We start from the raw sequence: 57,671 nt of genomic DNA on the forward strand, positions 1-57,671 counted from the left end.
CATGCGGCCTGATTTGTGGCGTTCCTGTTTGTACCTCCTTTCATAGCACTACAGCGTCGGCGTCAGCACATAACCTGCGCTTAATCCTTGCACTTCAATGCCCTGAGCGATGGCTCGACCCGGTGTGACGATGACTTTCTCCGTCTCCGCGTTGGGCGCTGCGCGGTACAGCACATAGGTTTCCCCGCTATCATCGATGCGCAATGCCTGCGGCGGCACCGCAATGCCGTGTTCGTTGTGATAGAGAACGACGNCCAGCTTGGCGCTCATGCCGAGCCGGATACGCTCGCCGGTGCCGTTCTGTGGCGTATCGACGGCGACAACGACGTCATAATGGGCGNAGGAGCCNGGAGCCTCTGCCGCATCCCCTTGTACCGCGATGGTAGCGATATGCCCCGTCAGCGCCCGATTCGCGAAACCCTCACCGGTTATGTGTACCGGCATACCTTCGCTCAGCTGATGCAGGTCGATTTCTTCCACTCGGGTCAGAACCTGAAGGCGCTCCAGTCCGATGAGCGTGAGCAGCGGCGTACCTTGCGTGACCTGCAAACCCGGTTGGGCGATTACCGCTTTTCCGCCATCGGGTGCCGACGGCCGTATAATCACTCCCGCAAACGGCGCTTTGATGATTTGCCGCTCACTTTGCGCCTTGACCGCCTGGTAACGCACCTGCGCATTCACCAGCTCCATCTCGGCAATCTCGCGCTCTTCACCTGAACCCCGGGCTTCGAGGGTGTGTAACCCCTCTTCAGCGTTAAGCAGGTCCTGCTGCTGGTTGTGTATCAGGGTGAAGAGCTGGGCATGACTAATTACCCTTTCATCAGCGAAAAGGAGTTCGAAGACGTTGAAATCCGGGGATTATGGAAGGAGTTGGTGGAAGGGGGGACTACATAGCAACGAATGCCGCTCCCGGACGCTTTCGCCGCAATATGCCTGACCCGATATCATTTGTGGTTCTGAGCCGTCTGGCGATAGATAAATCATTACATGGTCAAGGTGTTGGCCGAACGTTGGTAAGGGATGCCAAGCTACGGGTGGTTCAGGTGGCGGGTACTATCGGCGTTAGCGGGATATTGGTTTATGCGCTGTCTGATGAAGTGCTGGAATTTTATCTGCAGGCGGGGTTTAAGCCTTCACCGATAGACCCGATGATGTTGATGGTGACGTCGGAAAATTTGGTGGGAGTTTATCAATCCGAACTTGATGTTATTCTCGTCAACATCAAAAAGTGAATGGTGAGCTACGCAGCGATACTGACACAATAGCATGGCTATGGTACGTCATTTTCCCCAGTAGACGAAAAAAGAACGTTGGGGATGAAGGAAAGTTCATGAAAACGCGCTCAAATCGAAAAAACCAGCAAGCAAACTGTAAAGTTTTTTGTTTTATTGCCGTTAGCCACCCTCAGTATTAACCCTGTCAGCTTCTTGGATGAAGCGGTGGAACACCTCTGTTATTTGTCAGGTACAGACAATCACTTCCGGTATAGCCTTAAAAGGAATAGATAGCTATGGTCGGTATTACAAACAACTACATACCACTCAGCACTGCGGAAAGTTCTGCTAACGTTGACTCTCTTTTTAATCAGGCACGGAAATTGAGTGAAGTGGCGACAAAAGCCAACCATAAATTTATGTGTTTCTGCCTGTGCAGCCGCACAATTTCGCCGGTTGACGGTGATCTTAACGGCATGAGTCTCAACAATATTATCGACCGTGCTCGTAGAAAATGCTTCACCCATGACAATCGAACTCTGCTGACGGATACGTACTCCTGTCCTTATGTGCAATGCGCGGACTTAAATGGGAAAATCACGCGAAATTTTAGCGATGGCGGCACCTAAGGTACCAAAGAACGGAAGTTTTCTCGACAAAGACACAACTATCGTCGAACACCATTCTTAATGGTAAATAGTCATAAGAAGGCATCTAATAATGAGGCGGAGATTTAAATGGTTTAAGGTTACAGCGCTCTGGCGTTACTCCGCCTTATTATCAATGGGAAGTAAAAAGACTGTAACCTTATTAAAAAATATACATGGAGTAATTCGCGTGAAATTCAATAACCCTCTAATATTTTCTACCGTAGCTGTTTCTTTATTTGTGTCAGGTGCGGCCATCGCCGGGCCTAAATTCAATGTAACGTTTAAACACCTTGGTTCATCCAGCTCTGGCGACGCTGTTTTTTCTCCAACGACTAGCGCAGAAATTTTTTCTAAGGCTTATGCATCACCAGCGCCAAAAGAAACCGTCAAACCGGGCATGGCCGATACTTATACTATATCTAGCCCGGTTAATGACGTAAGTTCCATGCATCTCCGCTACAAAATTGGAAATAAAGAGTGTCGATTCGATATTGCATATACTGTGAATATCGTATTGGGGAATAAAATTCCCAAATGGACTAAAAACGTAACGCAAGGCAATGCAGCAAGATGCAACATGACAGTTAAAGCGGTTAATAACTCGACTTATGATTCAACCGTTGAACTGACCATGAGATAAATTGGCCCTTTGGCATAATATTCAGGCGTGCCATTTTATTTCAGGCGCGTCTGATATCGATGAGGTATCACAATGAATGTAAATGGCGTATCTGTGTCCGCAACACCTCTCCGTTCAAGCGAAACAAACGCAACGGGAAAAAACTCGGACGTATCTACAAGTAATCAACCTGTTATTTCCGGCGAGACGGAATCAAAGCCACAAAGCACTGTTTCCACGCTCGCTCGTCAGTTGGCCGATGCCGCGGTGAGAGCAGAAGCCCGAGACGCCAGCTCTAGCCGTGAGGGACTGGCACAAAAGGCGAAAACGTTACTTAGTCAAATCACCGGGCCAAGTTATCAAAATAATCGCGCAAAGTACGATGCCGAAGTACCTGATACGGATGATCAAGCATTACTGGAACGCTCGAAGCAGGCAACAGCTTTCGTCAATGGCTCTGGCTCCAATCCGTTTAAGGGATTAACGCGCGACCAACTGGCATTAATTATTTACGATGATAGCGGCACATTTACAACGAATGAACGCCGTGCGGCATCGTATGAATCAGACGAACAAGAGTACGCCTGGCGTCGTTCGGCCGTTATGAAAAGTGAGACTGAATGGAATCAAGGCGGGTACAAACAGACCGAATTTTTTGAAATGGTGCTGGAACACTATGACAATCTGCCGTCAATTGAATCAGTACAATACTCCGACGAGCACAGGGCAAGGCTCCAAAATCTTATTGAAATGGATTTCAACTTTGTGACCGGGGAACCGGGAAATAACGGTAACTCATTTATCGACCTACGTAATAGTTTGTTATCGAGCGGCTCGTACAGCGACTGAAAATATTGACGCCTTCATCGTTCACGCAGGCAACAAAGCAGACAAAAGATCGGTATTTCTTGCCCATGGGCTTGTTCACACTCCATCCCAATGGCGATAAAGGAAATGATTTCCTGTCAGGAATGCCGAGGGGCTGATAAGCGATACGCCGACAGCGTGAGGAGAGTGCGGTGACTGCTTCGCAGTCATGCGTCGAAAAATATATTTCCCGGCAGAAAACGGCGTGCGCGCCTGGCCCTAAAGGGGGGAGCTGCTCGCTGACCTTCCCCCTGAATAAAACATGCGGCCTGATTTGTGGCGTTCCTGTTTGTACCTCCTTTCATCGCACTACAGCGTCGGCGTCAGCACATAACCTGCGCTTAATCCTTGCACTTCAATGCCCTGAGCGATGGCTCGACCCGGTGTGACGATGACTTTCTCCGTCTCCGCGTTGGGCGCTGCGCGGTACAGCACATAGGTTTCCCCGCTATCATCGATGCGCAATGCCTGCGGCGGCACCGCAATGCCGTGTTCGTTGTGATAGAGAACGACGGCCAGCTTGGCGCTCATGCCGAGCCGGATACGCTCGCCGGTGCCGTTCTGTGGCGTATCGNCGGCGACAACGACGNCATAATGGGCGGAGGAGCCGGGAGCCTCTGCCGCATCCCCTTGTACCGCGATGGTAGCGATATGCCCCGTCAGCGCCCGATTCGCGAAACCCTCACCGGTTATGTGTACCGGCATACCTTCGCTCAGCTGATGCAGGTCGATTTCTTCCACTCGGGNCAGAACCTGAAGACGCTCCAGTCCGATGAGCGTGAGCAGCGGCGTACCTTGCGTGACCTGCAAACCCGGTTGGGCGATTACCGCTTTGCCGCCATCGGGTGCCGACGGCCGTATAATCACTCCCGCAAACGGCGCTTTGATGATTTGCCGCTCACTTTGCGCCTTGACCGCCTGGTAACGCACCTGCGCATTCACCAGCTCCATCTCGGCAATCTCGCGCTCTTCACCTGAACCCCGGGCTTCGAGGGTGTGTAACTCCTCTTCAGCGTTAAGCAGGTCCTGCTGCTGGGTATGCGCCTGTTGGGTCAGCGTATCGACCTCCATCCGGGCGACAATGCCGCGCTCGAACAGTACCCGCGTATCACGCAGATTTGCCTGCGTGACGCCCAGTGTCGAACGAGCGGTTTGTACAGTTCGTCGGGCTCGCGTGACTTCGGGACTACTGCTCCAGTTGCGTAGTTGATAGACGGCCTGCTGAGCTTTAAGAAGCTCCGTCTGAGCCTGCCGCATCTGAATGGCAATCTGCCCCGTGTCTAACCGCAGGAGCGTCTGGTCCGCGCTCACGCTCTGGCCTTCTTGAACCAGGNCTTCACGGATCACGCCCTCAAATGGCGCAGACAGCGTTTCCTGCCGGGCAGCTTGAATGCGTCCGACCAGCCCAAGCTGCTGCTCAAGCGGCTGTGGTTGCACCGGTAACCATTGTGCCTGAGCATCCGGTGACGGATCTTTGTCGTTGGATTTCCAGGGGGTCCAGATGGAAACAGTCAGTACCAGAAACAGGATCAGGAGGCCCCCTCCTATACGCCGATGTCGGAGGAGGAGAGACGGGAGGATTGGCAGGCGGTATTTAGTCATTGAGTGCGATATCCCAGCTTTGCAGTGTGGTGCCCAGCGTTTGATCCAGTTCAGCCTGTGTATTCAGATAGCTGATGAGGGCGCTGAGCCGCGCATTCTCGGCATTGCGCAAATCGTTTTCGTAGCTCAGCACCTGAAAGTTGCTGGAGCGGCCCATCGTGAGTTTTTCTCGTTCAATTTCCAGCTTGCGGCGAGAAAGGTCACGCGCGCGCTGGGAGATTTCATACTGCCGCCAGCGGGTGCCGATATCACGAACGGCATTGGTGACTTTACGTTCTAACTGCTGGTGGGCTTCCGCTAATTGAATCTCCTGATTGCGGACACTGACCTGGGCCTGCACTTCGGCCTGGCGAGGACTCAGGTCGCCGATGGGGATGTCGACCTGTATTCCTACGTAGTTTTCCCAGGCGCGTGAAGTGCCGCTGTGGGGATCGCGATTGCGTACCTGACTCGCGCCTCCCACAAGTGACACATCCCAGAGCCGACTGTCTCGCGCCACCGCCAGATTGAGGGTGGCCTGTTTGATGTAGATAAGCTGAGAGAGCCAGGCAGGCTGGGCGGCTTCAGCCTGTTGCAGCGCTCGATCCGCATTGATATTCACTTTTTTTGCCTGCAAAGACTCCGTCGCAACAATCGGCGTATTCAGGTCCAGAGCCAACAATTGCAGCAGCGACAGCCGTGCTGTATCCAGCTGATTATGTGTTTCTTCGTAAGCCAGCTCTTGCGAAGCCACTTCGGCTTCCGTTTGCACGATATCGAACTCGGCCATGCGCCCGGCGGCGATCATCGCGCGGTTGNCCTCAAGCAGCTGGCGAGCGCGCTCCAGAGAATCTCGCGAGATTTTCAACTGCTCCTGCGCTTCCAATAGCGTCCGATAGGAGGAGATGACCTGTGTGATGGTCTCCGACACCGTGGATTTCAAGTTGAGACGGTTCGCCTGCTCGGTCAACTGCGCGAGGCGAACGGGGGCCGTGGCAATATCTTTTCCCGCGCCGCGCAGCAAAGGTTGAATTAGGGAGATATTGGCGCCGTCATTGCGTGACAGCCCGGCGTCATCGGATTTGACGTGACGATATGTCCATCCCAGGCTGACGCGGGAGCCATACGGTGTGAGCAAGGTGGTGGTGGGTGTCACGGTGCCCTGACGGTAGCGGTCGTCCTGATTACGATAGGAAAGATAACTGCCACTGAGGGTCAGTTTGGGGGTGAAGCGGTCCTCGGCGACGCGAAGGTCGAATTTTTGGGCGATCCGATCCAGATATGCGCTGCGGATCGATCGGTTGTCACGCAGGCCCAGATAGATCGCATCGCTTAACGTAAGATCGATGGCCTGAGCATTAAGTGAGGAAGCGGCTACCGCCGCAGAGGGCCGGCCCTGACGCGTTGCCTGAGAGGGATGCAACGGCTCATTCATGAGCGCCAACGCCACCGAAGGGGCGGTGATCGAAAGTATAAAAAGGGGAAATAGACTACGCATCACGTAATGCCTGTACCGGAGTCAGGCGCGCCGCTGCCATCGCCGGAGACAGCCCGAAGAACAAGCCGATGGCAATGGCGCTGCCGATACCGAGGGGAAGCGACGCGGCCGACAGTGAAAAAGACGACCAGCCCGAATAATTAACGAACGTCCAGGCGATGAGTAAGCCCACCGCGGCACCCATGAGAGCGCCAATCGTCGCCAGCACGATCGCTTCCAACAGAAAAAGCCGGGCAATGTCTCGAGGACGCGCGCCTAGCGCCATCCGTACACCGATTTCGCGGCGTCGTTCGGCAACGTTCATCACCATGACGTTCATGACGCCGATGCCGCCGACCAGCAGAGCGATACCGCCCAGACCGGCCAGAAGCCAGGAAAACAGGCGCGACTGCTGCGCCATGCCCGCCAGCAGAACCCGGGGGATCTGCACATCTATTTCGAAGCCGGGCATGTTGCTCTCCAGCCAGTGCTGCAAGCTAGGCGCAGTCTGCTCTAGCGTGGCGATGTCGGGATTGCGCGCCAGCACACTGGTGATCTGCGGTGTGGGGACGATGCGTCGCATGCCCTCAATCGGCAATAATATGGAATCGTCGGGCGATAACGGGAGCAGGGGGGTTTGTCCTTTGGGCTGCAGAATACCAATGATCTGAAACAGGTAATCGCCAAGCTGGATTGTGTCGCCTACGTTGACGGAGACGCCCACATTCTGCCACTGCGTCACCATGTTGGCCCCTAATACGGCGTGCGTGCTGTGCGCATCGAATACGCTCAGGAAGCGCCCCTGCGCTAATCGCAAACCCAGTACGTTAGGCAGTTCAACATTGCTGCCGAGTAGTGGAGGATTCAGCGTGCGTCCTTTGAAACGTACATCCAGACTGGTAGGGATCACAGGGGCTGCCGCCGTAATCGCGGGCAGCCTCTTGCGCAATGCGTCGGTATCCAGTTCGGTCAGGGCAGGCTTCGTTTCGACGGCGTCGCCGAGGGGAACCTGGATAGTGGCGACAAGCAGATCGCTCCCCATTCCTTTGAAAACACTCATGGCTTCATGTTCAGCGTTATGCCCGATATTCAGCAGAGCGACCACCGCCATACACCCTACAGCTATCCCCAGCAGCGCCAATACGGCCCGACGGCCCAACTGACGCAAATTCTCTACCGGTTCGCGCAATAGCTGTAGCCATGTGGGGCCGTAGCGATGCGATGGCGTTGAACTAGGGGGGAAGGGAATATGGGCGTTAAGCATGTCGCCTCTCTTCAACCCGGCCGTCGCAGACTTCAATACAGCGCGCCATGCGCTGGGCAATGCGGTTATCGTGAGTCACCACCACCAATGTCGTGCCGTATTCGTGGTTTAGGGACAGTAAGAGTTCGATGATGTCGTGCGCCGTTTGGCTGTCGAGGTTACCGGTGGGTTCATCCGCCAGGAGCAGACCCGGTTCACCGATCAGCGCACGGGCGATGGCAACGCGCTGGCGCTGTCCGCCTGACATATCCGCCGGGCGGTGAAGGTGGTGGCTGGCGAGGCCGACGCGATTCAGTTGAATCATGGCCGCCTGTCGGGCTTGCGGCTGCGATACGCCGCGATACAGCAGGGGTAAAGCCACGTTGTCGAGAGCATTGAGCCGTGGCAGCAAGTTGAAGCTCTGGAACACGAAACCGATGAGCCGATTACGCGCTATCGCACGTGACTCGGCATTGACGCGAGACATATCTTCGCCTGCCAGTAGCAATCGGCCTGTGGTCGGTTCGTCCAGTAATCCAATGAGGTTGAGGAGTGTACTCTTGCCCGAGCCGGATGCACCGACGATCGCGCAACGTTGGCCCTTGGGAATCGAAAACGATACATCATGCAACACGTTCTGAGTGGACGCGCCTGTCGTGTAGGCGTACGTAATCTTTTCAAGGCAGATCAATCTGTTGTTGCCAGTCGTTGGCATCTTCCCTCCTGCCTGCTTTTCATCCATGTGGGCGCTATAGCGGCGACCAACAACGATCCCGTGAAACTTTACTTCTGACGGCTGCGATCTACCGATAAAGTCATCTGATCCACTAGTGATTGCAGTTCATCTTTAAATTGGGTTGAATCGGTACCGTTTTCCAGCTGTGTCAACGTTTGTTGTACTTCATACCCCTCAGGCAATTGCGCTTTTTCGATCGCCGGTAGCGAATTGCTGTGATCCGACACTTCCTGGTAGCTCTCTGCGCTGATCTTGCCAGTGCGGTGGTATTCGTCCATCATTTTAGCCACCACTTTCACACGCCATTGATACTCTTGGTCATCGGCTTCTCTGAGGGCAGCCCGACGCTCGTTGACCGTGAAGGAACCGCTGTCATCATACGCAATCAGCGCCAGCTGGTCGCGGGACATCCCTTTGAACGGGTTGGTTGCTTCGCCATTAGAAAAATCGGTAGCCTGTTGGGCTTGGGCCAGTCGTTGTGGATCGTCAGAAGCAGGCACCTCGGCGTCGTGAGCCGCTTTGTTGCGCGTGTAGCTTTCGCCGAAGAGCTTTTCNCTCGTCGATTGTGCGAAAGCCGCGAGTCCTTTACGGCTTGTGGTGGCATCTCGCTCAGCGGCGCGTGTGGCGGCATCGCTCAGTTGAATCGAAAGTGAGGAAACCCGTGTCGTTGTGCTGGTGGGGGTGTCCAAGGCGCTGTAAGCCTGTGATTGGGTTGACTCACTGCTGTAGTTGACGGTGTTTTGATCGCTGACTTGTGATTGTTGGGCGGTGGAACCCAGTTGATTAATGCTGTTCATCGGGAGTCCTCAATTGTCTTGATTAGCGTCATCGCTGATGGAAAAAGGTGGCCTGTGGTACTTTCAGCCGCCCTTTAACTAGGGTTACTTCATCGTGAATTCAGCAGCCCATGAAAAATCAATCACGCTCTGATATTTGAGGGTTGCAGTGCAAATGGCCCCGTTACTAGATATCGCGTTTTTGGACCATTTGGGGACCTTTGATCGAGCACCGGGAATGAGACCTCCACCAATGAATTGGTTTAAGAACGTGGTGCTAAATTCGCAGGTTTTTCTCCCCATCGTATATCGTATTATCGCTGCATTTGCATCGGCGATAATTTTACTTTGGACGATAAAAATATCAGTAGATTGGGGAAGAACTGTCGTTTTTGGTTTAGGTGTTGAGTTGCCATAAGAACTTAACTCGTTCGTGGTCACCATTTTATAGATCGCGTCTTGTGTACCCAGATTCTTAAATGTGACAGTCACCGGGGGACCAGCGAATGCTGCGCCTGCGGTGCAGAATGTGGTGGCAACAAGGGCGATGGTTGCTATTTTTTTGATGTTTTTCATTAGATTATTGCATTCTTTTGTATTTTGTAATTTTGAGCTGATGTCTCTTTAGCTCAGAATTACAGCACTTTGCTGTGCGAGTTTCGTGTGACCAACGTTTTTTGGAAAACGGATTTATTAATAATTGAAATAAATCACAGTTAATAAATATCACTGATTAATATTTCGATTTTTCCTATTAGGGTATTTAACGGCAAACTCGAGTGAAAACTTTAGAATTGTTAATTTTTTTCAGCCAGTCTAGCGTATTCTAACAAATATTCTAATGCCTTTTTTGGTGATTTGTCTATGTTAAATAACAGCATGCGTTTTCTGAGGGGGATGGATTGATGGTCATGAATGTAAAATTTGGTTAATTTATTGAATGCTGCAATGGATGCTTTAGATGACAATATTATAAGTTTTATGCATATTAATTTTTTCACCTATTTAATTAAACATCAAGAAATGGCCAATACGTGTTTTTACAGTATTATTTCCTGTGAAATGTATCGAGTATATTAATTCAGAGAGCCACGTATTTAGCTAAATGAATCTAAGGAAACATATTCTCGGCTAAAAAATAAGAAAGTTGAACTCTGCTAATGGTTGTGAATTCGAAATAATTATTTCTAATTCAATAATGACAACGCGGTAATTATTTCTATATAAGGTTATTTTAGTCGCCAATATATCCCTCTCATCTTGGCCTCAAAAAGGCCCCGTTATTTTATGCGTTATTAAGATTTGCTAAATATGACACGTCTCTATTTTTCTATCGCAATGCTGTTGTAAGCCTTATTTTTGCTTGTGAAGCCGCTCACATAATAAAATATTATCGGTCGTGAGCGTTGCCGGAACCTGCCATCTTTTAATCAGCGATGTTTCTTATACATTCAAAAACTATCACTGATAGGGAAGGGAACGATGTCGAATTTACCTATGTGTATGCTGGCCGCAGCGATGTCATCCGTGGTGCTGCCTCAGACCGCCGATGCTGTTGAAGAAAATAAAAATCGTGAATGGTGGAAAGAGGTTGTCGTTTACCAAATATATCCGCGTTCATTTAACGATAGTAATGGAGACGGTATTGGTGACCTCAATGGTATTACAGAGAAACTGGATTACCTGAAAAAACTCGGCGTTGATGTGATTTGGCTCAGCCCGCATTTTGACTCCCCAAATGCGGACAATGGTTATGATATTCGTGATTACAAGAAGGTCATGAAAGAGTTCGGCACGATGAATGATTTCGACCACATGCTTAACGAAATTAAACGCCGTGATATGCGTTTGATAATTGATTTAGTGGTTAACCACACCAGTGATGAGCATCAGTGGTTCAAAGAGAGCAGAAAGTCGAAGGATAATCCGTACCGCGATTACTATATTTGGCGAGACGGGCGCAATGGTGAGGTGCCCAATAATTACCCCGCTTTCTTCGGTGGTTCTGCCTGGAAAAAAGACGATCAGACCGGCCAGTATTATCTGCACTACTTCGCCGAGAAGCAGCCTGACCTGAACTGGGAAAATAAAAAGGTTCATCAGGAGGTCTATGACATTATGCGCTTCTGGCTGGATAAAGGCGTCTCCGGTTTTCGCATGGACGTGATCCCTTTTATTTCCAAGCAGCCCGGTCTGCCTGATTTAAGCCCGCAGCAGCTGGCCCAACCGCAAAATGTGTTTGCTACAGGGCCGCACATCCATCAATACCTGCATGAAATGAACCGGGAAGTGCTGGCGCCCTATAACGCGATGAGCGTTGGCGAAGCCTACGGTGTGACGTTCGAGGATACGCCCAAGTTCGTTGACGCGGATCGCCAGGAATTGAATATGTTGTTCCACTTCGATGTCGTTCGTCTCGACCGCGATGGCTGGCGTAAGACGGACTGGACCCTGCCTCAACTCAAGACTGCCTTTGCTAAAATCGACCGCTCCGGGGCGGCTGGCTGGAACACCAGCTTCCTGAGTAACCATGACCTTCCGCGGGCGGTGTCACATTTCGGTGATGACAGCGATGCATGGCGGGACGTGTCCGCCAAAGCGTTGGCCACACTGATGATGACCCAACGGGCTACGCCCTTTGTGTATCAGGGTGAAGAGCTGGGCATGACTAATTACCCTTTCACCAGCGAAAAGGAGTTCGAAGACGTTGAAATCCGGGGATTATGGAAGGAGTTGGTGGAAGGGGGAAAAGTCTCGTCCAAAGAGTTTCTGGATAATGTGCGCCAAACCTCCCGCGATAATGGCAGAACGCCGATGCAGTGGAGCACCGCGGCTCAGGGGGGATTTACAACTGGCACGCCGTGGCTGGCGGTAAACCCCAACTATACGAAAATCAATGCGGCGGCTCAGGTCGACGATGACCATTCGGTCTACGGTTATCATCGTCAGCTGATTGCGCTGCGGCGTCAGACTCCGGCGCTGATCCATGGTGAGTATCGCGATCTGGCGCCGGAACATCCTAAGCTTTTCGTTTATACTCGCACGTTAAAAGATCAGCAGTATCTGGTTGCCATTAACTTCTCGCGCGAGACGCAGAACTGGTCGTTGCCGGCAGATAAGAAGATTGTTCGATCCGTCATCAGCAACCGGCCGGAAAGTGCCGCCTCAGCGGGTGCCGATCGTCTGACTCTACAGGCCTGGCAGGCCGCCATTTTTAAACTGTAGCCTGCTAACCAAATCGTCACGCCTAACGCTTCGCGGCGTGACGGTTCCTATTGTGTTTCTCCTGTCGTCCGCCAGTACCCAGGTTGCCAACGATGACGCTCTTCCTGATCTTGCGTCGTTTTCACCACGTTGAACAAGCGCGATGAGTTTATTCAACGTGAGAAGGACAGGCTGGTTTCCTCGGCCTTTATGGCATAATTTTTGAGGGATTTTTAGCCACAAACGCGAGTGTGTTATCGATGTCGGCACTCGTCGTGGCGTGATTTAACGATGGCGAGGGTGGGATGCAAGAAGCAAAAATGGAGCGCGTACGACTGTTGGAAGCGCGTTTGCGACAGGCGATGTTGGACTCGGACGTCACGGCGTTAGAAACGCTGTTGGACAGGGAGCTGATATTTGTCAGCCATCTGGGACAGGCGCTGGGACGACGTGACGATCTCGACGCGCATCGTTCGGGGCTGATCAAGATCCATGATTTGCAGACAGCAAATGAGCGAATACTGCTCAAAGACAACGTCGCTATTGTTGCCGTAAAAACACAGATTTCCGGCAGCTTTGGTGGGCAACCTTCTGATGGAGTATTCCTCTTCACGCGGACATGGTTACTCTCGCCGGACTCGATGAACGGGCGTGTTATTGCAGCCACCTCCGTGCGTTTGATATCAGAGGACGCCATGCCGCCGTATTTAGATTTCCAGTTGTCATAGCTGGCTTCCGCCACACCGTTTTCGCGTCACACATCCTTCACGTGCCGATCCTCTTCAACTTCTTTTAGAACCCGCAGGATCTGAGTTTCAGTGAAACGCGCTTTCTTTATGATGCGCCTCCGCTGGTTGTCTTTTGACCAGATAACGCGATTAAGCAGTAAGACTAAATTCAGGGGGACTACAATGGTGCCTATTCTCTTCTGGCCTCTGACTCTACCCACACCGACATCCTCCCATCAATTGATATTATTTGCTGTTACATCGAGTCTTTATCGTCGCACCAACGTGGGGTGTTCTATTGGTTTAAGACAAAACCGACCGGGTAGACGGCTTTACGCTTCAAACTTGAGAGGAGATCTCAGGCCGTACTCAGCGTGTTGATGTCACGTTCGGCCTGCTCCAGCAACGAAATTCATGCAGTCCGCGGTTGTTGACAGCGCTGGGTCACGATGCGTAAGCAAGCGCATACCGCGCCGCAGGTGAGGGTCAAGTCAGATCCTTTTCCTCTTTAAAAACGTTGATTACTCCCTCGATTCGGTTTACCCACACAACGATGATACTTAAAATAGTTTTGACTATGTCACGGCGAAAACCTTGAGGAAATAGTGAGGTTACGTGAGTGTGCATAGGTATAACTAGCCATTAATACGTCGAAGATTCAGTTGTTTTGATATGAATAACCTTGGCTGAATTCCGAGGTATAACGGCCAGTACATATTGATATAAAGTAAGGATGCTTTAACTATGCAACCTAAAATGTGGGCAACCGCACTGGTGTGCGGCGCGCTTTCGGCGGGGGTTACCGCTGGCTCTCAAGCACAATGTATTTCCAACCACACCACGGAAAGTGATTCAACGTTTCCCTCCACGTTAAAAGGCAAGCTCGCCTATCACACCTACGGCAGTTATGCCGATGGCACCAGCCAAATCTTTATCTATGACTTCTCTGCCAACAAAGTGACGCAGGCGTCTTCATCGGCGTGGGGAATTCAGGACCCGATGAACGCGGTATTCAGTCCGGACGGTAAATGGCTGGCCTTTATGGGGATCAAGGACGATGCCTGGAATGTCTTCATGTGGCAGGTCGACTCGGCCGAACTCCCGGTCAATCTGACCAAAAGCACGGGAGAGACGAGAAATGAAGATCCCAAGTTCAGCGCTGATGGCGCTGCGCTGTTTTTCAAGCAGGATGGCGATGTGGTGAAGGCGACGTTGAGCTTTGAAAATGGGGGGCCGGCGTTCAGCTCGCAGACCAATCTGACTAACGCCTCTTCAACGATAGAAAGCTCAATGCCCTATCCGTCCGCCGATGGCACGCAAGTCTATTACGCGGCAGGGAAGGCATCGGGCGTCACGGGCATTTATCGTCTGACGCTCGCGACCGGCAAAAAGGTGGTTTTCGACAAGCCGAACGGCCTGGAAGCCTACTATCCGACGGTTCGTCAGGATGGAAGGGTGTTTTACTCGCGCTGGAAGGACTCGGGCGGAGCCGATCAGCTCTATACCAAGGNGAATCCGAGCGATAAGGCCGAACAACTGTCGATTAATGATTGCGACAGCAACAACTCCGACGCCTTCCCCGTGAGTGGCACTGACTATGTCTTCTTTTCGTCTACGTCTGAGGGTAAATACCAGCTGTACCTTGGCGAGGTCAGCACGGGTAAACGCTGGAGTCTTTCCTCGTTTCACGTTAATGACGACACGGATAAAGAGACTCTGGGGGCTAACTACTTCGGCGGATAAACGGCATATCGCATGACGAAGGACGCCGTTGAGGCGTCCGTTCTGGACAAAAGAAACCAGGCGTAGTTTGTCTGGTTTCGCCCGTCCCGACCTCGTGATAAGTAAGCGCTTGCAAACTATGGGCTTAGCAGGTTGGTGACGAAGCCCATGATGCGTATCAGGACGAAGCTCCCGCCTTTCAAACGGAGAATGTTCACCGGGTCTGACCGTCTGCCAGGCCAGATACAGAAGATAAAGCGCCCCGCATAAACGCATGGTGTCATAGGCATGGGGATCGCCTTGACCAGCGCGATAATTCCCGCCGCCGCGCGCATCAAGTAAAACACAAATCCCACTGTAACGCCGCCTGGCGAACTCAAGCATGTATCCCGCTATCAAGGCGGTATCACGCGAGATCGCGGGCGTGAACTTCTGCGAGCCGGCTGCTTTTGGAGTATCCCTTCTGCCCGTCAAACTGAAAAAATTTCCATTTTTTTTAATTATTGTCTGATTATTGAACTAACCTAATTGAATCGTTTTTGATGGTCATGGCAAAGCTGCCGGCCGACAGGGGGCTGCGATAGATGGAATATTGTGGTCGCACGCGTGTCGAGGAGTGAAGAGTCAAAACGCTTGCCAATTAGAATTCCCTGGGCCATAATGCCGTCCCCGAAACATGCTGTATTTTAAAATCTTTAAAAATCAGCGTGTTACAAAAGCCGCGGCGTAAATTAATTCCTTTTTGCAACAGCGCTATCGGTTTTATCCTCCAAGAGCATTCTTGCTCTCCGGAAAAGTAAATCTCATAAGTTTTTAAACAGACTTATCCACAGATTTCTTGACGACGGTGTTTGATGGCACACCGAGGGTCCGAAGATCGCTATTTTTTATCCCAATGAATTTAAAAGAAAAATTTTAGATAAAAAACGCCACTATGATCACTTGTACTTTTTGTTGCACTTGATTGGCAAAGAGTTTTTAAATTTATCCACAGGCGGGACAGGCGAAAAATCGGCGAATTTTTGTCCACACCGTAACATCCTCCTGATTGCCCCTTCACCGCCCTTTCTCTCGCTAATCTGGCCCAGTCATTCGCCAACGACATAGGGCGGAGTAAACTGATAGCTGTTTCCGCGGCCTTTACGGAAAAATGAGGCATTTTCGGTCAGCTTGGGTGACTTCCGGGGTGAGGACGAATTGCCAAGGGGCCGCGTTATCGCGTCCACGCCCGGTGTCGGCGGCGCATCTGCAGAAATGAGAGGGAGCATGCCATGATCGATTGCAGCATCAATTCTGTGTCCGAAGCATTACCTGATACGGTCTTCCGAGCCGACTGGCTACGACGAGAGGAGGCAGGGGCGGCACAATCGGCAGGCGTGTCGCTCTACACGCTGATGCAAAGAGCGGGTTCCGCCGCATTTAGACTGGCGCGTTTGCACTATCCGTCAGCTCGGCACTGGCTGGTTTTGGCCGGACACGGCAATAACGGCGGAGATGGTTATGTGGTGGCAACCCTGGCGAAAGCCGCTGGTCTGCGGGTATCGGTAATAGTCTGCCCTGGAGAGCGTCCGTTGCCGCCCGAAGCCGAACAGGCCAGAGCGCAATGGATCGCCGATGGCGGTACCGAACTAACGCCGGAGGCTGCCTGGCCTGATGATATCGATCTGATTATCGATGGTCTGCTGGGCACTGGTCTTGCCGCCGCGCCCAAGGCTCCCTACGATCGACTGATTGAGGCGGCCAATGCGCATCCGGCGCCCACGGTGGCGCTGGATATCCCCTCTGGATTGAATGCCGAAACCGGTCATACTGCGGGCGCGGTGATCGACGCCGCACACACCATCACCTTCATTACGCTGAAACCCGGCCTGCTGACCGGTCTGGCCCGAGACTATGTCGGTCGGCTGCACATCGACGATCTGGCGCTGTCGCCGTGGATAGCGCGTCAGGATGCGCCGATTCAGCNCATCACGCCGCGTCATCTTTCTCAGTGGCTGAAGCCTCGCCGGGCGGGCGCGCACAAAGGGGATAATGGCCGTCTGCTGATTGTCGGCGGCGACGCGGGGACCGGCGGTGCGATTTTCATGGCGGGTGAATCCGCTCTGCGTACAGGTGCCGGTTTAGTGCGAGTACTTACTCACCGCGAATACCTTGCAGCGCTGCTGGTTTCTCGTCCCGAGCTGATGGTTCAGGAGCTGAACACGGCGACGTTGCGGCAAGGGCTGGAGTGGGCGGATGTGATCGTAATCGGCCCCGGCCTGGGTCAGGGGGAATGGGGCAGAAATGCCCTCAGGATCGCAGAAAATTGTAACAAATCCATGTTATGGGATGCGGATGCGCTCAACCTGCTGGCAATCAGTCCGCATAAACGTCAGAATCGCATCCTGACGCCCCATCCCGGCGAGGCGGCACGGCTGCTGAACTGTCGCGTTGTCGACATTGAGAGTGACCGCTTACTTGCAGCGGAAAAGCTGGTGAAACGCTACGGCGGCGTTGTAGTACTTAAAGGTGCGGGAACGGTGATCGCCAATGAGCAAGGCGCGCTGGCCATCGCTGACGTCGGCAACCCCGGTATGGCTACGGGTGGGATGGGCGATGTGCTTTCCGGCATTATCGGTGCGCTGGCGGCGCAGAAACTTTCGTTGTATGACGCGGCCAGAGCCGGATGTGTGGTTCATGGCGCCGCCGCCGACTGGCTGGCGAAACAGCGCGGCCCCCGCGGCATGCTGGCGACGGATTTGATGCCCGTACTGGCGCAGTATGTAAATCCTGAGTGGATATCCTTAGAAAAGACAGAATGAAGACATTTTCTCTATCTCTGCCTGACGAAGCGGCAACTATTGCACTCGGTGCGACACTGGCGCAGGCCTGCGACCGCGCCGTCATTATCTATCTGTATGGCGATCTGGGCGCGGGCAAGACCACGCTGAGCCGCGGCTTCCTGCAAGCGCTCGGCCACACGGGCAACGTCAAAAGTCCCACCTACACGCTGGTGGAGCCTTACATGCTGTCGCCGCGTCCGGTTTACCATTTCGATCTGTACCGCTTGGCGGACCCCGAAGAGCTGGAGTTCATGGGCATTCGCGACTATTTGTCCGAGGACGCCATCTGCCTGATCGAATGGCCTCAGCAGGGCGCGGGGATACTGCCTCCTGCCGATCTGGAGCTGCACCTGAGCTATCAGGATGCGGGGCGTCAGGCGGAGATTCAGGTGTTGTCTGACACAGGCGAACATATTGCGGCGCGTTGTATAGGTCAGTCGGAGTAGACGTGATGATCGTGCGGTTGATGAAGGCTTTATTGGGTGTTGTCCTCTTCCTGTCCTGGCCGCTTTGGGCGGCGAATCTCTCAGATGTTCAGGTCGATAACGCTTCGGGGCTGGCAAAGGTGACCCTGAGTTTCAGCGGGCAACCGATCTACGCATTTTTCCCGCTCAGCAATCCCGATCGGGTCGTGATCGACATCCGGGAGACCGGGGTAATCAAAGGGCTGCCGCTCGCATTCAGCGGTAGCAATCTGATCGATCGCATTCGGACCAGCGAAGCGAAAGACGCGCAAAGCCTGCGTCTGGTACTTGAACTGACGAAGCCTGCCAAAACGCGTGCGACGACGACGAGGCACGGCGACACCTACACCGTGGTTTTCACGGTGAGCGCCGAACAGCCGCAGCGCGCAGCCAACCGGACATCGACGACGGAAGCCCGCGTAACCACGCGACCGGTCAAGCCGGCCGAGCCGCCGCAAAGTCCATTCGACAATAAGCCAACGGTGGTGACCAGTACCGCTTCGACGACTCCGTCTCGCGCGTCCGCACGCCGTCCGACCTCTACCGGCGATGAGATCGTGGTGGCGATTGACGCCGGACACGGCGGCCAGGATCCCGGCGCCATCGGTCCCGGCGGATTGCAGGAAAAAAATGTGACCATCGGCATCGCGCGTAAGCTGCGCGACCTGCTGAACAAGGACCCGGTGTTTAAACCGGTACTGACGCGTGACGGCGACTACTTTATTTCCGTGATGGGGCGTTCCGACGTGGCGCGTAAGCAGGGGGCCAATCTGCTGGTTTCTCTCCATGCGGACGCGGCGCCCAACCGCGGCGCAACGGGCGCGTCGGTGTGGGTTCTGTCTAACCGCAGGGCCAATAGCGAAATGGCGAACTGGCTTGAACAGCACGAGAAGCAGTCTGAGCTGCTGGGGGGCGCGGGCGACCTGCTGGCGAACAACAACGCCGATCCTTACCTGAGTCAGGCGGTGCTGGACCTACAGTTCGGGCATTCGCAGCGCGTCGGCTACGACGTGGCGGTCAAGGTGCTGCGAGAACTGCAACGCGTCGGCAGCCTGCACAAAGTCCACCCCGAACATGCCAGCCTCGGCGTGCTGCGCTCGCCGGATATTCCGTCGTTACTGGTCGAAACCGGGTTTATTTCCAATCCTGGCGAAGAGCGTCTTTTGGGCAGCAGCGACTATCAGGAGCGTATCGCAAAAGCGCTCTATCTGGGGCTACGCGGCTATTTCGAGACGCATCCGTTGCAGAATGCGCCCAAACATGACAAACGGCCTGCCATTTTGCCGGTCTCCAAACCGGTGGTTTCCAACGGCGCGGCGCCTGTCGGCTCCGCAACGCGGCATACCGTGGGGAAAGGTGAAACGCTGTCGGGGATTGCGTCGCGTTACGGTGTGAGTATGTCGACGATACGCGATGCGAATAACCTGAAAAAAGACGTTGTGTGGGTAGGGCAGAGACTGAGGATTCCGGGGGGCGTCGCATCGCAGGTCGCACAGACACGAACCGCCCCGGCAATCCAGAGAGCCACCACGGCGAAGAGGGTGACGCATAAGGTGGTGCGCGGTGATAGTCTGAGTTCGATTGCAGACCGTTACGATGTCAGTATGAAAGCGCTCCAGCAGGCAAACAAGCTGCCATCGCAGACGGTACAGTTAGGACAGACGCTGGTTATCCCTGCCACCTGAGGCCGACATTGCAGCAAACCAAGGAGATAAGATGCCGATTCTGGTTCTACCCCCCCAACTGGCTAACCAAATCGCCGCTGGCGAGGTAGTGGAACGGCCTGCGTCCGTGGTCAAGGAGCTGGTGGAAAACAGNCTGGATGCGGGAGCGACGCGCATTGATATCGACATCGAACGCGGCGGCAGCCGGCTTATTCGTATTCGTGACAACGGCAGCGGGATCGGCAAGACAGATTTGACGCTGGCGCTGGCGCGTCATGCCACCAGTAAAATCGCGACGCTCGACGATTTGGAAGCCATCATGAGTCTGGGCTTTCGCGGCGAGGCGCTGGCGAGTATCAGTTCGGTTTCCCGCCTGACGCTGACGTCTCGCACCCGCGATCAAAATGAAGCCTGGCAGGCGTATGCCGAAGGACGGGACATGGCGGTCACGGTGAAACCGGCCGCGCATCCGGTCGGCACGACGCTGGAAGTGCTGGACCTGTTCTACAACACGCCCGCGCGTCGCAAATTCCTGCGCACCGAAAAAACCGAATTTATGCACATCGACGAGGTGGTCCGGCGTATCGCGCTAGCTCGCTTCGATGTGGCGTTTAATCTCCACCATAACGGCAAGCTGGTGCGGCAATACCGGGCGGTGACCGATCCAACACAGCATGAGCGGCGTCTGGGCAGCATCTGCGGTACGGCGTTTATTCAGCATGCATTGGCCGTATCCTGGGAACATGGCGACCTGAAGATCCGCGGCTGGGTGGCCGACCCGACGGGGTCTCAGCAGTTGCCGGAGCTGCAGTATTGCTACGTGAATCAGCGGATGATGCGGGACAGGCTGATTAACCACGCCATCCGACAGGCCTATCAGGATCAGCTGCGCAGCGATCAGCAGCCTGCGTATGTCCTCTATTTGGAAGTTGACCCGCACCATGTGGATGTCAACGTACATCCGGCCAAGCACGAGGTCAGATTCCATCAGGCCCGACTGGTGCACGACTTCATCTATCAGGCGGTGATGACCGTACTCCAGCAGGCGGCTGCGCCCGCGCAGGCGGTTCCCCCCCAGGGCGAGACGCCGACGCCGGTCTGGCAGCAGGAAAACCGCACCGCGGCCGGCGAGAACCACTTTGCTCGACCTGCGCAAACCGAGCCGCCGGCACGAATGCCGACTTCCGGCGGCAAAGCACAGGAGCGCCCGCCCGCCTCGTATCCTCACGGAGCGGGGTATCAGCGCAAACAGGGCGAGCTGTATCAAAAACTGCTACAGCCTGCCTCCGAGCGGTCGATACCTTCAGGCGACGAGTCGCCGGTCCCCGCAGCGCCTTCCCGCGCCAACATCGCGCAGACCGCACAGGGCGAGGTTCCGCTGGTCAGTCGGTCAGAGGGATTAGGCAGAGTGTTGACCGTCTATCCGCCCTGCTATGCGCTGGTGGAGTATCAGCAGGGATTGGCCCTGCTGTCTCTGCCCGTTGCCGAGCGCTATGTCCGTCAGGCGCAGATGACGCCCGGCGAGGAGGGGTTACGGCCACAGCCGTTGCTGATCCCCCAACGTCTAACGCTGGGAAGTAAAGAGCGCGCGGCGGTGACGGAGAGTCAAGAACGGCTCGCCCAGTTTGGTATTNATATCGTGGTTGAGCAGCAGCGCGCCACACTGCGCGCGGTACCTTTACCTTTGAGACAACAAAATTTACAAAACTTGATCTCTGACCTGTTAGGCTATCTCGCTGATTGCCCTCAGTCAGATTCTGATGAGGTAGCGGCGTGGATAGCGCGGCGGTTGTACAGCGAGCATGAGAGCTGGACTCAGGCCCAAGCGGTGCAACTGTTAGCGGATATTGAACGTCTCTGTCCTGAGCGGGTCAAAGTTCCGCCATCAGAGTTTCTTTATGTGATGGATATTGAGTCCGCCATCAAGGCTTTAAAGCATGACTGAACGTGAAACAACGCAGTACCCGCCGGCCATTTTCATTATGGGACCGACGGCTTCCGGAAAGACGGCGTTAGCCATGGCGTTACGGCAATCCCTCCCCGTTGAGTTGATCAGCGTGGATTCCGCATTGATTTACCGGGGCATGGATGTCGGCACCGCCAAGCCTACCGCTGAAGAGTTGTCGCAAGCGCCGCACAGATTGATCGATATCCTCGATCCGGCTGACGCCTATTCGGCCGCTGATTTTCGCCGAGATGCGCTGAAGGAGATGGCGGAGATCACCGCCGCTGGTCGAATCCCTGTGCTGGTGGGGGGAACGATGCTGTACTTCAAGGCGCTGCTTGAAGGGCTTTCGCCCTTGCCGCCCGCGGATCCGGAAGTGCGACGGGAAATAGAGGCGCGTGCGCAGCGAGAAGGCTGGGAAGCGTTGCATAATGAACTGCGAGAGATAGATCCCATCGCGGCCACTCGGATTCATCCAAATGATCCGCAGAGACTGTCGCGGGCACTGGAAGTTTTTTCCGTTTCAGGTAACACTTTAACCGAACTGACAAAAACATCGGGTGAAGCGCTGCCTTACCACGTGCACCAGTTCGCCATCGCTCCCGCGTCGCGCGAATTATTGCATGAGCGTATTGCACTACGGTTTCAACAGATGTTGCAGGCAGGTTTTGAGTCGGAAGCACGCGCGCTGTTCGCTCGTGCCGATCTGCATCCAGGTTTGCCTTCCATCCGCTGCGTCGGTTACCGCCAAATGTGGTCCTACTTGTCCGGTGAAATAGATTACGACGAGATGGTTTATCGTGGGATCTGCGCTACCCGACAGCTGGCAAAACGGCAAATAACCTGGTTACGCGGGTGGGACAATGTGTGCTGGCTTGATAGCGATGAGCCGCAGGATGCGTTGGGTAAGGTCATGCAGGTTGTTAGTGCATAGGTTGGACGATTGTGTACAATTGGCTGATTCTCGGCACAAATTTTTATACCGCTATTTTAGAGCCACAGGGTTCTTTGTTACAAACAACAAGCAAATAAGGAAAATATAGAATGGCTAAGGGGCAATCTTTGCAAGATCCGTTCTTGAATGCTTTGCGTCGTGAACGTGTTCCAGTTTCTATTTATCTGGTAAATGGCATTAAGTTGCAGGGCCAGATTGAGTCGTTTGATCAGTTTGTTATTTTGCTGAAAAACACGGTTAGCCAGATGGTTTACAAGCACGCTATCTCTACGGTGGTTCCGTCTCGTCCGGTGTCTCATCACAGTAATAATCCTGGCGCGAATAACTATCATGGTAATAACACGACTAATCAGCAGTCGCAGCCTCAGGAAAGCGATGACGCTGAATAAGAGTTATTACCGATTTACCTCAGCGGGGGAAGGACATAGTGTCNTTTCCCCGTTTGTGGCTGCATTTNTTTGTTTGAGAGGTTGTTCGGTTGTTTGACCGTTATGAAGCCGGTGAACGGGCCATACTAGTTCATATTCACTTTTCCCAAGAGAAAGATACTGAAGATCTGCTGGAGTTCGAATCTCTGGTGTCTTCTGCCGGAATCGAATCGCTACAGGTGATCACCGGCAGTCGCAAAGCGCCTCATCCCAAGTATTTTGTCGGCGAGGGTAAAGCAGAAGAGATCGCCAAGGCGGTTAAAGAAACCGACGCTTTCGTCGTGCTGTTCAATCACGCTTTATCACCCGCACAGGAGCGTAATCTCGAGCGCCTGTGCGAATGCCGGGTCATTGACCGGACCGGATTGATTCTTGATATTTTCGCCCAGCGCGCCCGCACCCATGAAGGGAAACTGCAGGTTGAGCTGGCGCAGTTGCGCCATCTGNCCACGCGTTTGGTGCGCGGCTGGACTCATCTTGAACGCCAAAAGGGCGGGATAGGGTTGCGAGGTCCCGGTGAAACTCAGCTGGAAACCGACCGTCGTCTGCTGCGTAACCGCATTAGTTTGATTTTGTCGCGCCTTGTCCGTGTTGAGAAACAGCGTGAACAGGGAAGACGCGCACGTACGCGCGCGGAAGTGCCTACGGTGTCGCTGGTGGGGTATACCAACGCCGGTAAATCCACGTTGTTTAATCAGATGACGGCGGCGGACGTGTATGCTGCCGATCAGCTATTCGCCACGCTGGATCCCACGCTTCGTCGGATCGATGTGCCTGACGTCGGTGATACCGTGTTGGCGGATACCGTCGGTTTTATTCGCGAGCTGCCTCACGATCTGGTCGCGGCATTTAAAGCCACGCTGCAGGAAACTCGCCAGGCATCGCTGTTGCTTCATATCGTTGATGCGGCCGATCCTCGCATGGACGAAAATATTGAGGCGGTTAACGAGGTACTGACGGAAATCGAAGCCGATGATATCCCGACGCTGCTCGTCATGAATAAAATTGATGCGCTGGACAATTTCGCTCCGCGCATCGATCGCAATGCAGAGCATCAACCGGTCAGAGTCTGGCTGTCGGCGCAAACCGGCGAAGGAATACCTCTGCTGTTCCAGGCATTGACCGAACGGTTGTCTGGGGAGATCGCACAGTACTCCCTGCAGTTGCCTCCGCAGGAGGGGCGTCTGCGCAGCCGCNTTTACCAGCTTCAGGCAATAGAAAAAGAATGGATAGAAGAAGACGGCAGCGTGGGGCTGGTGATTAGAATGCCTATCGTCGACTGGCGTCGTCTCTGTAAGCAGGAGCAGCAATTAGAAGACTATATCGTTGAAGTTTAGTCTGATGAACTCTGGGATATTTGACCCCGAAGAACACCTATCATAATGAATGGAGCTAAACATGGCGTGGAATCAGCCCGGTAATAACGGACAGGACCGCGACCCGTGGGGGAGCAGCAATAAAAATAGCGGCAACTCTGGCGGAAACAACAAAGGTGGTCGAGATAAGGGGCCACCGGATCTTGACGACATCTTCCGCAAACTGAGCAAAAAACTCGGTGAGCTGGGCGGTGGAAAAAACTCAAGCTCCGGCGGCAGCGGTTTCGGCTCCGGCGGCCGTATTTTAGGCGTGGTGGCCGCCATCGCCGTGGTTATCTGGGCGGCGAGCGGTTTTTATACTATCAAAGAAGCTGAGCGCGGCGTTGTCACCCGTTTCGGCAAATTCAGCCATCTGGTCAGCCCTGGCCTGAACTGGAAACCCACGTTTATTGATGACGTACGAGCGGTCAACGTCGAATCTGTTCGCGAACTGGCGACGTCCGGCGTGATGTTGACGTCGGATGAGAACGTGATCCGCGTTGAAATGAACGTTCAGTACCGCGTCACACAGCCGGAGCAGTATCTGTTCAGCGTAACCAACGCGGACGATAGTCTGCGTCAGGCGACCGACAGCGCGCTGCGCGGCGTGATCGGCAAATACACGATGGACAAGATACTGACTGAAGGCCGTACCATCGTGCGTACCGACACCCAACGCGTACTTGAAGAAACTGTTCGTCCCTACAACATGGGAATCACGCTGCTGGACGTCAACTTCCAGGCAGCTCGTCCGCCGGAAGAAGTGAAAGCCGCATTCGACGATGCGATTGCCGCGCGCGAGAACGAACAGCAGTACATCCGTGAAGCGGAAGCCTATGCCAATGAAGTTCAGCCGCGTGCGAACGGCCAGGCTCAGCGTATTCTGGAAGAGGCTCGCGCCTACAAGACGCGTACCGTTCTGGAAGCGCAAGGTGAAGTGGCTCGTTTTGCTCGCGNGTTGCCGGAGTATAAGGCCGCGCCTGAGATTACTCGTGAACGTCTCTACATCGAAACCATGGAACGCGTGTTGAGCAGCACCCGCAAGGTGTTGGTAAATGACAAAGGCGGTAACCTGATGGTTCTGCCGTTGGAACAGATGCTGCGTGGTCAGAACAATACAGGCGGCAATCCGACCAATACGGTTGCGCCGCTGCGTAATTCCTCGACCTCGTCTAACAACAGTTCGAGCAGCAACTACAGCTCTTCGCGCAGCAGCATCAACGGCAACATCATGGATCAGCGCCGGGCGAACGCCCAGCGGGATGAGATCACTCGAGTAGGGAGAGAATAATCAATGCGTAAGTCAGTACTATTTATTCTGATCCTGGTGCTTCTGGTGATCTACGCTTCACTGTTTGTCGTACAGGAAGGGCAGCGCGGGATCGTCATGCGCTTCGGCAAAGNCCTGCGCGACGATGAGAACAAGCCGCTCATTTATGAGCCGGGTTTGCACGTCAAGATCCCGGTCCTTGAATCTGTGAAGACGCTGGATGCCCGTATTCAGACCATGGAAAACCAGGCCGATCGCTTTATCACCAAAGAGCAGAAAGACCTGATTGTCGACTCTTACATCAAATGGCGTATCAGCGATTTCAGCCGTTACTATCTGGCGACCGGCGGTGGCGACATCTCCCAAGCCGAGGTGCTGCTGAAACGCAAATTCAACGACCGTCTGCGTTCCGAGATCGGACGTCAGGATGTGAAAGGCATCGTGACGGACTCTCGTGGTCAACTGATGATGGACGTTCGTGACGCGTTGAACACCGGCACCGGCGAGACCACTGAAGCCGATAACGCCATCGCCTCCGCCGCCGCGCGTGTAGAGCAGGAAACCAGCGGCGAGTTGCCGAAGGTGAATCCGAACAGCATGGCCGCTTTGGGGATCCAGGTGATCGACGTGCGTATCAAACAGATCAACCTGCCGACGGAAGTGTCGGATGCGATCTACCAACGTATGCGCGCCGAACGTGAAGCCGTTGCTCGTCGTCACCGTTCACAGGGACAGGAACAGGCTGAGAAGCTGAAAGCCACTGCGGATTATGAAGTGACGCGTACACTGGCGGAAGCGGAGCGCGAAGGCCGTATGACGCGCGGTGAAGGCGATGCCGAGTCTGCGAAACTGTTCGCCAATGCGTTCAGCCAGGATCCGGACTTCTATGCCTTTATCCGTAGCCTGCGTGCCTATGAAAACAGCTTCAACAGCGGTAATCAGGACGTCCTGGTGTTAAGCCCGGACAGCGACTTCTTCCGTTACATGAAGTCACCTGAGAAGACGGTGCCGGCACGCTAATTTTCGTTCCGCTGGTTAGCTAATACGCAGCCCGCGTTGTGTGTTGTCTGTGGTAGTTTTCCTGCCGCACGGTCAGCGCCCGACGCGGGCTTTTTTGTGTCTGGAGTTTTTTATGAGTGTATCTGTCTGGCTGGCCTTGGGGTTGGTGTTGATTTTTGAAGGGCTGGGGCCGCTGCTGTTTCCCCGTATTTGGCGACGCATGATCCTCGGTATCGCACAATTGCCGGATGCGGTTTTACGCCGCTTTGGGGGCGGCATAGTGGTCGCAGGCCTTGTGATCTACTACATGTTGCGTAGCCGCATGGAAGGCTAAAATTGACGACAGTTTTCTGCGCAAACGTGTGCTAAAAAGTACTGAAAGCATACAAATGAGATGTTAGAATCTTTTTTTAAGCAACACTGGTGATTGTGAGATGGGTAAGAACGTTGTCGTACTGGGCACCCAATGGGGTGACGAAGGTAAAGGCAAGGTCGTCGACCTGCTGACTGAACGCGCTAAATATGTGGTGCGCTATCAAGGTGGTCACAATGCTGGCCATACCCTGGTTATTAACGGTGAAAAAACCGTCCTCCATTTGATTCCTTCAGGCATCCTCCGCGAAAACGTGGTCAGCATCATCGGTAACGGTGTGGTGCTGGCGCCTGATGCATTCATGAAAGAAATGACGGAACTTGAAGCGCGCGGCGTGCCAGTACGCGAGCGTTTGCTGCTGTCCGAAGCCTGCCCGTTGATTTTGCCGTACCACGTTGCCTTGGATAACGCTCGCGAGAAAGCGCGCGGCGCCAAGGCCATCGGTACGACCGGTCGCGGCATCGGTCCTGCCTACGAAGATAAAGTGGCCCGTCGCGGCCTGCGAGTAGGCGACCTGTTTGATAAAGAAAGCTTCGCCGTCAAACTGAAAGAAATCATCGACTATCACAACTTCCAGCTGGTGCACTACTACAAAGTCGAACCTGTCGACTATCAGAAGACGTTGGACGACGTGCTGGCGATGGCGGATATCCTGACCTCTCTGGTTGTGGATGTTTCCGATCTGCTGGACAAAGCCCGCCGACGTGGCGATTTGGTGATGTTTGAAGGGGCGCAGGGGACTCTGCTGGATATCGACCACGGCACCTACCCGTATGTTACCTCTTCCAATACCACCGCAGGTGGCGTGGCGACCGGCTCAGGCCTGGGTCCGCGCTACGTTGACTACGTCCTCGGCATCGTCAAGGCCTACTCCACCCGCGTAGGTGCCGGTCCGTTCCCGACCGAGCTGTTTGACGACGTGGGTGACTTCTTGTGTGAGAAAGGCAACGAGTTTGGTGCGACCACCGGTCGTCGTCGACGCACAGGCTGGCTGGATGCGGTCGCCGTGCGTCGCGCGGTACAGATCAACTCCTTGTCCGGCTTTTGCATGACCAAGCTGGACGTGCTGGACGGTCTGAAGGAAGTGAAGATCTGCGTAGGCTACCGCCTGCCGGATGGTCGTGAAGTTGACGTCACGCCGCTGGCGGCCGAAGACTGGGATGGCATCGAGCCGATTTACGAATCGCTGCCGGGCTGGTCCGAGTCTACCTTCGGCGTGAAAGACCGCGCAGGCCTGCCTAAGGCGGCGCTGGACTATATCAAACGTGTAGAAGAAGTGACCGGCGTGCCGGTGGACATCATCTCAACGGGGCCGGATCGCGAAGAGACTATCGTGTTGCGCGACCCGTTTGACGCCTAATGTAACCGGGTGCTCAAACGACGAAAGGACGGGATATTCCCGTCCTTTTTCTTTTATGCCGACCGGCAGATAATGCGTTGGAAGAGAAAGGGGAGTGTTGTTCCCCTCGGCGGTCAGACCATCAGGCCATCAGGCCATCAGGCCATTAGACCACCAGACCACCAGACCACCAGACCACCAGACCACCAGACCACCAGACCATCAGCTCTTTGCCTGTTCCTGTTTCTGAAACGTTTCCAGCAGTTTTTCATGAATATTGCCGAATCCGCCGTTGCTCATGACCAAGACATGGTCACCGGGCTGTGCGGTCTTGGCGACCATATCCACTAGCGTATCGATATCCGCACTCCAGTGCGTTGGCTGCACACAAGCTTCCGCCACTTCTGCGACCTGCCAGGAGATATGCTGCGGCTGGAACAGGAAGACTTCATCCGCGCGACCCAGCGACGGAGCCAACTCGGTTTTGCAATGTCCCAGCTTCATGGTGTTGGAGCGGGGTTCCAGTACGGCCAGGATCCTCGCCGTGCCGCCGACTTTGCTGCGTAGAGCCGCCAGCGTGGCCAGTATCGCCGTCGGGTGATGCGCGAAATCATCGTAAACGGTAATGCCGTTCGCGGTGCCGCGTTGTTCCAGGCGGCGACGCGCATTGATGAAGTGGCCCAGCGCGCGGCAGGCTTCCGCCGGCGGAACGCCGACATGGCGGGCGGCGGCGATCGCCATCAGGCCATTATGCATGTTGTGTTCGCCAACCAGGCTCCACTCGACTTCACCGACCAATTCATCGTTCAGATAAACCTGAAAAATGCTGGAGTCCGGCACGCTCTTCTTCGCCTTCCAGATGCCGTCGTCCCCGACCAGTTCCTGTTCGCTCCAGCATCCCATCGCCATGACTTGTTTAAGCGGCTGATCGTTGCAGGGAACAAGGATTCGACCCGTTCCCGGCACCAACCGCACGAGATGGTGGAACTGTTTCTGAATCGCCTTTAGATCGTCAAAGATGTCGGCATGATCGAATTCGAGGTTATTCAGAATCAGGGTTCGTGGACAGTAATGAACGAACTTGGAACGTTTGTCGAAGAAGGCGCAATCATATTCGTCGGCTTCCACGACGAAGAACGGGCTATCGCCCAATCGCGCAGAGACGTCGAAGTTACCGGGCACGCCGCCAATGACGAAGCCGGGATTGTAGCCGCAGGCTTCCAGTATCCAGGTCACCATCCCGGCGGTCGTGGTTTTGCCGTGGGTTCCCGCGACGGCAATCACCCAGCGCTCGCGCAACACGTAGTCGTGGAGCCATTGCGGCCCGGAGACATAAGGTATGTTCCGCTCAAGCACGGCTTCGACGCAGGGATTGCCGCGGGACATTGCGTTACCAATAATAACCAGGTCGGGTTGAGGCTCCAGCTGCGAAGGATCGTATCCCTCAATCAGGGTGATCCCCTGTTCTTCCAGTAGTGTACTCATGGGGGGATAGACGTTGGCATCTGAGCCAGTCACCTGATGTCCCAGCGAGCGGGCCAGCAGCGCTAGCCCTCCCATGAAGGTGCCGCAGATACCTAATATATGAATGCGCATACGTTTCCCAACTATCTACAAAAGTCTGACTTATTCTAACGCTACGGATAGTTCTCAAGAAATGGATTTGACTATGTGCTCGCTTTCTCTTTGGGCTACACTGCAAACGCAAACGTTGGCGGTACATAATTAGACCGCTTTTCATCTGCTGACTATGGAATAGTGTTATGAAAACGTTAGGCGAATTCATCGTCGAAAAACAGCACGATTTCTCACATGCCACGGGTGAACTCACCGCGTTGCTGTCTGCAATCAAGCTGGGCGCGAAAATCATTCACCGCGACATTAATAAAGCGGGTCTGGTGGATATTTTAGGCACCAGTGGTGTTTCCAATGTGCAGGGCGAAGTACAGATGAAGTTGGATCTGTACGCTAATGAAAAGTTGAAGGCGGCGCTCAAAGCGCGTGGTGAAGTCGCCGGCATCGCTTCCGAAGAAGAAGACGAAATCGTCATCTTTGAAGGTGAGCGGTCCGAAAATGCAAAGTATGTCGTGTTGATGGACCCGCTGGACGGCTCTTCCAACATCGACGTAAACGTTTCAGTCGGCACCATTTTTTCTATCTACCGACGCATTACTCCGCTGGGTTCTCCGGTGACCGAGGCTGATTTCCTTCAGCCTGGCAGCAAGCAGGTCGCCGCCGGCTACATTGTCTACGGCTCCTCGACCATGCTGGTCTACTCCACCGGTCACGGGGTTCATGCCTTTACCTATGATCCCTCATTGGGCGTTTTTTGCCTGTCGCATGAGCGAGTTCGCTTCCCCGAGATGGGAAACACCTACTCCATCAACGAAGGCAACTACATTAAGTTCCCGCAGGGCGTAAAAAAGTACATCAAATACTGTCAGGAGCAGGATGAGGCCACGATGCGGCCTTATACGTCACGTTATATCGGATCGCTGGTGGCGGACTTCCACCGTAACTTGCTGAAAGGGGGGATTTATCTCTACCCGAGTACGGCCAGTTATCCGCAGGGCAAGCTGCGTCTGCTGTACGAATGCAACCCGATGGCGCTGCTAGCGGAGCAGGCGGGCGGCAAAGCCAGCGATGGACATCGCCGTATTCTGGATATCCAGCCGCAGAAACTGCATGAACGCGCTCCGTTCTTTGTGGGGACTGAGTCGATGGTGAACGACGTCGAGCGCTTCCTGCGCGAATATCCCGACGATTAACGAGGGACGTCTTCAGACAAGTGTGGCGCGTTCGAAAGAGCGCGCCACATTTCTTTTATTGCGATGAGCCTCGGCCGGGCGTTATTTCGGCGTCGTTATAAGCTGCAAGATGACGCTAGTGCTGTTCGAACCAGCTTTCAAGAATGACGACCGCAGAGGCGGAGTCGACGCTGCCTTTATCCAGAGCCCGGAAACCGCCCTGAGCGAACAGTCCGGATCGTGCTTCCACCGTGCTTAAACGTTCATCATGCAGTTCCACCACCACGCCGAAGCGGCCATGAAGGCGCTGAGCGAATTTTCTCGCACGCGCCGTCAGTGGCTGTTCCGTGCCGTCCATGTTCAGCGGCAGGCCGACGATCACCAGCTCGGGCTGCCATTCCCATATCAGCTTCTCGACCTTTTGCCAGTCTGGCGTGCCGTCCTGTGCTTTGAATGCTTGCAGCGGGCGGGCGGTGCGCGTCAGATCCTGACCGATGGCGACGCCGATGCTGCGGGTGCCGAAGTCGAATGCCATGATGGTGCGGTGGCTCATCAGGCGTGTCCCGCATCACTGGCGATCATATGGATATCCACGCCGAGCTTCTTCGCGGCGACGCGCCAGCGGTCCGCTATCGGCGTGTGGAATAGGATGTCCTGATCGGCGTTGACGGTCAGCCAGGCATTGTCCAACAGCTCGCTCTCAAGCTGTCCGCCTTCCCAGGCCGTATAACCCAGGGCAACCAGCGTGTTATTGGGCTGGTCGACCGTCCCCATCGTCTCCAGTACGTCCTTGGATGTGGTAATCATCGTATCGGGCGATACGGAGATACTGGAGGCGAAGCCCGCCTGCGGGGTGTGAAGAATAAAGCCGCGGTCATCCGCCAGCGGACCGCCGGAAAAAACCGGTTTATCCAGCCGAATATCGGATTTTGACTCCGGCGGAGTGATTTTCAGTTTTTTCAAAATATCGTCGACGGTGAACTGCTCCATCGGTTTATTGATGATTAACCCCATCGCACCGTCTTCACCGTGTTCACAGACGTATACCACGGACCGTTTAAATACCGGATCCTGCATCGCAGGCATCGCGATAAGAAAGTGATGCTGTAAATTCATGGTCAGTTCTTATCGTTTTCTGTCGTTGTTAAGGTTCGTCGCCAGCCGACGANCCCGGCAGATGTGCATGGTCGACCAGAGATTGTTTCCTGGCCGTCGAAGAGTGATCAGCGTGCGGACAGCCGCCGTTCGATGGCGTCCATCAGCATGCCGGTAATGGAGATGTCCGGGAACGCCGCTTCGATCTCACGTACGCAGGTTGGGCTGGTGACGTTGATCTCGGTCAGACGGTCGCCGATGATATCCAGGCCGACGAAAATCAGTCCTTTCTGTTTCAAGGTCGGGGCGACGGTTCGGGCGATCCGCCAGTCGCTTTCGCTCAGCGGACGCGCTTCTCCCCGCCCGCCCGCGGCCAGATTACCGCGCGTTTCTCCCCCTTGCGGTATACGGGCCAAGCAGTAAGGAACCGGTTCTCCGTCCACGACCAATACGCGCTTATCGCCGTCTTTGATGGCGGGCAGATAGTTCTGTGCCATGCAGTAGCGGCTGCCGTGTTCGGTCAGCGTTTCAATGATGACCGACACGTTGGCGTCATCCTGTTTCAGGCGGAAGATGGAGGCGCCGCCCATGCCGTCCAGCGGCTTGAGGATGACGTCTTTATGCTGCTGGTGAAACTCGCGCAGTTTGTCGGCGCGGCGGGTGACCCGCGTCGCGGGCGTCAGGTCGGAGAACCAGGCGGTGAACAGCTTTTCATTGCAGTCGCGCAGACTTTGCGGTTTGTTAACGATTAGCGTGCCTTTTTCTTCAGCGCGTTCAAGGATATAGGTGGCGTAGATGAACTCGGTATCGAACGGCGGATCTTTACGCATCAGCACTACGTCCAGCTCATGCAGGGCGATATCTTGCGCGTCGCCGAACTGATACCAGCCGTCGTAGTTGTGCTCGACGCTGAGTTTGCGAGTGGTGGCGCGTGCTTCGCCCTCGTTCAGATAGAGATCGTCCATCTCCATATAATGCAGCTCCCAGCCCCTGCGCTGCGCTTCCAACAGCATGGCGAAGCTGGTGTCTTTTTTAATGTTGATGGCTGCAATCGGGTCCATCACGATGCCGAGTTTGATCATTCTCTTTCTCCTTTACCCCAGATCGCCGAATCGAACCTGCAATGCGGTGATTGCGGTGAGCGCTGTGGTTTCTGTACGCAGAACGCGAGGCCCCAGCAGAATATCGGTAAAGCCGTGTTCTGCCGTCATCGCAATTTCATCGGACGAAAGGCCGCCTTCCGGGCCAATCAGTAGCCGGACACGTTGCACCGGCGTGGGTAGCGTGTTGATGCTGTGCGTCGCCCGCGGATGCAGGTTCAGTTTTAACCCATTGTCCGGTTCCGCGCACCAGCTTTCCAGCGACAGGGGAGGACGAATGAGNGGAATACGGTTTCTACCGCACTGTTCGCAGGCGCCGATAGCGATTTTTTGCCATTGGGACAGCTTTTTCTCCAGACGATCACCGTCAAGCTTGACGCCGCAACGTTCTGAAAACAGGGGAGTAATTTCATTCACGCCCAGCTCAATGGATTTCTGGATAGTGAATTCCATTTTCTCACCGCGTGAAATCACCTGTCCGAGATGCAGATGCAGCGGAGNCTCCCGGTCTTCCTGCTGCGCGGCGTTATAGCGTACTTGTACCCGTTTTTTGTCGGCCAGCAGAATTTCCGCATCGAAAATGCAGTTGCTGCCGTCAAATAACTGTAGCGCCTGACCGCGGTTCATGCGCAGTACGCGGCCGATATGATTGGCGGCGTCTGCGCTCAGGTCGGTTTCGCCGCCGCCTGTCGATAGCGTTTCAGGATGGAAAATGCGCGGTATTCGCATTGATGTTCTGGCCTTTACGTTATGTCTGTCGGAATGGGCGGATCCGCCCGGGTGAAGCCCACCGCCGTCCGCGGACGGCGGTGTTGAGGACCTAAGCTATAGTAGGTAGCCGGATCACTGCTGGCAAGCTTGTTGCACGTAGGGGTTGTGATTGCCCTGCACCTGGGCGATGCGATTGTCGCGGGTACATTCCCACTGCGTCACGGGATACCGCTGGTTCCAGATTTCAAACAGCTGGGTCTGCTGGCGGGAAAGCGTTAGATGATAGCGGTCGCGCATATAAAAATAGGTGCGGGCGATGGGGCCGCGAGCGCGTTCGGGCGGTTCAACCATCTTGTTTTTGAAGTCGATTTTCATCTCGCACTGACCGTACTGCTTCTCGCTGCCGTTCCACTGGTTATACATCAGGTTGCCGCGGTCGCCGTTGACCTCGCCGATGGCTGGCTCTAGGTTATGCAGGTCGGTCTCCATCTCGCGGTAGACCTCATCCTGCTCGCAGTTTTTACGGCCGCCATTTTGCCAGCATTGACGCTGGTGGCCGAACTGCCAGGCCGGTACGACATGTTCCCATTCGATACGGTTGGCGCGATTGGCGTTTTTACGGACTTCATAGCCGCAGGACTGAAGATCGGGGATGCCTTTCTTGCCTTGCCAGATGATACGGCAACCGCAGTAGAAGCTGCCCGGCACGTCTCGGTTGATTTTCACCGCGGCGGCTTTGGCCTGAGTGAAACTATGAATTTCCTGGCTGAACGCAGAAACAGTAATCAGGCCGTAGCCTACGGTAGCGATAACAAGAATGTTGCGAAGCATGTTCCAAAGCGCCTTAGGCATAAAAGCGTGCAGAGTACCGGAAGCGCTACGGTGAGGCAACGCCATGCTCGGTCGGAAAAAACTGGAATCTAAGGTTAACTCGCTCCTTTTCCCTCGCGCTTGAGAGGGGTGCCGCAGCGCCGGCAGCGGTACTCGGTTTCGCCGCGGAGGATGCGATTATGACGCCTTACCGTCAGTTCGTGTTGCTGACAGGCGCACTGGTAGCGAAAGGTTTTCCCCCGCACAGACGTCACGGCGAATGTATGCGTACGGCGAGCCGGCACCGCCAGAACATGCTCCATCATCCATCGCCAGGCTTTGCTGTGTGGGGGCGCTTTGCCGAAGCGAGCGTAGACCAGCAGGTGCGCCAACTCGTGGGGGACGACTTCATCGATGAATGCCTGTTGATTTTCCTGCAACAGCACGGGGTTAATCCGAATTTCCCAATCTTGCAGCCAGGCGCTTCCGGCGGTGGCGCCGCGCTGGTTATAGGTGACAATGGGTTCGGGGTAGTCGCTGTCGAGAGCAGCATTGGCGAGCGCCAGCTTTTCTCGCAGGCAGCGCATTACCGCCTGATGGAGTGCGATAGGGACGCGTTCATTCTTCATGGCGTCAAGCATACGGTGACCGGGGCACGGTTGTAAACGNGCCCCGGAAGGGAAGGGCTATTCGCCGATACTGCGCAGGCGCTTGCCGGACATCAGGTTATGTTCGATGTGCTCCAGCGAGACGTTTTTGGTCTCCGGGATCAACAGTAGCGTCAGTACGATGAACAAGACGTTGAGGCCGCCGTAGACCCAGAAGGTATTGGCGTTTCCCAACGTGTTCAGCAAGGTCAGGAAGGTCGCTCCGACGATCATGTTGGCGATCCAGTTCGTGGTCGTTGAGACGGTGATGCCGAAATCCCGACCGCGCAGCGGCTGGATTTCCGAGCACAACACCCAGATTAGCGGACCGGCGCTCATGGCGAATCCGACAATAAACATCAGCAGCATGATGATGGCGGCATATTGCATCCCGCTGGAAGTCATGCCGATGTGCAGCATTGTTCCCAGCACGCCCATACCGAAAGCCATGACTACGAAGCCCAGAATCAGCGTCGGCTTGCGTCCCCAGCGGTCAACCAGACCGATGGCGATGAAGGTGGCCAGTACATTGACGGCCCCGACGATCACGGTTCCCCACATCTGCTGTCCGGTGCTGGTGAAGCCTGCGATATCGAAGATCTTCGGCGCGTAATACATGATGACGTTCATGCCGGTAAACTGTTGCATCACCTGCAACAAAATGCCCAGGTAGACCGCGCGGCGGAAGTTAACATTACGGGTAAACAGCGCCCAGCCGCTCTGTTTAATTTGCAAGCTTTCCCGAATCTCATCCAGTTCTTTTTTCGCCTGTTCGGTGGAGTCTCGCAGCCTGTCCAGCACGCGTCTGGCGTCGTTAAAGCGTCCCTTGGCCGCCAGCCAGCGCGGGCTGCCCGGCAGGAAGAATACGCCGATAAACAGCAGCACTGCGGGGAGCGTAATCACCCCCAGCATCCAGCGCCAGGAGCCGGTGTAGCTGAACGCCGTGTCGGACAGATAAGCCCCGAGAATGCCGATAGTGATCATCAACTGATACATGGAGATCATGCTGCCGCGGATTTTCTCGGGCGCGATCTCGGACAGGTACAGCGGCGCCGTATAAGACGCTACGCCGACGGCGAGACCGAGGATCACGCGGGAGAAGATCAATACTTCGACGTTCGGCGCCAATGCCGAACTCAGCGAGCCGACGACAAACAGGACGGAAGCCACCATCAGGCTGGTTTTTCTACCCAGATGAGACGAAAGCCAGCCGCTGCCGATAGCGCCGATAGCCGCGCCGAACATCATTGAGCTGACGACCCACTCTTGCTGATGACTCGTCATTTGAAATGTTTGTGTGATAAACGGCAGCGCGCCGGCAATCACTCCGATATCCAAACCGAACAGCAGCCCTGCCAGCGCGGCAAGAAAGCACACCAAAAACGTCATGGTTTTATTGGACGTTCTGTTGTTATTTTTAGCCCCAACCATACAACCTCACTTGTGAATATTAACCCTGGTACGCCGTAGCATAGGCTGCCATGGCATCGCGTTGTGTGATCCGCCCCTAATAGGTGTAAACGGTTACAATTTTGTTGCCGATTGTTGATATTGGCTGGCTATCTATATATGACAATTCAGCATTCAGGCAATCCGAAAAGCGCCAGGGAATGATCTGTAATCGATTACAAAAAAGACGATAAACAACGCAGGATACGCATCGGTGAGGATTATCAAGGTGTTACGGAAAGGTAAATGTAGCCAGAAGCGGGTGAGAGGTCTGTGCGGAAGTATCTGAAAAGTGAGGAACTTAAATAATACCAAAGCCAGCCGTGCTGGCTTTGGTGGAACAGCAGGAATTACAGGCCAGCGGCGTCGCGTAGTTTCGGAGCGACGTCGGTTTTCTCCCAGGGGAAATGCTCGCGGCCAAAGTGGCCGTACGCAGCGGTTTCCTGATAGATCGGATGTAACAGATCCAGCATCTGGATCAGACCGTACGGACGCAGATCGAAATATTCGCGCACCAGTTCCGCCAGTCGATCGGAGGAGATCTTCTCGGTGCCGAAGGTTTCGACGGCGATGGACGTCGGTTCAGCCACGCCGATGGCGTAGGAAACCTGAATTTCACAACGATCGGCCAGGCCAGCGGCCACGATGTTCTTCGCCACATAACGCGCCGCATAGGCTGCGGAGCGGTCGACTTTAGACGGATCCTTACCGGAAAACGCGCCGCCGCCGTGACGCGCCGCGCCGCCGTATGTATCGACGATGATCTTACGGCCGGTCAGGCCACAGTCGCCCATCGGGCCACCGATGACGAAACGGCCGGTCGGGTTGATGAAGTATTTGGTGCTGGCGGTCAGCCATTCGCTAGGCAGCACAGGTTTGATGATCTCTTCCATCACCGCTTCCTGAAGATCTTTGAGTTTGATGTCTTCAGCATGCTGAGTGGATAGGACCACGGCGTCGATACCGGCGATTTTGCCGTTATCGTAAGCGAAGGTGACCTGGCTTTTCGCATCCGGACGCAGCCACGGCAGCGTACCGTTTTTACGCACTTCGGACTGGCGCTGTACCAGACGGTGGGCGAAGGTGATCGGTGCGGGCATCAGCACGTCGGTTTCGTTGGTCGCATAGCCAAACATCAGGCCCTGGTCGCCGGCGCCTTGCTCCAGCGGATCGGTGCGGTCAACGCCCTGATTGATATCCGGAGACTGTTTGCCGATGGCGCTCAGCACTGCGCAAGAGTTGGCGTCGAATCCCATATCTGAATTCACGTAGCCAATGTCGCGAACCGTGCGACGCGTGATCTCTTCAATATCTACCCAGGCGCTGGTCGTAATTTCACCACCGACTAACACCATTCCGGTTTTGACGTAAGTTTCGCAAGCGACGCGTGCTTTGGGATCCTGTTCCAGAATCGCATCAAGAACCGCGTCAGAGATCTGGTCGGCGATTTTGTCAGGATGTCCTTCGGAAACAGACTCGGATGTAAATAGGTGTCTAGCCATGAGTTTCTTTACCTTGTAAGAGCAAAGCCGTTAAGCAGTGTATCGGTTAATCGGTATAGACGGATTAACATCTGGATGGCTATTTTAGGTCGGTTTTTAGTCCTATTGCCAGTAGTTTTTGCCCGTCGAACCGGATCCCGTTTGATGGTATCTATCGCCCTTTGCCGCAACTCCGCGGATTGTTACGAATTTCATTTTGATTTTCTACGTTGGGATCGGTATAACCGCCGCTCAGTTTCAATACCCGTGATATGCTTGGTTTTTTGCCGTTTCCATTATTGGCCAGACCGCACAGCCTGCGGCCTGCTGGGAGGTGATAGGATTAATGATCCGTTGTTTGTTCCGTGAGTCGCGCTCTCCGCGACGCGCCGTCGCCGCTATGGCGCTTTCGTATCATCTCTTTCCGCTTTCAGCCCAGCATTGTCTTTCCCGCAGTGCGACGCAGGATTCCCGCGCCGGCTGACCCTCTTTCATTCCTGTGCAGATGGACGCCGCGCGTTCTTCTGATGATGGTTTCCCTGGATTTTTACCGAAACATATCTCGGAGCCTGACATCGTGCTTTACACTGAAAAGAGTCACAAAACGACGGCATACTACTCTCTGCCGGGCCCTGCATCATTCGTGGTGCAGGCTGAACGCCTGTTTCAGGTTGTCTACGCTGGAGCATCCATGATTGACGATAACGCTACAACAGAAGGGGACTGCCATGTCTGACGACATGATCCATTCGCACTCGTCAGCGGCGGGTAAGCACGACAATGTACGCTCCATGCAGGAGGTGGCCATGAATGACCGCGACGCTAGCGAAATGCTGCGCACCTACAATATTGCCTGGTGGGGCAATAACTATTATGACGTCAACGAACTGGGGCATATCACCGTTTGTCCCGATCCGGAGGTGCCTGAAGCGCGTGTCGACCTGGCTAATTTGGTGAAAGAGCGTCAGGGGAAAGAAGATCGTCGTTTGCCTGCGCTGTTCTGCTTCCCGCAAATCCTGAAGCACCGTCTGCGCTCTATCAACGGCGCGTTCCAGCGTGCTCGCGAATCTTTCGGCTACGAAGGCCGCTACTTTTTGGTTTATCCAATCAAGGTGAACCAGCATCGCAGAGTGATCGAGTCGCTGGTGAACTCCGGCGAACCGCTGGGGCTGGAAGCGGGTTCCAAGGCGGAGCTGATGGCCGTGCTCGGTCATGCCGGCATGACCCGCACCGTTATCGTCTGCAACGGTTACAAAGACCGCGAATATATTCGTCTGGCGCTGATCGGCGAGAAACTGGGGCACAAAGTGTACCTGGTGATTGAGAAAATGTCGGAAATCCGGCTGGTGCTGGAAGAAGCGGAGCGTCTGAACGTGGTGCCGCGTCTGGGCGTACGCGCCCGACTGGCCTCTCAAGGCTCCGGCAAATGGCAGTCCAGCGGCGGCGAAAAATCCAAATTCGGACTGGCGGCAATACAGGTACTGCAACTGGTCGAAATGCTGCGCGAGGCCAACCGCCTGGAAAGCCTGCAATTGCTGCATTTCCACCTCGGCTCTCAGCTGGCGAATATCCGGGATATCGCGACCGGCGTGCGCGAATCGGCCCGCTTCTATGTCGAACTGCACAAGCTGGGCGTGAATATTCAGTGCTTCGACGTGGGCGGCGGTTTGGGCGTGGACTATGAAGGGACGCGCTCGCAGTCGGACTGCTCCGTGAACTACGGCCTGAACGAATATGCCAACAACGTCATCTGGGGTATCGGCGACGCCTGTAACGAACATGGTCTGCCGCATCCAATGGTGATCACCGAGTCCGGCCGTGCCCTGACAGCGCACCATACGGTGCTGGTGTCCAACATCATCGGCGTGGAACGTAACGAGTTCAGCGAGCCGGAAGCGCCGGGTGAAGACGCCCCGCGCGCGCTGGAAAGCATGTGGTCGACCTGGAATGAGATTACCCAAACGGGCAACCGTCGCTCCCTGCGTGAATGGCTGCACGACAGTCAGATGGACCTGTACGATGTCCACACGCAATATGCGCACGGCATGTTGGATCTGACGCAGCGGGCGCAGGCGGAACAACTTTATCTGAGCATCTGCCAGCGTATTCAGCAGCAGCTCGATCCCAGCAATCGCGCGCACCGACCCATCATCGACGAACTGCAAGAGAGAATGGCGGACAAGCTGTACGTCAACTTCTCGCTGTTCCAGTCTATGCCGGATGCGTGGGGTATCGACCAACTGTTCCCGGTGCTGCCGCTGGAAGGGCTGGATAAACTGCCGGAACGTCGCGCGGTCTTGCTGGATATCACCTGCGATTCCGATGGCGCGATCGACCATTATATTGATGGCGACGGTATTGCCACGACCATGCCGATGCCGCCGTACAATCCGGAAGATCCGCCGCTGCTGGGCTTCTTTATGGTGGGCGCCTATCAGGAAATTCTGGGCAACATGCATAACCTGTTCGGCGACACCGCCACCGTGGACGTTTTCGTCGGAGAAGACGGCAAGGTCGACATTGTGGAGTCGGACGAAGGCGATACGGTTGCGGATATGCTGGAGTACGTACAACTGAATCCGGATGTACTGATGTCTCGCTTCCGCGATCAGGTAAATGCGGCTCAGCTACAGCCGGAGCTGCGGGCGCAGTTCCTGCATGAGTTCGAGACCGGGCTGTACGGCTACACCTACCTTGAAGACGAATAACATCTCCCGAAGCGTCACAATACAAGAAGGCTGAGTGTGAACTCAGCCTTTCTTCTTTCTGCCGTCATCATGCCGAGATTTCAGGTCATAGACGTTGTCCTCTGGGACTTCGCGCCATGTTAGCAAGCGACCGATGATAAGGCATTCGAGCCGTAGGAATGGACAGAGTAATGCGATGAAGACCTCGGGCGGGATAAATGAGCTGTGGTGGCGGAGATCAGTGAAAAGGGCGCCGCGGCGCCCTTTGTCTTTATCTGAAAGCATCCGCGATTATTTGTTTTCGGCGATACGCTTGCGGATATGTTCGGCGCGTTCTTTAGACGCCGGGTGGGAGTCAAACATGCTGCTGTCGCGGCCTGCATCCATCTTCGCCAGTTTCTCGAAGCTGGTCGCCAGACCTTCGCGGTTGACGCCACGCTTTTTCAACAGATCGAAGGAGTAGTCATCAGCCTGAGATTCCTGAGCCTGAGAGAACTGCGCGTTAACCAGCGCTTCGCCCAGATCGGCCAACTGAGACTTGGACAGCGTAGCGGCAACGCCGCCCGCAGACGCGGCTGCGGAGCGTGCCGCTTCTGCCGCGTAAGCGACCTGCATGGCTTTACGGGTGTGGCCCAGCGCGACGTGGCCCATTTCGTGGCCCAGTACACCTTCCACTTCGTTATCGTCCATCATGTCCATTAGGCCGCTGTAAACGCGGATGCAGCCGTTAGCCATCGCCCAGGCGTTGACGTCTTTCGTCAGGTAAACTTTGTAATTAGCCGGGGTGCCGTTGATGTCGTGACCGAGTGAGTTGGCGATTTTATTCAGGCGTTTGGTGTATTTGCTGTTGGCGGGTGCGATGCTCGCCTCTTTATCCATTTCCTCACAAGACTGCGTGCTCAGCGTTTTCACGTCTGAATCACTCAGAGAGGCGGCTTTGAAAGCCTGGGTGCCGGACTGCAGCATTTGTGCTGCGTCCATGCTCTTACAGCCGCTTAATGACGTTGCCATGACGATCGCTAACAGTGAAACTCGTAATTTCATCCCTTATCTCCCTAGGATTGTAAGTAAAAACAACACGTCTTCGACTAAAGACGTAATAAAAACGTGGATAATGTAAGGGAATGTACATGGTATTAATAGGAATAAATTCAGAACATTTAATTCGTCAGGAAATAGTACGCTGTAACCCTGAATGGATGGGCAACGGGGAAGTTTAACGGGGCTGAAACGGCATAGATCCCCCGTCCCAGAGGCGTTTTGGCGCGTACGGTACCCAGTGCATTCGACTAGGTTTTCATGTACATTTAAAACTATCTCTTCTTGGTCTTTTCGGGCTAACGTTCTGATTTATATATCGTGTGTTCGGCAAGACACTTGTTCAATCCGATCTGGAGTAAAGCATGTCCTCTCGTAAAGAACTTGCCAATGCTATCCGTGCGTTGAGCATGGATGGTGTGCAGAAGGCCAAATCTGGCCATCCGGGCGCACCGATGGGTATGGCCGATATCGCCGAAGTCCTGTGGCGTGACTACCTCAATCATAATCCTGCTAACCCGCACTGGGCGAACCGCGACCGCTTCGTGCTGTCCAACGGCCACGCCTCCATGCTGATCTACAGCCTGCTGCACCTGACCGGCTACGATCTGCCGTTGGAAGAGCTGAAGAATTTCCGTCAGCTGCATTCCAAAACGCCGGGTCACCCGGAGGTCGGCTATACGCCGGGCGTAGAAACCACCACGGGTCCGCTGGGGCAGGGGATCGCCAACGCGGTCGGTATGGCTATCGCCGAGCGTACGCTGGCGTCGCAGTTCAACCGCCCGGGGCATAACATCGTCGATCACCACACTTATGCGTTCATGGGCGACGGCTGCATGATGGAAGGGATCTCGCACGAGGTCTGTTCACTGGCGGGGACGCTGAAGCTCGGCAAACTGACCGCGTTCTACGATGACAACGGCATTTCCATCGATGGTCACATCACCGGTTGGTTCACGGACGATACGGCCGCTCGCTTTGAAGCCTACGGCTGGCACGTGATCCGTGGTATCGACGGTCACGATGCGGATGCGATCAAACGCGCCATCGCCGAAGCTCAACTGGTGACCGACAAACCGTCTCTGCTGATGTGCAAAACGGTCATCGGCTTTGGTTCGCCGAACAAGCAGGGNACGCATGAAGTGCATGGTGCTGCGCTGGGCGATGCCGAAGTAGCCGCAACCCGAGAAAATATCGGCTGGAACTACGGTCCGTTCGAAATCCCGGCCGACATCTACGCCGAGTGGGATGCCCGCGACGCGGGACAGCGCAAAGAAGCTGACTGGAACAAGGCGTTCGACGCTTACGCCAGCGCCTATCCGGATCTGGCCGCTGAATTCCGTCGTCGTGTCGACGGCGAACTGCCGGCAAACTGGCAGGCGGAATCCGCCAAATATATTGAAGAACTACAGGCCAACCCAGCCAGTATTGCCAGCCGTAAGGCTTCTCAGAATGCGCTGGAGAACTACGGCAAGCTGTTGCCTGAATTCCTGGGTGGATCGGCAGATTTGGCGCCAAGCAACTTGACCATGTGGTCAGGCTCCAAGCCGCTAAATGAAGATCCTGCGGGCAACTATATCCATTATGGTGTGCGCGAATTTGGTATGACCGCTATCGCTAACGGGATTGGCCTGCACAGCGGTTTCATTCCTTATACCGCGACCTTCCTGATGTTCGTGGAGTATGCGCGTAACGCGGTACGTATGGCGGCGCTGATGAAACTGCGCAGCATCTATGTTTATACCCATGATTCCATCGGTCTGGGTGAAGATGGTCCGACTCACCAGCCTGTTGAACAGCTGGCGAGCCTGCGTGTTACGCCGAACCTCAGCACCTGGCGTCCGGCTGACCAGGTCGAAACCGCCGTGGCATGGAAATATGCGATTGAACGTCAGGATGGTCCTTCCGCTCTGATCCTGTCTCGTCAGAATCTGGCGCAGCAGGAACGTACCGCTGAGCAACTGGCGAATATCGCCAAAGGCGCTTACGTACTGAAAGACAGCGAAGGTCAGCCTGACCTGATCCTGATCGCTACCGGTTCTGAAGTGGAACTGGCCGTGGCGGCTTGGCAGCAGCTGACGAACGACGGCGTGAAGGCGCGCGTGGTTTCCATGCCTTCTACCGACGCGTTCGACAAGCAGGATGCTGCGTACCGTGAATCTGTCTTGCCTGCCGCCGTCAGCGCGCGCGTGGCGGTGGAAGCCGGTATCGCCGACTACTGGTACAAATATGTCGGCCTGAACGGGGCGATTGTCGGCATGACCACCTTTGGCGAGTCTGCTCCGGCCGAGCTGTTGTTCAAAGAGTTTGGTTTCACAACCGAAAACGTGGTCGCAAAAGCGAAAGCCTTGCTGAAATAAGTACTGCGTTTGCCGAAACAGGCCGGGGAATTTCCCCGGCTTTTTTTATCTTCGATCCCTGCTTTTTCAATGCGACAAGTAGTTGTATTCATTTTTTTGACGTACGTCACTCTTCTGGCACATGCCCGTGGGGACGATTCCCTTTGACAATGAATTCGTTTATGCTAGCTGAAGCGTTTCAGTCATCGGAGCAGTCACCCATTTCCGCTCAATCAGCCGGGTTTTACGGGCCGATGACGAAGAGAACGCAAGGTATAACCAACGGTTTATTCCTGACGATGTACTGATTATTCTATAGGACCAGCGGTTTTATCATTGCACAGGGAATTTCATGACGATCCGTATTGCGATAAACGGTTTTGGTCGGATAGGACGCAGTGTACTGCGGGCTCTCTATGAGTCCGGACGGCGCGCCGAGATCTCCGTCGTCGCGATCAATGAACTGGCGAATGCCGAAGGGATCGCTCACCTGCTCAAATATGACAGCAGCCACGGCCGTTTTTCGTGGGATGTCGGTCAGGAATGCGACCAGTTGTACGTGGGGGATGACATCATCCGCCTGCTGCACGAGCCGCAGCCGCACAACCTGCCCTGGAAAGAACTGGGCGTGGACATCGTGCTGGACTGTAGCGGCGTTTACGGCAGTCGGGCCGATGGCGAAGCGCATCTGGCCGCTGGCGCCCGCAAAGTGCTGTTTTCGCATCCTGGCACGCCAGATCTGGACGCCACTGTGGTGTACGGTGTCAACCACAATGATTTACGGTCCGAGCACCGTCTGGTGTCGAACGCATCCTGCACCACCAACTGTATTATTCCCGTGATAAAACTGCTCGATGACGCATTTGGCATTGAAAGCGGCACCGTCACCACCATTCATGCTTCCATGAACGATCAACCGGTGATTGACGCCTATCACCATGATTTGCGTCGCACGCGTGCGGCCAGCCAGTCAATCATTCCGGTGGATACCAAACTGGCGGCGGGAATCACGCGGTTTTTCCCGAAGTTTCAGGATCGTTTCGAAGCGATATCCGTGCGGGTTCCCACCACGAACGTCACGGCGATCGATTTGAGCGTTAGCGTGAGATGTAAAGTAAACGTCTGCGAAATCAACAACCTGCTGCAAAGCTCAGCGCGAGGGGCATTTCGTGGTATAGTTGACTACACAGAATTACCGTTAGTTTCGGCCGATTTTAATCACGATCCGCACAGCGCGATCGTGGACGGAACACAAACCCGGGTCAGTGGACATCATCTGATAAAAACACTGGTCTGGTGCGATAATGAATGGGGCTTCGCCAACCGTATGTTGGATACAACTCGGGCAATGGCGGCCTGCGGATTCTAGTACGCGGCGGCGGTTCTGCCGACGCCTCGCTCAAGCAACTTTAAGAGAATCAACCAAGAGGATTCACCATGGCTGTAATTAAGATGACCGATCTGGATCTGGCTGGCAAACGTGTGCTGATCCGTGCGGATCTGAATGTACCGGTTAAAGCTGGCAAAGTGACGTCCGATGCGCGTATCCGCGCATCTCTGCCGACAATCGAAAAAGCGCTGAAGCAGGGTGCCCGCGTGATGGTGACTTCCCACCTGGGTCGTCCTACCGAAGGCGAATACAACGAAGAATTTTCTCTGCTGCCGGTTGTTAACTACCTGAAAGACAAACTGTCTTCACCCGTCCGTCTGGCGAAAGACTACCTGGAAGGCGTTGATGTCGCGGAAGGCGAACTGGTTGTTCTGGAAAACGTCCGCTTCAACAAAGGCGAGAAGAAAGATGACGAAGTGCTGGCGAAAAAATATGCCGCGCTGTGCGACGTATTCGTCATGGACGCCTTCGGTACGGCTCACCGCGCTCAGGCTTCGACTCACGGCGTAGGTAAATTCGCCCCCATCGCCTGCGCAGGTCCGCTGCTGTCTGCTGAACTGGAAGCGCTGGGCAAAGCCCTGGGCAAACCGGCTCGCCCGATGGTCGCAATCGTCGGCGGTTCTAAAGTTTCCNCCAAACTGACCGTTCTGGACTCTCTGTCTAAAATCGCTGACCAGCTGATCGTCGGTGGCGGTATCGCCAATACCTTCATCGCGGCTCAGGGTCACAACGTGGGTAAATCCCTGTACGAAGCGGACCTGATTCCGGAAGCGAAAAAACTGCTGGAAACCTGTGATATCCCGGTACCGAGCGATGTGCGCGTGGCGACTGAGTTCTCAGAAACTGCAAGCTGCACGATGAAATCCGTCTCTGAAATCAAAGACGACGAACAGGTGCTGGATCTGGGCGACGTTTCTGCAGAACGCCTGGCTGAAATCCTGAGAAATGCCAAGACTATCCTGTGGAACGGTCCGGTAGGTGTGTTCGAATTCCCGAACTTCCGTAAAGGCACCGAAGTGATCGCTCAGGCGATTGCCGATAGCGACGCTTTCTCTATCGCGGGCGGCGGCGACACCCTGGCTGCTATCGACTTGTTCGGCATTGAAGATAAAATCTCTTACATCTCTACTGGCGGCGGCGCCTTCCTTGAGTTCGTTGAAGGTAAAAAACTGCCAGCCGTAGTGATGCTGGAAGAACGCGCTAAGCAGTAATATCGAACGACGGGAGAGGTATCTCCCGTTTACGGTTGCCTCTATGCTGAGGTGGAGGCGACCGTTGCTATCTCTAACCCCCCACGGCCAACGAAACAGGACACGTAACATGTCTAAAATCTTCGATTTCGTAAAACCTGGTGTCATCACTGGTGATGACGTACAGAAAGTTTTTGCAGTCGCAAAAGAAAACAAATTTGCCCTGCCCGCCGTTAACTGTGTCGGTACCGACTCAATTAACGCCGTGCTGGAAACCGCTGCAAAAGTTCGCGCACCTGTCATTGTGCAGTTCTCCAACGGCGGTGCTGGCTTTATCGCAGGTAAAGGCCTGAAATCCGATGTTCCGCAGCAAGCGGCTATCCAGGGTGCTATCTCTGGCGCGCATCACGTTCATCAGATGGCTGAATACTATGGTGTTCCGGTTATCCTGCACACTGACCACTGCGCGAAGAAACTGCTGCCGTGGCTGGACGGACTGCTGGACGCCGGCGAAAAATTCTTCGCGGCTAACGGCAAACCGCTGTTCTCTTCTCACATGATCGACCTGTCTGAAGAGTCTCTGGAAGAAAACATCGAAATCTGCAGCAAATACCTGACTCGCATGGCGAAGCTGGGTATGACGCTGGAAATTGAACTGGGTTGCACCGGCGGTGAAGAAGATGGCGTAGATAACAGCCATCTGGACAACTCCGCGCTGTACACTCAGCCGGAAGACGTGGCTTACGCGTACGAAAAACTGAACGCTATCAGCCCGCGTTTCACCATCGCGGCTTCCTTCGGTAACGTACACGGCGTTTACAAGCCGGGTAACGTCCAGCTGACTCCGAAAATCCTGCGCAACTCTCAGGACTTCGTTTCTGAAAAATACAACCTGCCGCACAACAGCCTGAACTTCGTGTTCCACGGCGGTTCTGGTTCTACTGCTGCGGAAATCGAAGAAGCGGTTGGTTACGGTGTGATCAAAATGAACATCGATACCGACACCCAGTGGGCTACCTGGGAAGGTATTCTGCAGTACTACAAGAAAAACGAAGGCTACCTGCAGGCACAGCTGGGTAACCCGGAAGGCGCTGACAAGCCGAACAAGAAATACTACGACCCGCGTGCATGGCTGCGTGCTGCGCAGAGCACCATGATCGCCCGTCTGGAACAAGCCTTTAAAGAACTGAACGCGATCGACGTTCTGTAATAAATACAATCTAAACGGCTTCAATAAGGCTCCTTCGGGAGCCTTATTTTTACTGCAGTTTTATACAAATGACGGTAGATTTTGGTGTGAGTGAGTGAATCAGTTTAGCGAGTTTCAAACAGGAGTGAGTCAATGGAAGATTTAGGTGTAACAGAAAGCGTCAGTCGCGTGCAGACCTGGTTGACCAACAACCAACATGTGCTGCTGGAGTATGCAGTAAATATTATTTCCTCGCTGGTCATTCTGATTGCCGGATTGATTGTCGCGCGGATCTTGTCCCGCACGCTGAACCGCCTGATGCGGGCGCGGAGTATTGATGCTACGGTTGCGGATTTCCTCTCCGCCATTGCGCGTTACGGCGTGATTGCATTTACACTAATTGCCGCGTTGAGCCGCATCGGCGTACAGACGGCATCGATTATCGCCGTGTTGGGTGCCGCCGGTTTGGCCGTAGGTTTGGCACTGCAAGGCTCATTGTCTAACTTTGCTGCTGGCGTGCTGATTGTCATGTTCCGTCCTTTCCGTACCGGCGAAACGGTCGATCTGGGCGGGGTGAGCGGTACCGTCACTCAGGTGCAGATTTTCTCCAGTACGTTGCTGACGGTTGATGGTCGAATCATCGTCGTCCCGAACGGCAAAATCATCTCCGGCAATATCATCAACAGCTCCCGCGAGCCGAATCGTCGTACCGAGATCATCGTGGGCGTCGCTTACGATGCGGATATCGATGTGGTGAAAAAAGTGCTGGGCGATATCATCAATGCGGATGAGCGTATTCAGAAAGATAAAGATGTCGTGATCCGGTTGAACGAAATGGCAGCCTCCTCTCTGAACTTCGTTGTGCGCGTATGGACAAGCAACGCAGACTCCACCGTGGTGTACTGGGACTTGCTGGAAAACTTCAAGCGCGCGCTTGATGAACACCAGATCGGCATTCCTTACCCGCAGATGGATGTGCATCTGCACCAGACCGCGACGGCGGAACCCGCCGACAAGGCGTAAATCAGACCTTTCTTTTTATGCGCTGCCCACACGCTTTACGGTCAGCGCATTTCCATTCTTCATTTTCCTTTTGTTTACCAAACCCCCCTGCCAATCTTTAGAAACTCTCCTATATTGTGGGGGAGCCACCTCACGTATGGTGTGCATTGCCGTCATAATTTGAAAGGAGAGAGTGTGAAACTCAAGACACTGACATTGGCTGCGATTATCGGTATGGGGACGCTATCCGCCGCGGCTACAGCCAACGAGTTGCCTAATGGCCCGCATATCGTCACCTCTGGCTCAGCCAGCGTAGACGCCACGCCGGATATCGCCCGACTGGCTATTGAAGTCAGCGTGTCCTCCAAGGATGCCGCTGACGCTAAAAAACAAGCGGACGCCCGCGTTGCGCAATATTTCGATTTCCTCGCCAAACAGGGGATCGACAAAAAGGATATCAATGCGGCTAATATCCGCACCCAACCTGAATACGATTATCTGAAAACCGGCGGTAGCGTGTTGAAAGGCTATAGTGCCGTCCGACAGGTGGAAGTGACCGTACGTCAATTGGATAAGTTAAACGAGCTACTGGATGGCGCGCTGAAGGCCGGCCTGAATGAAATCCGTACGGTCGATCTGAGCGTATCTCATCCCGATACCTATCGGGATCAAGCTCGCCAGAAGGCGATTGAGCAGGCAAGCAGCCAGGCGAAGGCGTTAGCCGGTGGTTTCAAAGCGACGCTGGGGCCGATTTACAGCATTCGCTATCACGTCGCCAATTACCAGCCGGTGCCGGTGGCTCGTATGCTGAAAGCGTCGGATGCCGCCGNACAGACGATGGCGTCACAGACCTACGAACAGCAAACCATTCATTTCGACGATCAGGTCGACGTCGTATTTGAGTTGCAACGTCAGCCCTGATCCCCCGATTTCGCGGGCGCGGAGCATACTGCGATCAAGGCTGACGCAGCACCCGACGCCCGTGTTCCAACAGCGCATCCGTCACTTTACGCATCATCCGGCTTTCCGGCGCGAAGCGATGCCAGTACAGCATCCGGCGCTGTAGCAGGCCGGGTGTAAGATCGATCAGCTCGCCATTAGCCAGCTCACGTTCGATCTGCAGGTGGGGGATCATGCAGCAGGTGGNGCCCTGACGGGCCAACTGAACAAAAGCTTCCGACGAGTTCACGATATGGCAGGGGACGCTGCCGGGCGACAGGTCGAAGTTTTGCTGTAAAAACGCCTGATGCATGTCATCCAAATGGTCGAAAGCCACCGCCGGTGCGCGCAGCAGGGCGGAGCGCGTGACGCCGTTTGGAAAATAGCGTGTGGCGAATTCCGGCGAGGCGACGAAAAGATAGTCCAACGCGCCTAGCGCGTCGACCAGACAGCTGGGCAGGGGCTGCGGTTGAATACTGACGGCACCGACTACCTCGCCGCGTCGCAAGCGTTCCTGCGTGCGCGTTTCGTCCTCAACCTGCAGATTCAGACGTATCGGGGAATCCGCCAATACAGACTGCAATGCCGGCAGCAGCCAAGTCGCCAGACTATCGGCGTTGACCGCCAGCGATAGCAGGAGAGGGGCCTCGCTGCTATTTTCATCGCCAAGCCATTCTTCTTCCAGCAGTTCAACCTGATGCAGCAACGCCAACAGCTTTTGCCCCTGTTCGGTCGGACGGGGAGGGATCGTTCTGACCAACAGCGGCTGACCAAAGAGATTCTCAAGCTGCTTGATGCGCTGCGATACGGCGGATTGAGTAATGCAAAGTTTCTGTGCTGCGCGTTCAAAGCCCCGCTCGCGGATTACGGCGTCCAGGGCCTGAAGAGTGCGATAGTCCGGGCGTTTCATGAAGGGGGAAAGTTCCTGTGAATAATATTACTCTTTTCACTATGCCATAATTTTTGGCGTCACCTCTCTAATAAATGACGCGTTTATCTGCGAACTCCTCAAATTTGCGTATACGCAAACGCTAAATCACGCCTTTTAGGTAACGTCTGCCTTATAATACGCACACTTTTTAAAGCAACAGGCAATCAGACCATGACACAGGATGAACTCAAAAAAGCCGTCGGCTGGGCCGCGCTGGATTACGTGCGCCCCGGTACTATCGTCGGTGTTGGCACAGGCTCGACGGCGGCGCATTTTATTGATGCGCTGGGCACCATCAAAAATCAGATCGAAGGCGCCGTGTCCAGTTCGGACGCCTCTACAGCCAAACTGAAGAGCCTGGGTATTCCGGTGTTTGATTGCAATGAAGTTGATGTGTTGGACGTTTACGTGGACGGCGCGGACGAAATCAACGGCCCTATGCAGATGATTAAGGGCGGGGGCGCGGCGTTGACGCGTGAAAAAATCGTCGCCGCCATCGCCCGGCAGTTTGTCTGTATCGTCGATGCCACCAAACAGGTCGATATTCTGGGGCGTTTCCCGTTGCCGGTTGAGGTGATCCCTATGGCGCGGTCTTACGTCGCGCGGGAACTGGTCAAATTGGGCGGTCAGCCGGAATATCGTCAGGGGGTCGTGACCGACAACGGCAACGTCATTCTGGATGTGCATAATCTGAATATTTCTGACGCGATTGCGATGGAGAACCGAATTAATGGTATCGCCGGTGTGGTGACGGTCGGTCTGTTTGCCAACCGTGGCGCGGATGTCGCGCTGGTGGGAACGCCGGATGGCGTGAAAACGATTAAGCGCAGCTAGTCAGGGATAGTCTCGCGCCGTCTCTCTCCGGCCTGTTTGGGCAGGCCGGATTTGTGGCAATCAGGCGCAATTTTTTTACCCGGCATTTTTGGTGCTTAATATCACTTTTTCTTATTTGGCACGGCCACTATAGGGCCGGCTTCTTATTTAGCAGCATTTTTTGCCACAAATGTCGCTTTACGGTGCCGCTTCCTCGCGCCGGGAAGCAATCGTTTGTATTGCCGCCCGCGTAATTTTTGTTATGTTTGCAGGCAATGGTTTTGCAAACCGTCACATCTGAAGTCTGAAAAAATAAGGTCGGGAAATGGCAAAGGTATCACTCGAAAAAGATAAGATTAAATTTCTGTTATTAGAAGGTGTACACCAGAATGCGGTCGATAACCTGCGTTCCGCCGGATACACCAACATCGAATACCATAAAGGCGCGCTGGATCCGGAAACGCTGAAAGAGTCGATTCGCGACGCTCACTTCGTCGGCATTCGTTCGCGTACGCACCTGACCGAAGAGATCTTCGCTGCGGCGGAGAAACTGGTTGCCGTCGGGTGCTTCTGCATCGGCACCAACCAGGTTGAATTGCCGTCCGCCACCAAGCGCGGTATCCCGGTCTTTAACGCGCCGTTCTCCAACACCCGCTCCGTCGCAGAGCTGGTCATCGGCGAACTGCTGCTGATGCTGCGCGGCGTTCCAGGGGCTAATGCCAAGGCACACCGCGGCGAATGGCACAAACAGGCTATCGGCAGCTACGAAGCCCGCGGAAAAAATCTCGGGATTATCGGCTACGGTCACATCGGTACTCAGCTGGGTATTCTGGCGGAAAGCCTGGGCATGCATGTTTATTACTATGACATCGAAAGCAAACTGTCTCTGGGCAATGCGCAGCAGGTTAATCAGCTGTCCGACCTACTGAAAATGAGCGATATCGTCAGTCTGCACGTGCCGGAAACCGAGAGTACACAAAACATGATCGCGGCTGACGAACTGGCTCAGATGAAGCCGGGCGCCATGCTGATTAACGCCTCACGCGGTACTGTGGTGGATATTCCCGCGCTGTGTGAAGCCTTGAGCAGCAAGCATCTGTCCGGTGCGGCGATCGACGTTTTTCCGCAAGAACCGGCCTCCAACAAAGAACCGTTCCTGTCGCCTCTGTGCGAATTTGATAATGTGCTGCTGACGCCGCACATTGGGGGGTCTACCCAGGAAGCCCAGGAAAACATCGGTGGGGAAGTGGCTAGCAAGCTGGTGAAATATTCCGACAACGGCTCTACGCTGTCCGCGGTGAACTTCCCGGAAGTCTCTTTGCCGACCCACAGTGCCCGCGCCAGCCGTCTGCTGCATATTCATGAAAACCGTCCAGGCATCATGACGCAGTTGAACACCATTTTTGCCAACGAAGGCATCAACATTGCCGCGCAGTATCTGCAAACCAGCGCTGATATTGGCTATGTCGTGATTGACGTGGTCACCGACAGCGCTGACACCGCGTTGCAGTTGATGAAATCTATTCCGGGCACCATTCGCGCCCGCCTGCTGTACTGATTATCGTCTTTATCTCTGTCAGAAAACCGGCCCTGTGAGGGCCGGTTGTGTTTTTTTACTGGCAGTCGATGACGATTTTGCCTTGAGTATGCCCTTCCAATACGGTTTTATGCGCGGCGGCGAGTGTTTCCGTCGTTAATCCGTTTAGCACCTGGCTGGCGGTTCCTTTCAGTTTGCCTTCGTCGACGTCACGAGCGATCTGCTGCAATATTTCTCCCTGTCGGCTCATGTCTGGCGTGGAGTACATGCTGCGGGTAAACATGAACTCCCAATGCAAGGCGGCGCTTTTGAGCTTGAGCTGCGTTTGGTCCAGCGGATGCGCATTTTCTACAATCGTGCAGATTTGGCCCAAAGGCGCAATCAACTGACCTATGGCGTCCCAGTGACCGTCGGTATCGTTGAGGCAGAAGATGTAATCCACCTGCTCGAATCCTTGCTGTTTGACCTCATCCACCAGATTACGGTAGTTCACTACGTGGTGCGCGCCACGCCGCTTACACCATTCGACAGAGTCCGGACGGGAGGCCGTGGTGATAATGGTCACCTTGCTGTGCAATGCGGCCAGGGAGATGGCCATGGAGCCTACGCCGCCCGCGCCGCCGATAATCAGCAGCGTCTTGCCGGCTTCCGCGTCCTGTATTTTCAGGTGTTCGAACAGTCCTTCCCAGGCGGTCAGCGAGGTCAGAGGCAGCGCCGCCGCCGCCGCCCAGTCCAGCGTTTTGGGTTTATGCGCGACAATGCGAGAGTCGATTAACTGATGAGTGCTGTTGCTGCCGGGGCGGGTAATATCGCCGGCATACCAGACCTCATCGCCTTCCTGAAACCCCGTTACCGCAGAGCCGACCTTCAGTACGATGCCACTCGCGTCCCATCCCAGGGTACGCGGCGTCTTCAGGCCGTCGGCGCGTAGCATCGCATGCACTTTGGTATCTACGGGGTTGATGGAAACCGCTTTGACGGCCACCAAGAGATCGTGGTCGCCCGGAGACGGGATGTCCTGAGTGATTTCAATAAAATTTTCCGGTTGTTTAGGATCAACCGCGATCGCTGTTGCTGTCATAGTGAACTCTCCCATTCTGCAAGGTATTGGAGTCGATGTAGCTGTGGATCACAGTGTAGAACGACAGAAGGAGGCTGATAAGATGTACAATAAATAACGCAGTGTTCGAAAAAGAAGAACAATTATGTTTAACCAACTAAAAGATATGGCGCTGTTCGCATTAGTCGCTGAGAGCGGTAGCTTCACACAAGCCGCACAGCGGGCGGGCATGGCGAAGTCGAGCCTGAGTCAGCGCGTCAGCCTGTTAGAGCAGCGGCTGGGACTGCGGTTGATGAATCGCACCACGCGTAAAATCAACCTTACGTTCGCTGGCGAGCGCTATCTGATTCATTGTCAGGAGATGCTGCAGGCGCAGGAGCGCGCGGAATTGACGATCCAGCATCTGCGGGATAATCCGAGTGGTCGCTTACGCATTACCAGCCCGGCGGGCGTGGGGGCTACTCTGCTGGCGGGATTGACAGCAGAGTTTCAACAGCGCTTTCCTGCGGTCATGCTGGAAGTGTCGGTATCGGATAACGTGATCGATTTGGTCGCCGATGGGTTTGACATTGGCTTGCGCACCGGTAAACCACAGGATTCATCCCTGATAGGGCGAGCACTGGGATTTACGCCGCGTTATCTGGTGGCGTCCACCGGTTATCTGGAACGCGCTGCGTCGCTGACGCATCCGCGTCAGCTACAGGAGCACAGTTGCATCGCGCATCGTGCCTGGAGCGAGTGGGTTCTGCATCGGGGAAAAGAGTACTACCACTGTATGCTGCCGCGCTCTCATGTCACGGACAACTTGCTCTACGCTCGCGCATGTGCGATTGCCGATGGCGGCATTACGCTTCTTCCCGAATTTTTGAGTCGAGAAGCTATCGCCACCAGAACGTTGGTAAGGGTGTTGCCGCAATGGCAGGCGGAGCCGAACGATCTGTATCTTGTCTATCCCAGTCGTAAATTGAACTCGCCTGCGCTGGCTTGTTTCATTGATTTCATGTTGCAGCACGAGGTTTTCTTCCCACAAGCGTCAGAGACTTAACACAGTGGATAGCGCCCTTGTTTCTGGCTAATGACAGAGTCGCCTTCGTCCGATGTGTCGCGAAGCTGAGGGCCGCGCTGGAGGGGCCGCTTTTGATATTCATTGATATGGTCGATAGCCATGCAGACCAGACTGATGTCGAGCTATCCATAGGGAAAAGAGATGAGTCGGGTTTAGAGGAGCGGTGNCGTTAGGTACGTAATCGGTTTACTGAACGGTGTAAGCAAACCCGGTCAACAATGCGTGAAGAACTATTTTGGAGCCGATGAGGCTTATAAAGGAGGCCCGCACTGGGGCGAGCCTCATGACTTAAACTTCATCGAAAACGTTACGCCATTTTTTTGTACTTAATGCGATGAGGCTCCAACGCTTCCGCACCCAGCGTGCGCTTCTTGTACTCTTCGTATTCGGTGAAGTTACCTTCGAAGAACTCGACTTTGCCCTCATCCTGATAATCAATGATGTGGGTCGCGATACGATCCAGGAACCAGCGGTCATGCGAGATAACCATGGCGCACCCTGGGAATTCCAGCAGGGCGTTTTCTAACGCTCGCAGGGTTTCGATATCCAGGTCGTTGGTCGGTTCATCAAGCAGCAGCATGTTGCCGCCGACCTGAAGCAGCTTCGCCAGATGGAGACGACCGCGCTCACCACCCGACAGTTCGCCGATGCGTTTGCCCTGATCCACGCCTTTGAAGTTGAAACGGCCGACATAGGCGCGGCTAGGCAGCTCGAAGTTGCCGATGCGCATAATATCCTGACCGCCGGAAACTTCTTCCCAGACGGTTTTACTATTATCCATGTTATCGCGGAACTGGTCGACGGAGGCCAATTGAACGGTTTCGCCCAGGCTGATTTCGCCGCTATCTGGCTGTTCCTGACCGGATAACATACGGAACAGCGTGGATTTACCCGCGCCGTTCGGGCCGATAATGCCCACAATCGCGCCTTTTGGCAGAGTGAAGGAGAGATTGTCGATCAGGACGCGATCGCCGTAAGACTTGTGCAGGTTAGTCACTTCCAGGACCTTGTCGCCGAGGCGCTGACCGGCCGGGATAAACAGTTCGCTGGTTTCATTACGCTTCTGGTACTCAACGCTGTTGAGTTCTTCAAAACGAGCCAGACGAGCTTTGCCTTTTGACTGACGGCCTTTAGCCCCTTGTCGAACCCACTCCAGTTCTTTCTCGATGGACTTGCGACGTGCCGCTTCGGCAGACGCTTCCTGTGCCAGACGCTGGTCTTTTTGCTCCAGCCAAGAGGAGTAGTTGCCTTCCCACGGGATCCCTTCGCCACGGTCAAGTTCCAGAATCCAGCCTGCCACATTGTCGAGGAAGTAACGGTCATGGGTGATCGCCACGACCGTGCCTTCATAATCGTGGAGGAAGCGCTCCAGCCACGCGACGGATTCGGCATCCAAGTGGTTGGTCGGTTCATCCAGCAGCAGCATGTCCGGTTTTTCCAGCAGCAGCCGACAAATGGCGACACGGCGACGTTCGCCACCCGAGAGATTGCCGATTTTGGCCTCCCACGGCGGTAGACGCAGCGCATCGGCCGCGCGTTCCAGCTGATTGTCGAGGTTGTGGCCATCATGCGCCTGGATGATCGCCTCAAGCTCGCCCTGTTCTTTGGCGAGNTTATCGAAGTCCGCATCCGGCTCGGCATAGGCCGCGTAGACTTCGTCCAGACGACTCAGCGCCTGTTTGACTTCACCGACCGCTTCTTCAATAGCTTCGCGTACGGTCTGCTCCAGATTTAACTGGGGCTCCTGCGGCAGATAGCCGATCTTGATGCCGGGCTGCGGACGAGCCTCGCCTTCAATGTCTTTATCAATTCCGGCCATGATGCGCAGCAGTGTTGATTTACCGGCTCCGTTCAGACCAAGTACGCCGATCTTGGCGCCCGGGAAAAAGCTGAGGGAGATATCTTTCAGAATATGGCGTTTCGGCGGAACAATTTTGCCGACGCGGTGCATGGTATAAACGTATTGAGCCACGTTGCTCTGAGCCTCTCTCTATCAATGTTGGTGCGGCGGCAGACAGT

General features: G+C 54.7%; 46 protein-coding genes and 2 pseudogenes. 28 read left to right on the forward strand and 20 right to left on the reverse strand.

The window, feature by feature from the left end:
* Positions 1–48: 48 nt before the first annotated feature.
* The gene (locus RZ35_RS00785; RefSeq protein WP_081825674.1) at positions 49–810 is read right to left on the reverse strand and encodes an efflux RND transporter periplasmic adaptor subunit; all 762 of its coding nucleotides are present in this window, start codon (positions 808–810) and stop codon (positions 49–51) included.
* Between the two features lie 80 nt (positions 811–890).
* On the opposite strand from RZ35_RS00785, the pseudogene RZ35_RS00790 reads away from it, so the two are divergent.
* The 4 genes and pseudogenes from RZ35_RS00790 to RZ35_RS00800 form a co-directional block, all read left to right on the forward strand.
* A pseudogene (locus tag RZ35_RS00790) lies at positions 891–1,232 on the forward strand (GNAT family N-acetyltransferase); the annotation flags it as partial.
* 278 nt (positions 1,233–1,510) lie between these two features.
* Positions 1,511–1,843, forward strand: a complete 333-nt coding sequence (locus tag RZ35_RS00795) for a hypothetical protein (RefSeq protein WP_026741590.1) — start codon at positions 1,511–1,513, stop codon at positions 1,841–1,843.
* Positions 1,844–2,051: 208 nt separating this feature from the next.
* Positions 2,052–2,504: a hypothetical protein gene (locus RZ35_RS17035; RefSeq protein WP_071999735.1), complete on the forward strand. Its 453-nt coding sequence runs from the start codon at positions 2,052–2,054 to the stop codon at positions 2,502–2,504.
* Between the two features lie 72 nt (positions 2,505–2,576).
* On the forward strand, positions 2,577–3,332 hold the full coding sequence (locus tag RZ35_RS00800; RefSeq protein WP_026741591.1) for a hypothetical protein: 756 nt from the start codon (positions 2,577–2,579) through the stop codon (positions 3,330–3,332).
* Positions 3,333–3,659: 327 nt separating this feature from the next.
* Here the strand turns inward: RZ35_RS00800 and RZ35_RS00805 are convergent, their stop codons facing one another.
* The 5 genes from RZ35_RS00805 to RZ35_RS00830 all read right to left on the reverse strand — a co-directional run bounded on the left by RZ35_RS00805 (position 3,660) and on the right by RZ35_RS00830 (position 9,739).
* Positions 3,660–4,952, reverse strand: coding sequence for an HlyD family secretion protein (locus tag RZ35_RS00805; RefSeq protein ID WP_051625429.1), 1,293 nt, complete (start codon positions 4,950–4,952; stop codon positions 3,660–3,662).
* Positions 4,945–6,366, reverse strand: coding sequence for a TolC family protein (locus RZ35_RS00810; protein WP_235195062.1), 1,422 nt, complete (start codon positions 6,364–6,366; stop codon positions 4,945–4,947). Before RZ35_RS00810 ends, RZ35_RS00805 begins: the two co-directional genes overlap by 8 nt.
* A 55-nt stretch (positions 6,367–6,421) precedes the next feature.
* Positions 6,422–7,672: an ABC transporter permease gene (locus tag RZ35_RS00815; RefSeq protein ID WP_026741594.1), complete on the reverse strand. Its 1,251-nt coding sequence runs from the start codon at positions 7,670–7,672 to the stop codon at positions 6,422–6,424.
* Positions 7,665–8,366 carry an ABC transporter ATP-binding protein gene (locus RZ35_RS00820; protein WP_026741595.1) on the reverse strand — a complete coding sequence of 234 codons (702 nt, stop codon included), beginning with the start codon at positions 8,364–8,366 and terminating at the stop codon, positions 7,665–7,667. The genes RZ35_RS00815 and RZ35_RS00820 overlap by 8 nt, the downstream gene beginning before the upstream one ends.
* Before the next feature lie 902 nt (positions 8,367–9,268).
* Positions 9,269–9,739: a hypothetical protein gene (locus tag RZ35_RS00830; protein WP_026741597.1), complete on the reverse strand. Its 471-nt coding sequence runs from the start codon at positions 9,737–9,739 to the stop codon at positions 9,269–9,271.
* 906 nt (positions 9,740–10,645) lie between these two features.
* On the opposite strand from RZ35_RS00830, the gene RZ35_RS00835 reads away from it, so the two are divergent.
* Both RZ35_RS00835 and RZ35_RS00840 read left to right on the forward strand, forming a co-directional pair.
* Positions 10,646–12,388 carry a glycoside hydrolase family 13 protein gene (locus RZ35_RS00835; protein ID WP_036152335.1) on the forward strand — a complete coding sequence of 581 codons (1,743 nt, stop codon included), beginning with the start codon at positions 10,646–10,648 and terminating at the stop codon, positions 12,386–12,388.
* Positions 12,389–12,687: 299 nt separating this feature from the next.
* The gene (locus tag RZ35_RS00840; protein ID WP_268748609.1) at positions 12,688–13,095 is read left to right on the forward strand and encodes a nuclear transport factor 2 family protein; all 408 of its coding nucleotides are present in this window, start codon (positions 12,688–12,690) and stop codon (positions 13,093–13,095) included.
* On the opposite strand, the pseudogene RZ35_RS00845 reads toward RZ35_RS00840, so the two are convergent.
* Positions 13,041–13,205, reverse strand: a pseudogene (locus RZ35_RS00845) (transposase); the annotation flags it as partial. The gene RZ35_RS00840 and the pseudogene RZ35_RS00845 overlap by 55 nt on opposite strands.
* A gap of 2,883 nt (positions 13,206–16,088) precedes the next feature.
* Here RZ35_RS00845 and nnr point away from each other — a divergent pair.
* The 11 genes from nnr (at position 16,089) to RZ35_RS00910 (ending at position 28,452) form a co-directional block, all read left to right on the forward strand.
* The gene (gene nnr, locus RZ35_RS00860; protein ID WP_036152337.1) at positions 16,089–17,618 is read left to right on the forward strand and encodes a bifunctional ADP-dependent NAD(P)H-hydrate dehydratase/NAD(P)H-hydrate epimerase; all 1,530 of its coding nucleotides are present in this window, start codon (positions 16,089–16,091) and stop codon (positions 17,616–17,618) included.
* Positions 17,615–18,085 (forward strand): tRNA (adenosine(37)-N6)-threonylcarbamoyltransferase complex ATPase subunit type 1 TsaE, encoded by a 471-nt coding sequence (tsaE, locus tag RZ35_RS00865; RefSeq protein WP_026741602.1) that lies wholly within the window; start codon positions 17,615–17,617, stop codon positions 18,083–18,085. The genes nnr and tsaE overlap by 4 nt, the downstream gene beginning before the upstream one ends.
* Before the next feature lie 5 nt (positions 18,086–18,090).
* Positions 18,091–19,788: an N-acetylmuramoyl-L-alanine amidase AmiB gene (gene amiB / locus RZ35_RS00870; protein ID WP_026741603.1), complete on the forward strand. Its 1,698-nt coding sequence runs from the start codon at positions 18,091–18,093 to the stop codon at positions 19,786–19,788.
* Positions 19,789–19,819: 31 nt separating this feature from the next.
* Complete coding sequence (gene mutL, locus RZ35_RS00875) at positions 19,820–21,712, forward strand: DNA mismatch repair endonuclease MutL (RefSeq protein WP_026741604.1); 1,893 nt, start codon at positions 19,820–19,822, stop codon at positions 21,710–21,712.
* Entirely contained in the window at positions 21,705–22,646 is a 942-nt protein-coding gene (gene miaA / locus RZ35_RS00880; RefSeq protein WP_026741605.1) for a tRNA (adenosine(37)-N6)-dimethylallyltransferase MiaA, read from the forward strand. The genes mutL and miaA overlap by 8 nt, the downstream gene beginning before the upstream one ends.
* A gap of 110 nt (positions 22,647–22,756) precedes the next feature.
* The gene (hfq, locus tag RZ35_RS00885; protein ID WP_026739005.1) at positions 22,757–23,056 is read left to right on the forward strand and encodes an RNA chaperone Hfq; all 300 of its coding nucleotides are present in this window, start codon (positions 22,757–22,759) and stop codon (positions 23,054–23,056) included.
* Positions 23,057–23,145: 89 nt separating this feature from the next.
* On the forward strand, positions 23,146–24,432 hold the full coding sequence (gene hflX / locus RZ35_RS00890; protein WP_026741606.1) for a ribosome rescue GTPase HflX: 1,287 nt from the start codon (positions 23,146–23,148) through the stop codon (positions 24,430–24,432).
* A gap of 61 nt (positions 24,433–24,493) precedes the next feature.
* Complete coding sequence (hflK, locus tag RZ35_RS00895) at positions 24,494–25,741, forward strand: FtsH protease activity modulator HflK (protein WP_026741607.1); 1,248 nt, start codon at positions 24,494–24,496, stop codon at positions 25,739–25,741.
* A 3-nt stretch (positions 25,742–25,744) separates the two neighbouring features.
* The gene (hflC, locus tag RZ35_RS00900) at positions 25,745–26,740 is read left to right on the forward strand and encodes a protease modulator HflC (RefSeq protein ID WP_026741608.1); all 996 of its coding nucleotides are present in this window, start codon (positions 25,745–25,747) and stop codon (positions 26,738–26,740) included.
* A gap of 112 nt (positions 26,741–26,852) precedes the next feature.
* A complete protein-coding gene (locus RZ35_RS00905; protein WP_026739009.1) occupies positions 26,853–27,053 on the forward strand; it encodes a DUF2065 domain-containing protein in 201 nt (66 codons plus the stop codon).
* 100 nt (positions 27,054–27,153) lie between these two features.
* Positions 27,154–28,452: an adenylosuccinate synthase gene (locus RZ35_RS00910; RefSeq protein WP_026739010.1), complete on the forward strand. Its 1,299-nt coding sequence runs from the start codon at positions 27,154–27,156 to the stop codon at positions 28,450–28,452.
* Between the two features lie 201 nt (positions 28,453–28,653).
* Here RZ35_RS00910 and mpl read toward each other — a convergent pair whose 3' ends face one another.
* On the reverse strand, positions 28,654–30,027 hold the full coding sequence (gene mpl, locus RZ35_RS00915; protein ID WP_026741609.1) for a UDP-N-acetylmuramate:L-alanyl-gamma-D-glutamyl-meso-diaminopimelate ligase: 1,374 nt from the start codon (positions 30,025–30,027) through the stop codon (positions 28,654–28,656).
* Between the two features lie 167 nt (positions 30,028–30,194).
* On the opposite strand from mpl, the gene fbp reads away from it, so the two are divergent.
* Positions 30,195–31,199 carry a class 1 fructose-bisphosphatase gene (fbp, locus tag RZ35_RS00920; protein WP_026741610.1) on the forward strand — a complete coding sequence of 335 codons (1,005 nt, stop codon included), beginning with the start codon at positions 30,195–30,197 and terminating at the stop codon, positions 31,197–31,199.
* A 115-nt stretch (positions 31,200–31,314) separates the two neighbouring features.
* Here the strand turns inward: fbp and ruvX are convergent, their stop codons facing one another.
* The 8 genes from ruvX to metK all read right to left on the reverse strand — a co-directional run bounded on the left by ruvX (position 31,315) and on the right by metK (position 38,492).
* Positions 31,315–31,731, reverse strand: a complete 417-nt coding sequence (gene ruvX / locus RZ35_RS00925; protein ID WP_026741611.1) for a Holliday junction resolvase RuvX — start codon at positions 31,729–31,731, stop codon at positions 31,315–31,317.
* Positions 31,731–32,294: a YqgE/AlgH family protein gene (locus RZ35_RS00930; protein WP_026741612.1), complete on the reverse strand. Its 564-nt coding sequence runs from the start codon at positions 32,292–32,294 to the stop codon at positions 31,731–31,733. Before RZ35_RS00930 ends, ruvX begins: the two co-directional genes overlap by 1 nt.
* A 107-nt stretch (positions 32,295–32,401) precedes the next feature.
* On the reverse strand, positions 32,402–33,355 hold the full coding sequence (gene gshB, locus RZ35_RS00935) for a glutathione synthase (RefSeq protein WP_026741613.1): 954 nt from the start codon (positions 33,353–33,355) through the stop codon (positions 32,402–32,404).
* 12 nt (positions 33,356–33,367) lie between these two features.
* Positions 33,368–34,102: a 16S rRNA (uracil(1498)-N(3))-methyltransferase gene (rsmE, locus tag RZ35_RS00940; RefSeq protein ID WP_026741614.1), complete on the reverse strand. Its 735-nt coding sequence runs from the start codon at positions 34,100–34,102 to the stop codon at positions 33,368–33,370.
* A gap of 114 nt (positions 34,103–34,216) precedes the next feature.
* Positions 34,217–34,915: a deoxyribonuclease I gene (gene endA / locus RZ35_RS00945; protein ID WP_026741615.1), complete on the reverse strand. Its 699-nt coding sequence runs from the start codon at positions 34,913–34,915 to the stop codon at positions 34,217–34,219.
* A 95-nt stretch (positions 34,916–35,010) separates the two neighbouring features.
* Complete coding sequence (locus RZ35_RS00950; protein WP_026741616.1) at positions 35,011–35,523, reverse strand: SprT family zinc-dependent metalloprotease; 513 nt, start codon at positions 35,521–35,523, stop codon at positions 35,011–35,013.
* A gap of 57 nt (positions 35,524–35,580) precedes the next feature.
* A complete protein-coding gene (locus RZ35_RS00955; protein WP_026741617.1) occupies positions 35,581–36,972 on the reverse strand; it encodes a sugar porter family MFS transporter in 1,392 nt (463 codons plus the stop codon).
* Positions 36,973–37,340: 368 nt separating this feature from the next.
* Entirely contained in the window at positions 37,341–38,492 is a 1,152-nt protein-coding gene (gene metK / locus RZ35_RS00960) for a methionine adenosyltransferase (protein ID WP_026741618.1), read from the reverse strand.
* 707 nt (positions 38,493–39,199) lie between these two features.
* On the opposite strand from metK, the gene speA reads away from it, so the two are divergent.
* Positions 39,200–41,179, forward strand: a complete 1,980-nt coding sequence (speA, locus tag RZ35_RS00970) for a biosynthetic arginine decarboxylase (RefSeq protein ID WP_026741620.1) — start codon at positions 39,200–39,202, stop codon at positions 41,177–41,179.
* Positions 41,180–41,449: 270 nt separating this feature from the next.
* Here speA and loiP read toward each other — a convergent pair whose 3' ends face one another.
* On the reverse strand, positions 41,450–42,202 hold the full coding sequence (gene loiP, locus RZ35_RS00975; RefSeq protein ID WP_026741621.1) for a metalloprotease LoiP: 753 nt from the start codon (positions 42,200–42,202) through the stop codon (positions 41,450–41,452).
* Between the two features lie 359 nt (positions 42,203–42,561).
* Here loiP and tkt point away from each other — a divergent pair, with 359 nt between their 5' ends.
* From tkt to RZ35_RS01005, 6 genes are all read left to right on the forward strand, one after another.
* Positions 42,562–44,556 (forward strand): transketolase, encoded by a 1,995-nt coding sequence (gene tkt, locus RZ35_RS00980; RefSeq protein WP_026741622.1) that lies wholly within the window; start codon positions 42,562–42,564, stop codon positions 44,554–44,556.
* Between the two features lie 331 nt (positions 44,557–44,887).
* Positions 44,888–45,904: an erythrose-4-phosphate dehydrogenase gene (gene epd, locus RZ35_RS00985; RefSeq protein WP_026741623.1), complete on the forward strand. Its 1,017-nt coding sequence runs from the start codon at positions 44,888–44,890 to the stop codon at positions 45,902–45,904.
* A 68-nt stretch (positions 45,905–45,972) separates the two neighbouring features.
* Complete coding sequence (gene pgk, locus RZ35_RS00990; RefSeq protein ID WP_026741624.1) at positions 45,973–47,136, forward strand: phosphoglycerate kinase; 1,164 nt, start codon at positions 45,973–45,975, stop codon at positions 47,134–47,136.
* Between the two features lie 109 nt (positions 47,137–47,245).
* Positions 47,246–48,325 (forward strand): class II fructose-bisphosphate aldolase, encoded by a 1,080-nt coding sequence (fbaA, locus tag RZ35_RS00995; RefSeq protein WP_026741625.1) that lies wholly within the window; start codon positions 47,246–47,248, stop codon positions 48,323–48,325.
* A 132-nt stretch (positions 48,326–48,457) separates the two neighbouring features.
* Positions 48,458–49,327, forward strand: a complete 870-nt coding sequence (gene mscS / locus RZ35_RS01000) for a small-conductance mechanosensitive channel MscS (protein ID WP_026741626.1) — start codon at positions 48,458–48,460, stop codon at positions 49,325–49,327.
* A 174-nt stretch (positions 49,328–49,501) separates the two neighbouring features.
* Positions 49,502–50,227 (forward strand): oxidative stress defense protein, encoded by a 726-nt coding sequence (locus tag RZ35_RS01005; protein ID WP_026741627.1) that lies wholly within the window; start codon positions 49,502–49,504, stop codon positions 50,225–50,227.
* A gap of 34 nt (positions 50,228–50,261) precedes the next feature.
* Here RZ35_RS01005 and RZ35_RS01010 read toward each other — a convergent pair whose 3' ends face one another.
* Complete coding sequence (locus tag RZ35_RS01010) at positions 50,262–51,155, reverse strand: LysR family transcriptional regulator ArgP (RefSeq protein ID WP_026741628.1); 894 nt, start codon at positions 51,153–51,155, stop codon at positions 50,262–50,264.
* A 192-nt stretch (positions 51,156–51,347) separates the two neighbouring features.
* Between RZ35_RS01010 and rpiA the strand changes: the two genes are divergently transcribed.
* Both rpiA and serA read left to right on the forward strand, forming a co-directional pair.
* Positions 51,348–52,010 carry a ribose-5-phosphate isomerase RpiA gene (gene rpiA, locus RZ35_RS01015; protein WP_026741629.1) on the forward strand — a complete coding sequence of 221 codons (663 nt, stop codon included), beginning with the start codon at positions 51,348–51,350 and terminating at the stop codon, positions 52,008–52,010.
* 304 nt (positions 52,011–52,314) lie between these two features.
* Complete coding sequence (gene serA, locus RZ35_RS01020) at positions 52,315–53,547, forward strand: phosphoglycerate dehydrogenase (protein ID WP_026741630.1); 1,233 nt, start codon at positions 52,315–52,317, stop codon at positions 53,545–53,547.
* A gap of 55 nt (positions 53,548–53,602) precedes the next feature.
* Here the strand turns inward: serA and RZ35_RS01025 are convergent, their stop codons facing one another.
* On the reverse strand, positions 53,603–54,607 hold the full coding sequence (locus tag RZ35_RS01025; protein ID WP_026741631.1) for a zinc-binding alcohol dehydrogenase family protein: 1,005 nt from the start codon (positions 54,605–54,607) through the stop codon (positions 53,603–53,605).
* 124 nt (positions 54,608–54,731) lie between these two features.
* Here RZ35_RS01025 and RZ35_RS01030 point away from each other — a divergent pair, with 124 nt between their 5' ends.
* The gene (locus RZ35_RS01030) at positions 54,732–55,631 is read left to right on the forward strand and encodes a LysR family transcriptional regulator (RefSeq protein WP_026741632.1); all 900 of its coding nucleotides are present in this window, start codon (positions 54,732–54,734) and stop codon (positions 55,629–55,631) included.
* Positions 55,632–55,959: 328 nt separating this feature from the next.
* Here the strand turns inward: RZ35_RS01030 and ettA are convergent, their stop codons facing one another.
* Positions 55,960–57,624, reverse strand: coding sequence for an energy-dependent translational throttle protein EttA (gene ettA / locus RZ35_RS01035; protein ID WP_036152349.1), 1,665 nt, complete (start codon positions 57,622–57,624; stop codon positions 55,960–55,962).
* Positions 57,625–57,671 lie beyond the last annotated feature (47 nt).

Origin of the sequence: Lonsdalea quercina subsp. quercina, from assembly GCF_000688655.1 — a bacterium.
GTDB lineage: Bacteria > Pseudomonadota > Gammaproteobacteria > Enterobacterales > Enterobacteriaceae > Lonsdalea > Lonsdalea quercina.

Excerpts from the sequence above, each read along its gene's own strand:
- RZ35_RS00795 (WP_026741590.1), top strand. The coding sequence starts at position 1,511 with ATGGTCGGTATTACAAACAACTACATACCACTCAGCACTGCGGAAAGT.
- RZ35_RS00800 (WP_026741591.1), top strand. The coding sequence starts at position 2,577 with ATGAATGTAAATGGCGTATCTGTGTCCGCAACACCTCTCCGTTCAAGC.
- RZ35_RS00815 (WP_026741594.1), bottom strand. The coding sequence starts at position 7,672 with ATGCTTAACGCCCATATTCCCTTCCCCCCTAGTTCAACGCCATCGCAT.
- RZ35_RS00820 (WP_026741595.1), bottom strand. The coding sequence starts at position 8,366 with ATGCCAACGACTGGCAACAACAGATTGATCTGCCTTGAAAAGATTACG.
- RZ35_RS00830 (WP_026741597.1), bottom strand. The coding sequence starts at position 9,739 with ATGAAAAACATCAAAAAAATAGCAACCATCGCCCTTGTTGCCACCACA.
- RZ35_RS00835 (WP_036152335.1), top strand. The coding sequence starts at position 10,646 with ATGTCGAATTTACCTATGTGTATGCTGGCCGCAGCGATGTCATCCGTG.
- RZ35_RS00840 (WP_268748609.1), top strand. The coding sequence starts at position 12,688 with ATGGAGCGCGTACGACTGTTGGAAGCGCGTTTGCGACAGGCGATGTTG.
- tsaE (WP_026741602.1), top strand. The coding sequence starts at position 17,615 with ATGAAGACATTTTCTCTATCTCTGCCTGACGAAGCGGCAACTATTGCA.
- amiB (WP_026741603.1), top strand. The coding sequence starts at position 18,091 with ATGATCGTGCGGTTGATGAAGGCTTTATTGGGTGTTGTCCTCTTCCTG.
- miaA (WP_026741605.1), top strand. The coding sequence starts at position 21,705 with ATGACTGAACGTGAAACAACGCAGTACCCGCCGGCCATTTTCATTATG.
- hfq (WP_026739005.1), top strand. The coding sequence starts at position 22,757 with ATGGCTAAGGGGCAATCTTTGCAAGATCCGTTCTTGAATGCTTTGCGT.
- RZ35_RS00905 (WP_026739009.1), top strand. The coding sequence starts at position 26,853 with ATGAGTGTATCTGTCTGGCTGGCCTTGGGGTTGGTGTTGATTTTTGAA.
- RZ35_RS00910 (WP_026739010.1), top strand. The coding sequence starts at position 27,154 with ATGGGTAAGAACGTTGTCGTACTGGGCACCCAATGGGGTGACGAAGGT.
- mpl (WP_026741609.1), bottom strand. The coding sequence starts at position 30,027 with ATGCGCATTCATATATTAGGTATCTGCGGCACCTTCATGGGAGGGCTA.
- fbp (WP_026741610.1), top strand. The coding sequence starts at position 30,195 with ATGAAAACGTTAGGCGAATTCATCGTCGAAAAACAGCACGATTTCTCA.
- ruvX (WP_026741611.1), bottom strand. The coding sequence starts at position 31,731 with ATGAGCCACCGCACCATCATGGCATTCGACTTCGGCACCCGCAGCATC.
- RZ35_RS00930 (WP_026741612.1), bottom strand. The coding sequence starts at position 32,294 with ATGAATTTACAGCATCACTTTCTTATCGCGATGCCTGCGATGCAGGAT.
- gshB (WP_026741613.1), bottom strand. The coding sequence starts at position 33,355 with ATGATCAAACTCGGCATCGTGATGGACCCGATTGCAGCCATCAACATT.
- endA (WP_026741615.1), bottom strand. The coding sequence starts at position 34,915 with ATGCTTCGCAACATTCTTGTTATCGCTACCGTAGGCTACGGCCTGATT.
- RZ35_RS00950 (WP_026741616.1), bottom strand. The coding sequence starts at position 35,523 with ATGAAGAATGAACGCGTCCCTATCGCACTCCATCAGGCGGTAATGCGC.
- RZ35_RS00955 (WP_026741617.1), bottom strand. The coding sequence starts at position 36,972 with ATGGTTGGGGCTAAAAATAACAACAGAACGTCCAATAAAACCATGACG.
- metK (WP_026741618.1), bottom strand. The coding sequence starts at position 38,492 with ATGGCTAGACACCTATTTACATCCGAGTCTGTTTCCGAAGGACATCCT.
- speA (WP_026741620.1), top strand. The coding sequence starts at position 39,200 with ATGTCTGACGACATGATCCATTCGCACTCGTCAGCGGCGGGTAAGCAC.
- loiP (WP_026741621.1), bottom strand. The coding sequence starts at position 42,202 with ATGAAATTACGAGTTTCACTGTTAGCGATCGTCATGGCAACGTCATTA.
- epd (WP_026741623.1), top strand. The coding sequence starts at position 44,888 with ATGACGATCCGTATTGCGATAAACGGTTTTGGTCGGATAGGACGCAGT.
- fbaA (WP_026741625.1), top strand. The coding sequence starts at position 47,246 with ATGTCTAAAATCTTCGATTTCGTAAAACCTGGTGTCATCACTGGTGAT.
- mscS (WP_026741626.1), top strand. The coding sequence starts at position 48,458 with ATGGAAGATTTAGGTGTAACAGAAAGCGTCAGTCGCGTGCAGACCTGG.
- rpiA (WP_026741629.1), top strand. The coding sequence starts at position 51,348 with ATGACACAGGATGAACTCAAAAAAGCCGTCGGCTGGGCCGCGCTGGAT.
- serA (WP_026741630.1), top strand. The coding sequence starts at position 52,315 with ATGGCAAAGGTATCACTCGAAAAAGATAAGATTAAATTTCTGTTATTA.
- RZ35_RS01025 (WP_026741631.1), bottom strand. The coding sequence starts at position 54,607 with ATGACAGCAACAGCGATCGCGGTTGATCCTAAACAACCGGAAAATTTT.
- RZ35_RS01030 (WP_026741632.1), top strand. The coding sequence starts at position 54,732 with ATGTTTAACCAACTAAAAGATATGGCGCTGTTCGCATTAGTCGCTGAG.